Here is a 57671-nt window from a genome sequence, read left to right on the forward strand (position 1 = left end):
CATACTATCAATTTGCAAGAAATACTCTCGAATCATTTCCTTTAACTCTTCTATAGTTCCCGCCTTAATCTCATAACTGGAAAGCCGCTCCATCGCATGGTGATAAATACTATCACATACAAGGTAAAGGACATCTTCCTTAGTACGAATATATTCATACAATGTTCCGATACTAAAGCCTGCAGCTTTTGCGATTTCTCTCGTGGTAGCACGATGAAAACCTTTTTCTTTAAATAATTTAATGGCTCCCTCTATCATTTGTTCTCGACGAATGGCGATGAGATTTTCATCTTTTACCGTCGACTGTACTTGGGGTCTTTTATCTCTTTCTGTCATACTTTATTTTGTCAACATACGAGAGATAACAAGTCGTTGAATCTCTTGTGTACCTTCATAAATTTGTGTGATTTTTGCATCACGCATGAAGCGCTCAACAGGATAATCTTTTGTATATCCATACCCACCAAAGACTTGAACCGCCTCAGTCGTTACATTCATCGCAGTATCGCCAGCCATTAATTTTGCCATTGCAGATGCTTTACCATAAGGTAGACCATTTGATTCCAACCAAGCCGCTTGGTATGTAAGCAGTCGAGATGCTTCAATTTGAGTTGCCATATCCGCTAGTTTAAAGGAGACACCTTGGTTAGCAGTAATCGGTTTACCAAATTGCACGCGCTCTTTACCGTATTCAACCGCTGCATCCAATGCGCCTTGTGCAATCCCTACAGCTTGTGCCGCAATACCATTACGTCCTCCATCAAGTGTTGTCATTGCAATTTTAAAGCCTTCTCCCTCAGCTCCAAGCATGTTTTCTTTCGGGACGCGACAGTTATCAAAAATAATTTCAGTTGTAGGAGATGAACGAATTCCTAGTTTTTTCTCCTTCTTCCCTACCGAGAAACCTTCAAAGCCAGCTTCAACGATAAAAGCAGTTGTGCCATGTTTAGCTTCTGGATCTGTTACTGCAAATACAACATATGTATCTGCTACTCCACCATTGGTAATGAAAATTTTCGAGCCGTTTAAAATATAATCATCACCATCACGTTTTGCATATGTTCTCATGCCACCAGCATCAGAGCCTGATCCTGGTTCTGTTAAACCATATGCACCGATATGTTTACCTTCTGCCATTGGACGAAGATATTTTTGTTTTTGTTCTTCCGTACCGAATTTAAAAATTGGCCAACCCGCAAGTGATGTATGTGCTGATAACGTTACCCCTGTTGAAGCACATACACGTGATAATTCTTCTACAGCAATGACATATGCAAGATAATCAAAGCCTGCACCACCGTATTCTTCTGGCCATGGAATACCTGTTAACCCTAGCTCCGCCATTTTATCGAAAATTGCACGGTCAAATTCTTCTTTCTCGTCACGTTCAGCTGCTGTTGGTGCTACTTCATTAATAGCAAAATCACGAATCATTTCGCGTAATTGCTCATGCTCTTCTGATAATTGAAAGTTCATTGTCCATTTCCCCTTTTTCGTTAAACTCTAATATTGTTGATTTCAATTTTTGATTATGTTCCTGCTATATTGCTTCGAGAAACTGAGCAAATCTTTTTATTACCCGCTCCGTTCTTTGAAGTAACTGAGCGATTCATTGCATGACCTGACCAGTTTTCCAGGTTACCCGAGCGTTTTATGTTAGCAATCAACATCATCCTTAGAAAATCAACAATGCAACAAACCTTATTTCAGTAAATGTTTACTAATGACTAGCTTTTGAATTTCACTTGTACCCTCGTATATTTCTGTCACTTTTGCATCTCTGAAATAACGCTCTACCGGATAATCTTTTGTATAGCCATAGCCACCAAAAATCTGTATAGCATCTAGCGCTGTTTGCACTGCTGTACGAGAGGCAAAAAGTTTTGCCATCGAGGCCTCCGCTCCACACGGTAACCCTTTTGTGCGTAAATCCGCAGCCCGATAGACTAATAATTTCACTGCTTCCACAGCAGTCGCCATATCAGCAAGCTTGAAGCCAACACCTTGTTGCGCTGCAATAGGCTTTCCAAATTGAACACGTTCTTTGGCATATGCAGTGGCTGCCTCTAGCGCTGCTTCAGCAATACCTAGAGCTTGTGCTGCGATTCCAATACGTCCAACATCTAAATTGGCCATTGCGATTTTAAAGCCTTCCCCTTCCTCCCCAAGAAGGTTTGCGGCTGGAATGCGACAGTTGTCGAATGTTAGTTGAACTGTACGTGAGCCGTGTAAGCCCATTTTTTGTTCATCTTTACCTACGATTAAGCCCGGAGTTCCTTTTTCAACAATAAAGGCTGAAATACCACGTGTTTTTTCAGTAGGATTCGTTGAGGCAAAGACAATATAAACATCCGCTTCTCCACCATTTGTAATAAACACCTTGGAGCCGTTGATGACATATTCATCTCCATCTCGCACCGCTTTGGATTGTAAAGAGCCCGCATCTGAACCAGCGCTAGGCTCCGTTAAACAAAATGCCCCTAAATATTCACCTGCAGCAAGCTTTGGAACATAACGTTTCTTTTGTTCATCGTTGCCGAAATAAATAATGGGATTTGTTCCTACCGAAGTATGCACAGATAAAATAACCCCCATTACTGCGCTCACCTTCGATAGTTCATTGATAGCAATTATGTACGATGTAAAATCCATCGCTGAGCCGCCTAATTCCTCAGGCGCCGTAATCCCCATTAAACCTAATTCTCCCATTTGTGCAAGGAGCTTACGCGGAAACTCTCCTGCCTCCATTCGTTCAACCCACGGTTCGATTTTATCCTGAGCGAAATTTCGAACCATATCACGCATCATTATTTGTTCATCTGTAAATTGTAAATGCATCTATAATGTCACCCCTGTATGTTGTCCCGTAGCATTACACTTCGTTTTGAATCGCCCCATCCCCATAGGATTATTCGTAAACGTAAAAGCCTCTTCCAGATTTTTTACCTAGCCATCCTGCTGCCACATATTTACGAAGCAATGGACAAGGTCTATATTTACTATCACCTAAGCCCTCATGTAAAATCTCCATGATAGATAAACATGTATCAAGACCAATAAAATCTGCTAATGTTAATGGCCCCATCGGATGATTCATTCCAAGCTTCATTACATCATCAATAGCTTCTTTCGATGCTACACCCTCATACAATGCGTAGATCGCTTCATTAATCATTGGTAATAAAATACGATTCGAAATAAAGCCCGGGAAGTCATTTACCTCCACTGGCGTTTTCGATAATGTTACTGTCATGTCTTCAACCGCTTTGTAGACTTCATCACTTGTAGCTAACCCTCTAATAATTTCTACTAGCTTCATAACAGGTACCGGATTCATAAAGTGCATACCAATTACTTGCTCTGGTCGATTTGTTACAGCTGCAATTTCCGTAATTGGTAAAGATGATGTATTCGTAGCTAAAATGGCATGTGCCGGTGCAATCTGATCAATTTGCTTAAAGATGGATTGCTTTACTTCCATATTTTCCACTGCTGCCTCGATGATAATATCTACATCACTAGCATCCTGTAAATCTAGTGACATACTAATACGACCTAGAATGGCTGCCTTCTCTTCCTCAGTTTTACGACCCTTTTCGACATCACGTGTCAGGTTTTTCGTAATGACACCCAAACCACGTTCGAAAAATTCTTGCTTCATGTCGTTCAGTTTGACATCATAACCAGCTTGTGCACAAACTTGTGCAATGCCGGAGCCCATTTGCCCAGCACCAATAACCATTACTTTTTGAATTCCCATCATTCGTGTCCCCCTGTTTTCGGTACTTCAATCATAATTGCATCGCCTTGCCCTCCACCTGAGCAGATAGCCGCAATTCCGATACCACCGCCACGGCGCTTTAATTCATGAGCAAGTGTTAAAATAATGCGTGCGCCAGATGCTCCGATTGGATGACCTAGTGCCACTGCACCACCGTTAACATTGACCTTTTCCGCATCTAAATCTGCCAACTGCTTGCTGACAAGAGCTACAGCTGCAAATGCTTCATTGATTTCGATCAAATCAATGTCAGCTAATGATTTCCCCGTCTTTTTCAGTAATTTGTTAATGACAAGCCCTGGTGTTTGTGGGAAGTTCTCTGGCTCAATAGCGATCTCTTCATGGCCGATAATAACCGCAAGTGGCTTTCTGCCTTCACGAGTTGCACGTTCCTCACTCATTACTACTAGGGCACATGCACCATCGTTAACGCCAGGTGCATTACCTGCTGTAATTGTTCCATCCTTGTCAAAGGCTGGCTTGAGTTTTGTAAGTACCTCCATTGATGTACCGGGTCTTGGTGCCTCGTCTGTATCGACTTGAAGCGGTTCTCCCTTACGTTGTGGAATTTCCACAGGCACGATTTCTTCAGCAAAGTAACCTTTTTCAATTGCTGCTAGTGCACGTTCATGACTGCGAACTGACCAAGCATCCTGCTCCTCACGGCTTAACGAATATTCTTTCGCCGTTGTATTACCGTAGCTTCCCATATGTGGCCTTGCCTTACTAAAGGCACATGTTAAGCCATCATAAAGCATGCCATCCACCATTGTTGAGTCACCCATGCGTAAACCTGTTCGACCATTTTGTAGATAATACGGTGCATTGGACATGGACTCCATACCACCAGCGATTATTACTTCTTCGTCCCCTAATCGAATTAGCTGATCTGCTAGTGTTACAGCACGCATCCCTGACGCACAAACCTTGTTAATCGTTTCTGTTTTCACTGCTATTGGTAAATTTGCTTTGATCGCAGCCTGCCTTGAAGGAATTTGGCCCTGTCCCCCTTGTAAAACGGAGCCTAAAATTACTTCATTCACTTCATCAGGCGAAATATTCGCTTTCTCTAGTGCCCCTTTTATGGCGATTGCACCTAAGTCACTTGCACTTAATGCTGATAGTGAACCTCCAAACTTACCAAATGCAGTTCTTGCTCCTGCTAAAATTACAGCTCTATTCAAGTAAAACACCCCTTTTGTTTTACGTTTCCAGAAGAAGTATTAGAGCTTCTACGTTGACTGAACGCTCGCTCGACCTCTAGCTATGAAAAATGGGAGTTTATAGTTCAACTCCCATCTCCATTTAATCTTATTCTACAAAACAATTATTTATTGTGCAATTTATATTTTTCAGATAACTAAAATATTTCTGCAATAAACATCATTTTTCTGCGTTAGTTTCCGCATTTTCGTTTTGTTCGACACTGTCCACAGAAGCTACTACTTCTTCAACAGCTTCCTCGACAGCTTTCACTTTTTCACCAAATACAGAACGCTCTAATAGTTCTGCAACATCGAATGTACCGATTGAATCCTCAACCTCTTTTGCCTTCGTTCCATCCTCTAGCATCGTTAAGCAGTAAGGACATCCAGAAGAGATAACAGATGCATCAGTTGCTAAAGCTTGTTCTGTTCGTGCTACATTAATACGATTGCCGACATGCTCTTCCATCCACATTAAACCGCCACCTGCGCCACAGCACATTGCCGTTTCACGATTACGCTCCATTTCCACAAGCTTAACACCCGGGATGCCACGTAATATTTCGCGTGGTGCATCATATACATCGTTATAACGACCTAAATAACAAGAATCGTGGAAAACAATCGTTTCATGAACTTCGTAATTTAACGCCAGGCGATTTTCTTCAATCAATTGATTCAATAGTTCTGTATGGTGGTAGACCTCGCCCTTCCAGCCAAAGTCTTGGTATTCATTTTTAAAGATATTGTAAGCATGCGGGTCAATCGTAACGATTTTCTTCACGTCGTTTTTCTCAAATTCATCAATATTTGCTGTTGCCAGCTCTTGGAATAAAAATTCATTTCCTAAACGACGAGGAGTGTCCCCTGAGTTTTTCTCTTTATTTCCTAAAATTGCAAACTTCACGCCCGCCTCGTTTAATAAACGACAGAAAGCTAATGCAATTTTTTGCGAGCGGTTATCAAATGCCCCCATGGATCCTACCCAGAATAAATATTCCATTTCCTCGCCTGATTTTTTCAGCTCTTTCACTGTTGGAATATGAATTGTTGGATCGAGATCACGCCAATTTTCTTTTTCTTTACGATTTAAGCCCCAAGGATTGCCTTGACGCTCGATATTTGTCATCGCGCGTTGAGCATCAGGGTTCACTTTTCCTTCAGTCATCGTTAAGTAACGACGTAAATCAATAATTTTATCGACATGCTCGTTCATAACAGGACATTGATCTTCACAGTTACGGCAAGTTGTACATGCCCAAATCTCAGATTCTGTAATAACATCGCCAATTAAAGAAGGGCTGTAAATATCTTCAATGACTGCCCCCTCAGCACCAGCTGCCATCGCTAGCTGATTCCCCTTTGTATTAGCAAAGAATTGATAAGGAACCCATGGCTTTTGCTTTGTTACAACAGCACCTGTAAATGTTAAATGATCACGAAGCTTCACGATTAAATCCATCGGTGATAGCATTTTCCCTGTTCCCGATGCTGGACACATATTTGTACAGCGTCCGCACTCTACGCAGGAATATAAATCTAACATTTGTTTTTGTGTAAAATCTTGAATACGTCCAACACCAATTGCCGGAATATCCTCTTCATCTTCCGCATTTTCTAATGCCTCAAAGTCGATCGGTGTTAAAGTACCTGTACGATCTAAACGATTCATGTACACATTAATCGGGCTTACAATCAAGTGGAAGTGCTTCGATTGTGGTACATACACTAAGAATGTCAAAAGAATTAATAAGTGTGCCCACCACATTACATAGAACACAACAGCCGCTGCTGATGCTGGTAAGAAACTAAAAATAGCAGCAATGCCAGAAGCAACTGGCTCTGTATAAGTTAGTCCTTCACCATGCCAAATTATTCCCATACCATTTGCAAGTAATGTGGATACCATTAATCCACCAATGAAAATTAAGACAAGACCATTTTTCCAGCCTCGTTTTAGACGTACTAGCTTTTCTACATAGCGTCGGTAAAATGCCCACACAACAGCCACTAAAATCATTAATACCACAAGCTCTTGGAAAAATGTAAACACACTGTAGAAAACACCAAGCGGTAAATGTGATCCAGGTGCTAACCCCTTCCAAATTAAATCAATGGCACCTAGCTGCACCATCAAAAATCCATAGAAGAACATGACATGAATTAAACCACTCTTTGGATCTTTTAATAGCTTGTTTTGGCCAAGTACATTGACCATAAGATAACGAACTCGTTCTTTAACACTTTCATCAAATTCAATCTTTTTCCCCAATTGCACAAACTTATAGCGTGTTTTTAACAGATAGAAGAACAATCCTACTGCATAAAGCACAACCACGACTGTTAGAACAATGTTTGCAATTACTAATGGACTCATGGTTGGTCCCCCCCTTAGTTTGTCGTAACTTTCTCTCTTTGTGATAAATTTGCTAGCTCATACGTAAATGTACGTCATTCCATCATTATATTCCTATTCTAATAAATGAGTGAGCATTCAGTCAACATAAAACGGAAATATTTCTGATAATTTTATATTCTTACATTTTACTAGAAAAAATGCCAACCTAAATTTTAGAGCGTTCTAAAACACTAAAGAAATTTATTTTTAATATAAATTTGTCTTCTTTTGTAGTATTTACATAGTCAAAAAAGCCGATTTGCATCATGTTAAGATGGCAAATCGGCTTTTTTCAGTGCGCTAAATTTCAAAGTAGCTATTTTATTCCAAAACTAATATATGCGTTTAGCAAAGCGTGGGGTTGATTTCCGTTCCGACTGGGCGCTTTCCTGGGGGCGTCCGATGAGCCGCTTCGCTTCGCTGCAGGGTCTCATCTGTGACGCTGATCCCCGAGGAGTCGCCCAGTCTCCACTCCAATCAACTTATATCAAATGTCATCAATAACTTTTGGTAATAAGCGTAATTTGTGCAAGTTATTTTTTAAAGACATTGCCGCTTCGAATGTATTCAACATCTGCGACATTCAATCGGAAATTCACAACCCTTGCAGCTGCAAATAAATAGTCAGATAGACGGTTTAAATATTTTTGTACAATTGTCGGTACATCTTCGATTTCCTTCATAAGCGTTACCATTTGACGCTCTGCTCGACGTGCTACTGTGCGAGCAATGTGTAAGGTTGCAGCTGCTGGTGCACCACCTGGTAAAATAAAGCGCTGTAACGGCGGTGCTTCATCTGATAATGCATCAATACGCGTTTCCAACACTTCGATTGGCTGCTCTGTTAGCTTATAATGACGTTCCTTCATAACGTTAGCAAGATCGCCACCCGCATCGAAAAGCTCATGCTGAATTGTTTCTAAATCCATTAAAATATCCTTAAATAATTCACGATCTAGTTCACTAACAGCCTTACCAATAAAAGAATTTAATTCATCAATGGCCCCATACGTTTCAACGCGTAAGCTATCTTTATCAACGCGTCCACCGATAAGGCTTGTTTTCCCTGTATCGCCGGTTTTCGTGTAAAGCTTCATTCTCTCATCTCCTAAAGTTATTTTATAATTTCGCCTCCGCTGTCGCGCAGGGCATTATTTTCATTTAGCAGGTGTATCTGCTGAATGAAGATAATTTTTTATTGCCTGTACAGTTGTTTCAAAAACACCTTTACCGATAATCTTACCTACATCAGTAATGGGACCTCCATACAGCATTTCTTCCCCTTTTTGTGTAGCTGCAATTAATAAACTATCCGTAGCAGTACCTGTCGCAATTGTACCACTAAGTTCATCGCGAATATTTTCCGATTGCAATGCCTTTGTTTTTGCCTCGGTAGCCGTCATCATTGCTTGAAAAAACGCTTCTTCTGATAAACAACCATTAACAATAACCCACGTATTTATAGTACCAATATGTGGTTCATCTTGTCTTTCATGTGTACGAGACACATCAACTGCATTACCTACTCCGGCCGTAACGGCAACTAGGACGCTGCCAAAGGTAGCTTTATATTCATTAATAGCTACAAGATTTGTTGGGACAGCCGTTAACATGACGACGGTACTTGTAGATGAAAAATGCTCCTTTAGTAGAAATTCAGCGACCTCTCTCTTTACATCATTAATGACATAATCTATTGGTACAGAGCGATTTAACAGACAATCATACCAACCAATACCCGGATTATGGACAGCTGAGGACACTGTTTTTAACGGAAACTCCGATTGAAGTTTAATATAACGATCTGTAACAGTGAAATTTTCTTTTGTAATGACAGCACGCTGCTGCTGTTCAACTGATGCTGGCATCATGGTGATTTGAGGCTTTGGAATTTCTGGATGTGCATAAGTTGCAACTCGAGCTTGATAGACGTCTTCGATTTGCGAAGCGATTAATACTTCATGCGGCGCCCCCAATGCTCGCATCCGCCCCTCCTCCATTAGCAATAATTCATCACAATAGAGGGAGGCTAAATTCATATCATGCAGTACCATAATAACGGTCAAACCACTTTCGATTGCTTCCTTTCGCACCATATCTAAAATTTGACGTTGATGAGCAATATCTAGATGGTTCGTTGGTTCATCTAGCAGCAATATTTCAGCTGTTTGTGCAAGAGCTTGGGCTACAAAAACTCTTTGCTGCTCACCTCCCGACAAAAATTCCATCGGTGTCTGTTCATAGCGTTTCACACCAGTTTGCATCATGGCATGTTGGACTGCTTGTTCATCGCGATCAGTCCAACTTGAAAAGAAGCCTGTTTGATGTGGATAACGCCCAAGTGATACTGCCTCCCGTACACTGTTAGAAAAAGCATTAGCATGTAATTGTGGTAGCACCGCCATTTTTTTTGCTAATGCACGAGCATTGTAAGAGCTGCTACTTTTACCATCTACTAATATAGTGCCTGCAGTTGCTGGCAGTATACCACTTATTACTTTTAACAGTGTGGATTTCCCGCTACCATTCGGCCCTAAGACCCCTAGTATTTTACCTTTTTCAACTGAAAAACTTATATCCTGGACGATAGGTACGTCTTCATAGCCGCCGGAAAGATGTTCAACAACAATCATGCCCGTACCCCCTTGCTTCTACGTTGCTTGTAAAAAATGTAGGAAAAAACCGGTGCCCCAATAAATGCAGTAATGACACCAATCGGTAGCTCTCTTGGCATAATAATTGTTCGTGCTATTAAATCACAAATAATCAGCAAAGTTGCCCCATTTAAAAATGATAATGGCAATAAGTGTCGGTGATCAGAACCCCAAACCATTCTCGTCATATGAGGAACGACTAAACCAACAAAGCCAATCGTTCCAGAAACAGCTACCGCAGCTCCTGTCAACATGGATCCACCCACTAAAATAATATATTTACTGCGCTTAACATGAACACCTAAATGCTTCGCGCGTTCTTCTCCATATAACAGCACATTTAACTCGCGTCTCTGTGTCCAAAGCAAAATGGAGCCTATTATGACAAACGGGATAATCATCTGAACATAAGGCCAACCACGCATCGATACTGAGCCGAGCAGCCATCCGATAACTTGGCGAAGCTCTTCACCAGATAATGCAATCATTAAAGAAATTAAGGAACCTAAAAATGAACTAAATATAACTCCCGTTAAAATTAGAGTTTCCATTTTTAACGAGCGGTCTACTATTCTAGCAAAGCCCATAACAGCTACCATCGTTAATATGGCACCTATCATACTAAAGGTCGGCAATGTAAAATGACCTACTACAGGTATTGATATACTAAAAAAAATCGTCATAACTGCGCCAACTGATGCACCAGAGGAAACACCTAACGTATAAGGGTCAGCCAAAGGGTTTTTTAATAAGCCTTGAAAAGCTGCCCCTGCAATTGCAAGTGACGCCCCTACAAGCCCCGCAAGCAAAACTCGAGGTAATCGAATTTTCCATAAAATATTGGCGGCTGTTTCATCAGCCGCCTTATTCCACAATACTTCTAGCGGAATATGAACCGAGCCTATCGCCACGCCACACCAGATGCTAATAATTAGAAGCGTTATTGCTGTTACATAGGCTACAATTTTTTTACTCATTTAAACGCCTCAGGGTAGACGGCCTTCCCTAATTCCTCAAGACCATCTGCTAAACGAGGACCTTGACGACTTGTTATATTTTCATCCACTTGTACTATGGCTTTATTTTTCACGGCAGAGATTGTCTCAAAGCCTGCACGTTGTGGAATTTTCGTTAAAATATTAGGTACGTAATTATATGCCACAACAATGACATCTGGATTTTTTGCGATAATTTGTTCAGCATCAATTTTATACCAGCTATTTGAATCTGCTGCCACATTTTCGGCATGAATCATTTCTAACATTTCATTCATAAATGTACCTTTACCAGCTGTATAAATTTCTGGCTCATCAGACGACTCTACAAAGACTTTTTTCGCCTCAACACCGTCAAGTTTTGTTTCAACTTCTTTAACTTTTGCCTTCATATTTGCAACAATTTTTTTAGCCTCTTCTAGTTTTCCTGTTGCACGACCAAGCTGTTCAATTGTTGTGTAAGTTTCATTAAAGTTTTTTGCATCCGCTACAACAAATACTTTTACACCTGCCGCCTCAAGCTGTTCAATAGCTCCTTTTGAATAACCCATACCCGACGCATGCGCAAAAACGATATCCGGCGTTAAAGCAATAATTTTTTCAATATTATAATCCATACCGCCAACCTTTTCTTTTTTAGTAACCTCTGGTGGATAGTCGTCATTATCTGTCACACCAACTATTTCATTATTTAAGCCAAGGCCAAATAAAATTTCTGTGTTACTCGGAATGAGTGAGACAATTTTTTCAGGAGGTGCCTCTAGCGTAATATCCTTGCCTGTAGCATCCTTTATCGTCATTGGGAATGTTGCTTGGTCTACTTTTGTTGTCCCTTGTTGCTCAGAAGATGACGGCTTTTCATTTGTCGCCTCTTTTGTATTACATGCAGCAAGTAAGCCAATAGCCAAAAATGCTGATAACCCTATTTTCCAAATTTTCTTCATGTGAATCCTCCTTAGTCTATTTGTGCATATAGTTGTTATTGTTTTTCTGATTTATCGATACGTTTTAGTTTTTGATCATCTAACATTGTAGGGGTATATCAACATCGCGAACTTCTAACCAACATTCGCCCATGTTTTCAAATTTATCGACATTCATCTTCCAAAACAAATACCCCTCATCAAAAAATAATGAGGGGGTCAAATTTGCACAAAAATACATATACAAAATCCACCATCCTATCCTCGTAGGCTACAACGTGTTTTCTATAAAGGCAGGTCTCCTGGCTCGTGCTTCATACGCTTTTTCAAGCCTTCCCGAAATTTTCAGTGGCGCAGATTGAAAAAACTCACACATACAGTGGCGGGACCGCATCGGAATTACACCGATTTCCCTTTTCACTTTACTTAAGTAAAGAACCTTTATAATATTCAGTTGATTTTATTATACATGAAAATGAAAGAAGTCGCCTCCATTCGAGACGACTTCTAAACAATCCATTATGCCTTGGCATAATTGCGTCCGGGATTGGCTTTGTGCTTAGGCCTGCGTGATGCAGGTCAGTTAGCCGTTATCGCATGGATGCGATGATTTTAGGCTAACATCCCATGTGAACTTCTTTCCGATTCCGTGACATTCGCCAATATGATGTTGGTCACTCAGTCGTCGCCACAGGACGTGGCGTTCTTAGACCGAGTTCCTCTATTTCAGCAGGTTATTTGGACACTACCCAAATAAGTTAAACTATATCCGAAAAATACTGTACCGTTTTCATTGGTGCACCCATTTCTCGCAATGCCCATGTATTCTCTAAATAAATATCTGCTAGCTTCTCATATTTGCCGCCGAATTTTTGTGCCCATTCGACTGCTACCACACTTTCATATAAATGCGCCATTTTCTCTGCGACCTTTTTTGCTTCAAACGATTTTGTTGCATCATCTAAACGACTAAATGTTTGCAAAGTTGAATCTAGTTTTGCTAATTGATCCACAACAATTTCAACTAATGGACTGCCAGCTAGTTTTTCTAGACGTTCTTCCATGACACGAATAAACATTTCGTGCGCATGAAACTTATCAACTAAGCGAATGAGCTCTAAAGCTAAAATATTCGCAGTCCCTTCCCATACAGTAAGTACTTGTGCATCTCTTAATAACCGAGGTGTAACAAAATCTTCAATATAGCCGTTTCCGCCATGTAATTCAATGGCTTCACTAGCATAATGTACAGCTTGCTCTGCCGTTTCTTTTTTCATGATCGCAATATACAAGCGGTTTAAAATAATATCTTCTTTATTCCCTCGCCCACTAGTTACTTTATCGTACAGCTGAATAAGATCAAAAACTGTGGCAACTTCTACATGAAGCTTGGCAGCGAATTTCCCTAGTGTATCCTGGATCATAGGATATTGTGTTAAAGGTTTACCAAAGGCATGACGATTTGTCACATAATGCTTCGCCTCTAAATAACCGCGGCGCATAATGCCGATAGAAGCAACCGCATTGCAAATTCTTGATAAATTAAGCGCCTCCAGCATATAGTAAATCCCTTTATTTGGGTCACCGACAACATATGCTAGTGCACCATCAAATTCCACCTCACCAGAAGGCACTGCTCTAACGCCAAGTTTATCCTTTAAACGCCGAATGCGCAGGTTATTAACTGTGCCATCCTCATTTCGCCACGGAACTGCAAACAATGTTAAGCCCTTTGAGCCTGCCTGAGCCTCTTCCATGCGCGCCAATACCATGGTTACTCCACACATTCCTGCGTTAGATGCAAAATATTTCTCCCCATATAAACGATACTGATTGCCGTCCTGTCTTGCCTTCACAACATTCGCTCCAACATCAGAGCCACCTTGACGCTCGGTTAAAAACGTAGCCCCCTCATATAGCTCTGTCTCTCCTGTTGCACAAACATGTGGTAAAAAGCGCGCTTTCACCTCGTCACTTGCATAATGATCAAGGAGATAAGCCGTTGCCATTGTTAACGTAACAGGACAGTAAAAGCCTGGCTCAGCATGTGATAGTATATAGCCTTGAGCAAAGCTATAGACATAGTTACCCTTTCTACCTAATTGCGGAATATCCTTATGCACATAGCCAACAATGCCGGTATTGTATGTCTCTTCAATTGTTTTTTTGTAGCCATCATTGACCCAAACCTCTGACACTTCTTCACCATAGGCATTATACCTTTGTAATCGAGGTTCACCCTCTCTATCAGTATGCTTGGCTCTCACATCAATATCTCCAGCACAAAGTTCACCAAAATCTGTTAGCTCACGTTTTGCATAGTCCACAAACTCTTTATCTAGCATCATTTCTAAAACTTTATGAAGTGTATCATTTTCGTTAAAAAAGTTTGTTGTTTTCATTTCTTCCCGCTGTAAAACTTTCATGCTATCTCACCTCTTGCCCCTTCAAGGATTGTTTTAGTATTTTGCCCGATGCATTTCGTGGTAACGCTTCCACACGTTCAAAGATGCGTGGAATTTTATATTTAGCAAGGTGCTCCTCCAAATAAGCTTTAAGTTCGTCCTCGTCAGTTTCCGTTTTAGCGGCATAAACAGCCTTCACCGTTTCTCCCCACTCCGGATGTGGTACACCGATTACAGCCACTTCAAATATCCCCTCATAGCTCAACATATGATCTTCTATTTCTTTCGGATAAATATTCACACCACCTGAAAAAATAACATCCTTTTTACGATCGACAATCCAAATATAGCCGTCCTCATCTATGCGAGCTAGGTCACCTGTTTTCAGCCACCCATCTATAAATGCACCCTTTGTGGCAACATCATCCTTGTAATAGCCCAGCATATTACCCTCACCGAATAGCACGATTTCTCCTACGTCACCCACACTGACATCTTCTCCATTGTCGTTAATAATCCGTAGCTCCGCCCCAAGTGGTGCACGCCGACCAATGCTCCCCGCCTTCGTTACATGCTCTTCACCAAACAATATTGAACCATTTGGACCAGCCTCTGTTAATCCATAGACACAGGTTACATGATCCGTTCGGAAAGCTTTTTGGATAAAGCGAATTTCATTTTGCGATAACGGCGCTCCACCATAAACCCACCATTTCATCGATGATAGATCAGCTGTTTGCAATCTTGGCATTTGGGCGGTTAACAAATAAGCAACAGGTGCTCCGAAGAAATGCGTTGTCCGTTCCTGCTCAATTGAATCTATCAATAAATCAGGTGTAAATGTTGGCGTTAGTATATTGGTCGAGCCTACAAGTACTCCTGCCATTAAAAATAAATGTAATGGGGCTGAATGCGTCAATGGCATCATAAGAAGAATCCGACTTTCTGGCTTTACTTCCATTTCTATTGCAATCATTTGCGCTACAGTTAAAATATTGCGATAGCTAAACAACACGCCCTTTGGTTTTCCCGTTGTACCCGACGTATATAAAATCGTTGAAACGTCATCTTCATTCAATTGGCAATCAATTGTTTGACTGCTTGCATGTTGAATAAGCGTTTCATAATTTAGCCAACCAACCTTCTCTTGACCTGTTTTGATTTTTAAAGGAACTATCGTGATGTTTTCAACTGCTGCAAAAATTGCCTCATGCACGAGAATAACTTTAGCATCAGCATGCAGCGCTACATACTCAACCTCTTGCAGCGTAAATTTCGCATTTACCGGAACGACAATGGCTCCAATGCGCTGAATAGCAAAATAGCTAACAACAAACTCTACAACATTTGGCATAAAAATAATAACTTTGTCACCTTGCCAGACCCCCTGCTCTACCAAAGCATGACTAAGACGTGTCACTTGCTCATCTAAATCACGATAAGTCACACGTCTGCCCTGACAAACAACCGCTTCACTCATAGGGTACTTTCGCGCATTACGTGCTAATAAATTTGAACTATTCATCATGCATCTCTCCCTTTAAAGTCGCTAATTTTCCTGTAAATATGCCTTGTAATTGCTGTAACTCCTTTTTCATCTGTATAAGCTCTGCAATTTTGCTATCAATTTCTTGTATTTTTTGCTCCCCATATTCGACCGTGCGCTCCAACTGCTGAATGCCCGTGCGATCATCATCAAACAGCAATACCATCTCCTTGATCTCCTCAAGTGAAAAACCGTACCGCTTCCCTCGGAAAATAAGCTTAAGCTTCGCTAATTCTTTTTTTGAAAAGGTTCGCTGATTAGTAGATGATCGATTAGGTTTAAGCAGCCCTAGTTCCTCATAATAACGAATTGTCCGTGTTGAAACATTAAACTCCTTAGCCACTTCTTGAATCGTCTTCAACACCATCTCCCCTTTCCGTTTTCCATCAGTATATCATTGACGCTAACGTAAACTTCAACAAGATTTCTGAATTTTACAGAAAATTATAGTTTTAGAGAGATGAATCTGATTATTTTAGGGATTTTATCTGGCGCTTTAATGGTTCTATCCATGATATTGGGGGTTCTATCCGTGATATCGAGGGTTCTTTCCGTCACTTGGGCGGTCTCTTCCGTCGCTTCGACTATTCTTTCCGTCGTCCCGGCTACTCTTTCCCTCAACCCGGCCACTCTTTCCCTCGCCTCAACCGCTCTTGCTTCCTGAAACAAAAAACCCCCGGCACATTGTCGTGCCAGGGGCTAGAAAGACGATTATTACATTTTTTCCGGTGCAGATACGCCGATTAAGCGTAATGCGTTGGCAATTGTTGTACGTACAGCAGTAATAAGGGCTAAACGAGCTTCTGTTAGCTCTTTATTTGAAGCATCTAACACTTTTTCAGCGTTATAGAAGCTGTGGAATGCAGCTGCTGTTTCTTGAATGTAGTTGGCGATACGGTGTGGTGTACGGTGCTTCGCAGCATCTGCTACCACTTTCGGGAAGTCGCCCACTTTTTTCAGTAAATCAATTTCTTTTTCTGCAGTTAACAGCGTTAAATGATCTGTTGTTGCAGCAAAGCCTTGCTCATTCGCTGAGCGTAAAATTGAAGAAATACGTGCATGCGCATATTGTGCATAATACACTGGATTTTCATTTGATTGAGATACAGCAAGATCAAGGTCAAAGTCCATGTGAGAATCGCCCGCCGTTTTCACGAAGAAATAACGAACTGCATCTAAGCCAACCTCTTCTACAAGCTCACGCATTGTAACAGCGTTTCCTGTACGTTTAGACATTTTGAACTTCTCACCGTTTTTATAAAGTTGAACCATTTGGATGATTTCTACTTCAAGTGTATCACGGTCGTAGCCAAGCGCTTGAATAGCAGCCTTCATACGTGGGATATAGCCGTGGTGGTCAGCTCCCCAAATATTAATTAATTTATCGAAGCCACGTACAATTTTGTCCTCATGGTAAGCGATATCTGGAGTCAGGTATGTGAAAGAACCATCGTTTTTAATTAACACGCGATCTTTATCGTCACCAAATGTTGTTGAACGGAACCAAGTAGCACCGTCTTCTTCAAATACATGACCATTTGCTTTCAGTTTATCTAACGCTACTTCAATTTTGCCGTTTTCGTATAGTGAAGTTTCTGAATACCACACATTAAAGTTTACACGGAAGTTTGCAAGGTCTGTTTTTAACTTGTCTAATTCTAACGCTAAACCATGTTGACGGAAGAATGCAAAACGTTCTTCAGCAGATTTTGCTAAAATTGCATCGCCATGCTCGCCTGCTAGTTTACCAGCGATTTCAATTATATCTTGACCGTGGTAGCCGTCTTCTGGCATCTCAGCATCCATTCCTAAAGCTTGCTTATAACGCGCTTCTAGTGAATACGCTAAATTATTAATTTGGTTACCCGCGTCATTAATGTAGTATTCACGAGATACTTCGTAACCCGCCATATCTAGCACGTTACATAATGAATCCCCTACAGAAGCTCCACGTGCATGACCCAAATGTAGATCACCGGTTGGATTCGCAGATACGAATTCAATTTGAATTTTTTCTCCTGCGCCAGCATTAGAACGACCATAATCAGCACCTTGCTCAAGTACTGCTTTTACTACACCTGATAAGAAATCTTTACGCACAGTAATATTCATGAAGCCAGGACCAGCAATATCGATTTTCTCGATATCTGTGCCTGCTGTGTCAAGATTATCCAAAATAGCTTCTGCAATTGCACGAGGTGGTTTTTTTGCTAATTTCGTTAATTGCATAGCAATATTTGTTGCATAATCTCCATTTGCTTTATCCTTCGGTGTTTCAAGGTGAATATTTAATTGTGTGCCAGCCTCGACTAAGCCAGCTTTTTCAACAGCCTGTGCAATCGCTGCTTTAATGGCTTGTTGTACTTGTTCTACTGCGTTCATCATTGTACCTCCGTAAATGTAATGTCTAATGTATAATTGCCAACGGATTGCCCACCCATTAGTAAATCGTACTGTACATGGAAATCTCCGCTTACTGCCTGTTTTGTAAATGTCATTTCTTTCGTGTCAATGACGAGTGGCATTGAACCAAAATCACTCTCATAATGACCCATTTGTTGTTCAATTATGTTAAGTGGTAATCGCATTTTTACTGCTCCATTACGCATAATTAATGCCTGTTCATTGCCTAGCTTCATAGTTGTGCGGATGGTTTTATCCTCCTGCACCTCTTCATATTTCAAATATATGCTTCCTGCTTTTTCAAGTAGCTGCCCTGTCAGCCACATTTCATAACTTTCAGACTCCCCATCAATCGGGTGAATCTTAGAAATGAGCTTAATGTTCACCTGCGATCTTGCTTCGTTCGCCATTATGGACGCTCCCTTTTATTGTTTTTACTATAACCTTTTTATTATAGGATGAATCCTCATATTTTTTCAAGGTAGAAGTAAGTATTCTATCCGATGTTTGTTCAGAATTACTTACCATTTAAGTATTGACACAATTTCCCTGTAAATCTACAGTTATGTTATAAAGTTTGAATTTTCAATCTCTTTATCGAAATGAGGGTTGCTTATGTTAACACTTGAACAAATTCATGCTGCTAAACGAAGAATTTCTCCTTATATATTTGAAACACCTATTATTCGATTAAATGGGCTCGATCAGCTTTTAGGATGTCACGTCTACATAAAAGCCGAGAATTTGCAAAAAACAAACTCCTTTAAGCTTCGAGGGGCTCTCAATAAAATGCTTTCCATGCCACTAGAACAACTACAAAAAGGCGTAGTTGCTGCATCCTCTGGTAATCATGGTAAAGGTGTTGCCTATGCTGCTAAGCTATTAAAGAGTAAGGCGACCATTGTTCTACCGGATTCTGCTCCGAGCGTTAAGGTTGATGGAATACTTGCCTTAGGTGCAGAAGTTGTACAGTGTAAGCTGGCAGAAAGACATGCACTAACAGAAAAACTTAGTCGTGATCATGGCTATTGCAATATACATCCTTATGATGATTACGATATTATAGCAGGACAAGGAACAGCAGGTTTGGAAATTGTAGCACAGCTTCCTGAAGTCGATACTATTGTTGTTCCTATTGGCGGTGGTGGATTAATTAGTGGCATTGCAACAGCTATTAAATCCATAGCCCCTCATATCAACATAATTGGTGTGGAACCTGCTGTTGTTTCGCGTTATACAAAAAGCTTAGAGGCAGGCGAAAGATTGCTTTTAGCGGAACACAAATCTTTGGCTGATGCTCTACTAACTTTACAGCCCGGAGAACGGAACTTCCCAATTGTTCAAGAGCTTGTCGATGAGGTTGTAAGTGTAGATGAGGCTTTGATCCAACGTGGGATGAAAACCTTGCTCTCCGAGGGTAAAATTATCGCAGAGCCCTCCTCTTCTATCATTATGGGCGCTGCCCTGCAAGGAATTTTACCTATTCGTAAAAATGAAAAAGTGTGCTTCCTTATTTCTGGAGGAAATGTCGAATTCAAAAAAGCATCCACTCAAATTTAATAAGTAGATGCTTTTTTGCTTGTCGTTTAAACGTAACTCTCAGAATTTTTTAAATTCATAACAGCCTTTTTAGGAAATAAAGCTCTCCAGAAATAAACTGCGAGACCCATTAACACTAAACAATGAAGGACATAAATAGAAACAGAAAGAACATTCTGCTCACTATCGGTCAAAAATGCAATAAAATCATGCGTAGCGTGCCAGACAATTGGGAAAATAATACTTTTTGTCTTTGCTACAATTTCTGCACAAACTAGCCCAAAGAGGCATGCATAAGTAACCTGTAGTAATGTCATTAAAAAATCCTGACCGGAAAGTAAATTTGTAAAATGACCAATACCAAATAAAATTGAGGAACCTATAATAGCCACTTTAAGCCCTTTTGCTGATAAATATTTGAAAACTAGGCCTCGGAAAATAAGCTCTTCACAAAAACCAACGGCAATAACAAATAGAAGTAAAATAAATACATACTGCGCAGAAAAACCATCTTTATCAGTAATACCATTCAAGAATGTAACCAGCTCAGAAACAATGATAACCGCTATCCACGCCTCTGCTTTAAACTTTCTAAATCCGAAATCTTGGAAAGAGAATCTACTTTTTTTCATGATCCAAAGAGTAACTAGTACACCAGCTGTAAAGGCAGTAAATTGAATTAAAACTATAGAGCTTAAGCTACTTATATGTTTGACAGCTATAATTACACCAGCCACGAAAGGAAAAACAAGCGCAAGCAAAGTAAATAGTAGCGATAAAAGAATAGGTGAATTTTTTATTTTCATTTATTCTCTCCATTCAATAATTTTAGTTTAACGCCTTCAAAAACATCTTTTAAAATACCCTCAATTTCCGAGCTGTCTAAATCGCAAGTATTCGTAGCACACATTGTCGCTATACCGTGCGTAGTTAACCATATATCGATAAATAGAAATTTAGCAGAGGTTTGAGTTAACCCTGTTAATTTAGAAATTAACGCTATAATTCCTTGGTTTTCTACATCATTTACTATTTCCGAAAAGCTTGTGATCTTATATTTGTTGGAAAGGAATAACAGCTCAAATAACTTTTTTTCCTCGCGAGCAAAATTAATATAAGCTAACCCCATTCCTAAAAAAGAACTTTCTTGCAAGCCCTGAAACATTCTTTCGTTGTATAGATTGCTAGCCCTTTCATATATTGCATACTTTAAATCGTCCATACTCGAGAATAATCGAAATATAGGCTTTGTCGAACAACCTAATTCTTTTGCTAAATCTCTTGCATTAACACTATCAATCCCACTCTTCCTAGCCATTTCAAAAGCACAATCCATTAAAATTTTTTCTGTAAACCGCTCTTTTGGTGCCAAAAAAATTTGCCTCCTTTCGATAGGTAACACTCGTTACCTATAATGTAACAGTTTTCCCCTTCCAATGTCAATTAAGTTCAAAAAAATGCCAAGAATAAAAAAAGCTCACTTTATAAATGAGCCGTAAACTCCCAATACTATGGGATATCTGGAATGAAAAAGGCTAAAAGTGAGCCCATTACGCTTCCCCACTTATAGCCCCAGAGGTTATTTTAAATTTAACAAATCCGAAATTATTTCTGCACTACCTGGCAAAAACATAAATATTGAGCATGAAATACAAAATAATCCTACAAATACAAAACTAATTTTCTTTATTAACAAAGATTGCTTTTTCATAAATATTCCTTTAATTACGAAAAATAGCCCTACAAATAAGATTAAGAAATACCAAACGCCCATTTTAGCACACCCCTTTTACAAAAAAGGACGTTAACAGTCAAGGGGGGTTCTACCATCTCGAACAGCTTGTGTATCAAAATTAAAAAACAGCAATGTAAATTATCCTATGACCTAGTTATTGCTTTCTTGTTTAATTTGATCGATTCTATTTTTCCCCCATTCATACATCATCTCAACGATTTGTAATAACGTCATCCCTAGTTCAGTCATTGAATATTCGACTTTGGGAGGGACTTCTGGATACACTTCTCGATGAACAATCCCATCTTCCATCAGTTCACGTAATTGGTTTGATAATATCTTATGAGATATTTTCGGAAAAAGTCTTTGAAGCTCACTGAAGCGATGCGGTCCTTCGACGCCTAAATGCCACAGAATAACTACCTTCCATTTACCACTAATAATTGATAATGTAAGTTCTTTTTCACAATGGTAATCGTTATTTAGTATTCTCTCTTTTATCTCTTCTCTTAATTTATCTGACATAGAGCTAACTCCCTTTTCGTATAAGTAACTTTTAGTAACCTCCGCACTAAAAAGTGCACTCTTCACAATGTATAAAACCGTAGTAAAATGAGGATAGTCTTAAAGACAAATCTTAATCTATTTTTTCGTCTAAATAAAATTATCTCAACCGAAGGAGCAAAAAAACATGCAAACAATCGCAGGAAAAGTAGCGTTAATTACAGGAGCTGGACGTGGAATCGGACGTGCAACAGCAGTAGCTTTTGCGCAAGAAGGTATTCACGTAGGTCTTGTTGGACGTACTCTTGAAAATTTACAACAAGTTGCAGAGGAACTTAAGCAGTATGATGTGAAAGTTGCAATCGCTGTGGCAAATGTGGCGGATTTAGACTCTATTACTAAAGCCGTTGAATCTATTCGCGGAGAACTTGGCGCCATCGACATTTTAGTAAACAATGCTGGAATTTCAAAATTCGGTAACTTCATGGACTTAACACCTGAAGAGTGGACAAATATTATCGATGTCAATGTAAAAGGTGTGTACTACACAACACGTGCTGTATTACCGGAGATGTTAGAGCGCAACACAGGCGACATCATTAATATCTCATCAACAGCTGGTCAAAAAGGTGCACCGATTACAAGTGCATACTCGGCTTCAAAAGCTGCGGTTATCGGACTAAGTGAGTCATTAATGCTTGAAGTACGTAAGAAAAACATTCGCGTTACAACATTAACGCCAAGTACAGTTGCTACGGATATGGCGGTTGAGCTTAACTTAACAGACGGCAATCCGGAAAAAGTGATGCAAGCAGAAGATTTAGCAGATTTAATGGTTGCTCAGCTAAAACTTCATCCACGTGTTGTATTAAAGCATGCTGGACTTTGGTCAACGAACCCTTAATAGAACTATTCGAAATATCAAGGCGCTATCTTTGGATGGCGTCTTCTTTTTTATATTGAAAAGGATAAGAAAAACGGGGCTAGCATATCGCTAACCCCATTCCAACCGCTTCATTTCGAAGAACCTTCTTATTTGATCCAGCCCAAAATCATTTCTCTTAGCAATTTAGAAGCTGTATTTGCTGTCATTTCAGATGAGTCGTAAATTGGTGCTACTTCAACTAGGTCAAAGCCCACAACATTGACGTTACTTGCTGCAATCGCATGGATTGACGCTAGTAATTCTTTTGATGTAATGCCTCCGCAATCTACTGTTCCTGTACCAGGTGCATGTGCGGGGTCAAGTACATCTATATCAATTGTTACGTAAACATTACGTCCTGCTAAAGACGGCAATACTTCTTTTAATGGTTCTAGCACTTCAAATTTTGAAATGTGCATGCCATTCTCCTTTGCCCATTCAAACTCTTCCTTCATTCCTGAACGGATACCAAATGAATAGACATTTTTTGGTCCGATATGTTCAGCAATTTTACGAATCGGCGTTGAGTGAGAAAGTGGCTCCCCTTCATATTCCACACGTAAGTCTGTATGTGCATCGAAGTGGATAATTGCTAGATCATCATATTTTGCAGATACAGCTTTCATAACAGGCCACGATACTAAATGTTCGCCACCCATACCTACAGGAATCTTGCCGTCTGCTAAAAGCTTCTCGATATACTTTTCAATTTCATCTAATGAGCGTTGTGCATTACCGAATGGTAACGGTATATCACCCGCATCAAAATATTTCACTTCATCTAGCTCACGGTCTAAATATGGACTATATTCTTCTAGCCCAATAGATACTTCACGGATACGCTGTGGACCAAAACGTGAACCCGGACGATAACTAACTGTCCAGTCCATTGGCATACCATAAATGACCGCCTGAGCATCCTCATATGTAGGATGACTTTTTATAAAAACGTTTCCTGAATAAGCTTCATCAAATCTCATTACATAACCTCCACTATATAAAAAATTATTACATTCATTTTCACCACTAGAGTTGATATCCGTTCTGGGCGTTTTTGGAGCTTCCATCCTCATCACTCCAATCACCTTATTGACATGACATCTTTGTCATTCAAATCCTTCAATAGGATGAACCTTTTATCATTACTCTATTAAGGACTTACAGGAATGTAATGAAACCTCTATCCTTGTATCCTCGTATACATTATTGGAACGTCTAGCAAAATTCGATTAAAATCTACAAAGTGTGTTTTTTTGTCGAACACTAGCATTTCAAACAGTACAAAAAAAGTATAGATGTTTTTGAATAAAGTGCAATAGTTTTTACCAATAATTTCGATTAAATACGAATGTTCAGACACATACTATACGCAAGTGTGAGAAAACGAGGTGAAGTCGGATGCAGAGAAAAAGCTATCAACGTAAACAAAAGCGTGTAAAGCGTACGCGTAAAGTACTTACCCTTTTTATCGCCTTTACATCTGCAATTGTAGTAGCATTTATAGCTTTACGCGTCTATGTTCAAGTGGCTGGTGCCCCACCTTTAACCGTACCTAAAGCGTCTATTTTCTTAGATGAAAATGAGAACCAAATCGGAGATCACTTTACGAATGAACGACGTTATTGGGTTGGGCGTGATGAGATGTCCCCCTATTTAGCAAAAGCGGTAGTCGCTGTTGAGGATAAAGATTATTATAAGCACAGTGGTTTTGATTTTTCTCGTATCGCTGGTGCAGTATTAGTTGATCTTAAGGCTGGAGGTAAAGTTCAAGGAGCAAGTACTATTACGCAACAATACGCTCGAAATCTATATCTTTCACATGAAAAATCATGGACACGAAAATTAAATGAAGCACTATATGCTTATAGATTAGAAGTTTTTTATGATAAAGATGAAATATTGGAAGGCTACTTAAATACTGTTTACTACGGACATGGTATGTACGGCGTAGAAGCAGCTAGTCGATTTTATTTCGGAAAATCAGCAAAAGATTTAACATTAGCAGAAGCTGCAATGTTAACAGGAATTCCAAAAGGTCCAAGTATTTACTCTCCTATTGTCAATCTAGATAAAGCAACTAATCGCCAACACGTTATTTTAAAACTGATGGCCGATCAAGGTGCTATTACACAAGATGAAAAAACACGTGCAGAGAGTGAAAAGCTTGTCTTAAAGAATGATAGCTGGATTGCAGCAAAATCTGTAGCACCATTTTTCCTAGATGTAGCATGGCAAGAGGCTAGTGAAATTTTGAAATCGAAAAATCTCGACATTAGTGAAGGTGGCTGGACTATCCAAACAACTCTTAATTTAGAACACCAAAAGGCAGCAGAGGGTGCTGTAGCCAAACATATGCCTAATGATGATCTTCAAACTGCTTTTGTTAGTATGAAATCCAAAACAGGCGCTGTTACAGCATTAGTTGGTGGTCGTGACTATGCTACAAGTTCATTTAACCGAGTTACACAGGCAAAACGTCAGCCAGGCTCAACCATTAAACCTATTTTATATGCAGCAGCTTTAGAGAATGGTTATACACCTTTAACCTATTTAGATGTAGGTGAGACAACTTTCACTTATGATCATGGACGTGCCACATATGCACCCAAAAATGTTAATGGCAAATTTGCAAACCATGATATGTCAATGGCCCAGGCTATCGCTATTTCAGATAATATTTACGCTGTGAAAACTTTAGAGGAAATTGGATTTAAAGCATTTCATAATATGGCTGATCGCTTCAACGTGAATATCGGTACTAAGGACAATTTATCCATCGCGCTTGGAACGACTGAAACAACATTATATGAAATGACGAATGCATATAATATTTTAGCATCGCAAGGTAAAAAAACTACGCCTACTACTATTGTTTCTATTAAAAATGCGAATGGCGATATCATCTATGAAAATAAAGAAGCTGATAAAGAAGATGAGACTGTTCTCTCAAAAGAAAATACGTATATCTTAACAGAAATGATGACGGGTATTTTCGATCCAGTCTTTAGTGATTATTCTCCGGCTACAGGGATAGGCATTCGCTCTCGCATGACGCATACGTATGCAGCCAAATCTGGCTCTACAAATAGCGATCAATGGTTAATTGGCTTTACACCTAGCTTAACTGCTGGCGTGTGGAACGGCTATGACCAAGGAAAAAATCTAACAGAAAGAGAAGATACTGCATCTACAAAGCAAATTTGGATCGATTTTATGGAGGCTGTCAATAAAGGAACAAAGAACGAAGATTTTGCAAAGCCTAAAGACGTTAAAGGTGCGGTCATCGATATTGAATCAGGTAAGTTAGCAACAGATGCCTGCCCAAAACAACGTCTCGTTTATATGGAGGCGAAAGATGTCCCAACTGAAAAATGTTCAAACTTCGATATTCTCGATACGAATACGTGGGGAAAATTCTGGAATATGCTTCCATTCTCTATCTTTAAAGATTAACATGCGGAACCTTTATCGAAGATAGACGTTTTAATTAACGAAGGCTCTCGACAAAGTACAGACATATACGAAAAAGAAAAGCTTTCTCTTCCCCGGAAACGTGTCCGTGGGAACAGAAAGCTTTTCTTATTTATGGTTCGCGAAGTAGATGAGCATCATGGGGCATTTGGCTTGGGTTTGGGTTGTTCAAATGCCGCATAGCGCTCATCACATTCGCAGAACCAAGCGTCCTAGCTTACTAAAATGTAAGCTCTGCATCAAGTTTACTTTGTTTCAAATCCACTTTCAACCTTATATCGAAAGCGATCGCAAAATGTCACATATTGTTCAATCATTGTAGGTCTATTAAACAAATAAATCTTGACGCAATTGCTCCTCACTACGTGCCCACAAGTCCGGATTAAGTTCTTCTAGAAAAGAAGCTAACACCTTTTTAGATGGTGCGTCCATATGTTCAACAATAATATGACGCTTCATAGATTTATCCATTTTATTCACATGATCAGCTAAAATTTTATAGCCTCGACGTTTTTCGCGATTGACTACCATTTCACATGCAGTTACACCTGCATAGTAAGGTCCATCCACTTTATGGTCTATCGTCACCCAAACCAACCAATACGGTTTCCCACCTTCTGAATCAGCACGATCTGTCGTAAATTTAATACCTCGTTCCACATCACTGCGAGCATGCATAGCACCAATTTCAACTGATGCCGTCCCCTCTTCTATATCGATAATGACTGGCGATACGTTTTCAAGCGAAAGCGAACCGATACCAAATCCCTTATGTCCGTCTGTTGGGTCATTTTTAATAATAGTAAAGCCCATTTTTTGTTTTGCTTTTTCTTCATTTGCCATACTTTAATACCTCCGTTCTGCTATTATAAAAGTAAAGCATAGTTAAGCGCATTAGCACCGTAATGAACACGACACTGGCATTGCGCATATGCCTAAATACAAGTAAGAAGTTTATACTTTCTTATAAACACTATACAACATTATTCAATAAAGGAGGCAATATTATGCCATACGTAACAGTGAAAATGCTTGAAGGTCGTACAGAAGAACAAAAACGCGCACTAGTAAAAGAAGTAACAGAAGCCGTTTCTCGTACAGTTAATGCGCCACCAGAAAATGTAACAGTCTTCATCGAAGAAATGTCTAAAAACCATTACGGTGTTGCAGGCGTGCGCTTTAGCGATAAATAAAGAGTAACACGGGTAGAGCATATAAGGCTCTACCCATTTTTACCGTATTGTAGCCTTATAGTGCCTTGCAACGTTTGGAAAGCTATATTGCCTCGTTAGCTTCGTTTTTCGGTTTTAGCGGCTGAATTTGGCCTTTTACCGGCGATTCTCCTTGTTTTAGCGGCGGAATTTCACCTTTTACCGGCGATTCTCCCTGTTTTAGCGGCGGAACTCGACCTTCAATCGGTAACTCGTAATTTCAATATTAGGATGTGATCTATGAAATGAATAAATTTAAATTATCACTACTCATTTGTATGCTCATCATTGGCCTCTTACTTATTTTTATTAATCCCATTCAAAATGCAATTATCGCTCATTTAAGTAAACAACTAAATACAACTGATTACAGTGTAGACGATATTGAAAAAAACAAAAACGCGGATGTCGATTTTGAATTTGAAGCAGTGCAATCTCTATCCATTGCTGAAGTTTTAAAAGCTCAAACAACCGCAAAGAAAATGCCTGTTATTGGTAGTATCGCAGTTCCTAGTGTTGGTATGAAACTTCCTATCGTCAAAGGAGTTGGTAATGCCTCTCTTGCCGTTGGAGCAGGCACTATGAAGCCTAATCAAAAACTCGGACAAGGAAACTACGCATTAGCAGGTCATTATTTTGAGGAAAAAGATATTTTATTTGGCCCCTTATACAAGGCAAACATCGGAGATACGATTTATTTAACGGATTTAACAAATATTTATGAGTACAAAATAACGATCAAGGAAATTATCGCTGCTACAGATGTTTATGTTATTAATGACATCCCCGATAAAACTATTTTAACCCTCGTGACATGCGCTGATAGAGGCACGAAACGACTTGCTGTACAAGCAGATTTTGTCGAGCAATATCCATTCGACCAAGCACCTGCAAAACTATCAGAAACTTTTTAGTATAAAAAACATTAATACGAGTTATTTTTAAGCTAAACTAATTTCTGCATTAGTTTAGCTTTTATTAGTGATTAATATTATATTTAGGAATATTTGTTTAAATTAATTAAATTGGGTGTAAAATCGCACCTTATTTAACTAACGGCTGGTTTGTTGAAGAAAGGTTGTAATGTAGATATTGTTAAAAAACAAGAGTATTTCTATGGTAGGATTTTATTAAAAAGGGGAAAATTAAATGTTAAATCGTGTCATTCAACAGTTTGGATTGCAGATAGTATCAATTAATGAGGTTGAAGACTCCTTTAGTTCAACAGTTTATAAATGTACTTTGTCTAATAGTGAAAATGTTTTTTTGAAAATTCCTTTTTCAAAATTGAAGTATCAGCGAGAGTTAGAAGCTTATGAAATCTTAAAAGGAAGAGTTTCCATTCCTGTAATGTTAGATTATTGGTCTGGTGATGTGGAGTGTGCTGGAGCTTTTTTATTATCTGAATTAAAAGGAAAACCGTTAACATCTAAGGCTACACCAACAGTTGCGTACCAAGTTGGGGTTCTTCATGCTGAAATGCATTTTACTCGTCCCCCTGCAAATAAAGTGTTAACGGGTATAAAAAATGAATTTACGAACTGGTCCAATTTTGTTGAACACCAATTTTATAGTTTTGCTGAAGATGTAAAGGACATTTTGGATGAACAATTATTTGAAAAATCCATTGAAAAATTTGAAAAGATGAAACAACAGCTCCCGTCTCCAGATGGACCAAGCTTTGTACATATGGATTTTCGTCCAGCAAATATAATTGTTGATAATGACACAGTTTCAGGAATAATAGATTTTGAAAGCGTAAGATTTGGTTCAACAGAAATCGATTTTACCAAACTGTATCGAGATTTTTTAAGTGTTGATGTTAACTTGTATAATGCATATCAAGAAGGCTATAACAGTATCAAGCCATTAATTGACTTAGAAAATGTATTACCTTTTTATCGATTTACAGATGCATTCAATAGTATTGGATGGTGTAAACGTCGAGGAATTGAAAAAAATGCGTTATTTCTAGAAGAAAATTTAGCGAGATTAAAAAAATGGTTACTATAAAATATTGGTGATTTTCTCTGTTTGTGATGGAAGAAAAGGTTGGCTAACTTTAAATACTAATAATTGATATTTACTCGTTATTCCTTTTGGACAATAATCATACCAATACAATCCTTTAATAAATTATACAAAAATAAAAAAGCACATTACTAAACTTTTCGTTTTTAGTAACGTGCTTTTTATTGAATGTGTAACATTTTATGAAAGTGTTACCAAATTTTACTCAAAGTACAATTACCTGTACTTTGAAAATTATTTTACTTCTGTATTACGACGACGCAATAAGAATAATGCACCTAGAACGAGAGCCACACCAATTAGTGTAAGAGCTGTTTGGTTTGCTCCATTTGTTTGTGGCAGTTTACCTTGCGCCTTTAACTGCGCTTCCATTTCTTTAGCATCTGCTTTGATTTTGTCAATATCAAGTGATTTTGCTACTTCTTCCTGTTCCTCTTTAGATAACTTGTTGTATTTATCGAGGAAATCCTTATATGCATCTAAAGTGTCTTTATTTGCTGTAGAAGGATTGTATGGCTTTAAGTCTTTCCCTTGGTCAATGACTTCTTGTACAGATGGTTTTCCAGGTTTTGTTGGATTTTTCGAATCTGTTGTTGGGTTACCTGGATTTTCTGGATCAACTGGTTTCTCCGGTTCTGGATTTGTTTTGTTTGGATCAACCGGCTTCTCTGGTTCTGGAGCTGGCTTGTTTGGATCAACTGGTTTCTCTGGTTCTGGTTTTGGTTTGTTTGGATCAACCGGCTTCTCTGGTTCTGGTTTTGGCTTGTTTGGATCAACTGGCTTCTCCGGTTCTGGTTTTGGTCCAGGTCCTGGATCAGGGTTTGGACCCGGTCCTGGGCCTGGATCAGGGTTTGGTTTTACTAATGCAGAACATGTATCTTTTACAGTAAATGAGCCAATTAAACTACTTCCTTCATATACATAATACGTTCCTTGTTTAATAGCTTCGTTTGGCAATACAACCGTTCCAGTAATACTTGTTGTTAGAACTTCACTGTTGTCTACACCTTTAACGATATTTCCATTAGCATCTTTTACCGTGATCTTTGCATTCGCATTAGGCATTCCATACTTAGTTTGTACAGTCAATGTAAACTCAGGACATGCAGGTGCTGCTGATAATTCTGCATTACATTTTTCTGAATATTTAACTGTTATTTGACCAATGAACAGATCACCTTGATATACAAGATACTTACCAGAAGGAATTTCTTTAGGCTCAATAGTAATTTGCCCTAATTCATTTGTCGTTTGGTTTGTAGCAATAATTGCGCCTGTTTCATCTTTGATTGTGATATTGCTAACATTCGGACGTGGTTTATTATTTTCATCCTTCACCGTTAATGTGAATAGTTCACATTTTGGTGCTGGTTGAATTGATTTTTCACATTCGATATTTGTTTGGAAGGTACCAATTTTTTCACCACCAACTTCAACTGTGTAAGTACCTGGGTCTAAATCCCGTAATACAATAACACCTGTCTTAGTTGTTGTATTAATAATTTCTTTACCGGCAGCATCTTTAACAACGATTTTTGTAGTATCATCCGTAATTTTATTACCATCAACATCTTTTACAGTTAATTTGAACTCTTCGCATTTTGGTAATTGTTTAATGATAAATTCATGCCCACAATCTTTTGTATACGTTAAATTTACTGTTCCTAAGAATTGTTTACCTTCGTACACCAGATACTCTCCTGGCTTTACACCATTAGTAGGATTATTTTTGTTTGATTCAAAAATAAACTTGCCTGATGCGTCTGTTGATGCCTTTATTTCTGTAGTACCTGATTTTAATGTTAACTCTTTAATATTTGTACGGATATTTCCGTCTGTATCTTCAACCACGATTGTGAAGTTTTCGCACTTAGGTGCTGGTTGAATTACATTTTCATCCTTACAATTATCATCGTATTTTACTGTAATGTTACCTAGCTTATTTCCATTTGAATCATAAACATCGTATTGACCAGCTTTAACTTGGTCTGGAGTAAAAGTAACTTTACCGTTTTCAACGGGATGATTTTCGGATATACCCGTCGCTTCACTTACTAATGTCACTGTTCCATTAACTAATTTACCGTCAATATCGTATACTGTTAATCCAAAATTTTTACATGCTAAACCACTTAATGGTTTGTTTTCAATTTCAATCACTTGGAAACCAGCATACTTACCTGATGTTTCGATTTCTTTTTCATCAAGTTCAAACTCTTTTGTTAATGGTTCATAGCCTGGCTGTGTTTCTTCAATTACTTTATATTTCTTACCGGCAGTACTTGGCGCTAATTTTAAGCCATAGTTTAAATAGCCTTCTGCACCTGTTGTTTTTGATGCTAACACAGTGTTACCTGTGTATGGTCCTAGTAAGTCAAACTTAACGTTTTCCATTGGTAAACCTGTTGCTGCATCTGTTTTGATAATGACGAATGGTACTTTACCAACTTTACCACCACCATCATAAGTGAAGTTGTTTTTATTAAATACATCCTGACCATGATCACCATCTGTACTAGTATAAGCAACATCTACTGTGTTGTTTATACTCTCACCTGATGCTCCCATAAATACTGTTGAGTACGTAACGTAATATGCTTTATCACCATTAGGTAATTTTAATGTAAACGTACCTTTTTCAATATCAACGTTAAAATTAGCATCTGATAAACTAATTTCTTTACCACGAGTCGGTGTTGGGTTAGTTCCTGTAAAATTCATTTCATATACTTTAAATGAATCTTTTAAAATCAATTGGTTTGGATTACCTTCGCTGTCTTTATCTACAGTGTCAGTAATAACGATGTTATTTAATTGTGACTGTGCATAGTTAAACTTAAAACTCCAGTTAACTTGCGGAGAATTACCTACTTGTTTGCCTGTTTTATCTAAGATGTTCTTAGTATGAGAAACCGATACATCTTTCTCCCATTCTGCGTTAGGCTTAGTACTTGTATTTTCATACAATGCTGCTTTATTACTAATTGTAATGTCTGAACCATGTGGGAATACACCATCAGCATCTTTTGATGTATACGTCACCTTATAAGGTCCTTTAATCGGTCCTAATTCGAGCACGATTTCATTTTTGTTAGGTGATGTATTAGTGTAATTTTTTGATGAGACTGCTTCAAATTGTCCTGCTGCATTTAATTTACCTTCAGTTACTGTAATACTAGTCACTTCTTGAGATGGATCTAATGTATCTTTAAATATTGCATTCTCAAATGTATTATAGTTAAAGTTTAGCTCAACATCCCAATGGAATGTTTTCGTTTCATAGTTATAATACCCATCTTTTTTACCATTTGCTTTTTGTTCTTCTTTAACCTTTTGCGTTGCTGAATCAGACGACTCTGATGTAAATATACCAGTGTCTTTCAATTTCACAGTATTCGTGTAAGTACGATCATTTGTACCAATATCTTTAATTTCATAATCTGTTGTATAGTTAATTTCAATTACACCATTAACTGGCTGTTCTAATTTAAGAATAAATCCTATTTCTTTACCGTCAACTTCTGTTTTATCTAAAGTAAAGTCTTTAAACTCCTTACCATCAACTGTGACTGTTAAACTACCATCTTTTAATTTTAGTAATGAATCACTATACGTATCTTCAAATATTGTCCCAGCTTTCAACGCATATTTCGCTTGGTTCGCCACAATCTTCCACGAGATTGTTTTATTTTGGTAGTCAACCCCAAGAGCAGATTTGTCTAATACTAGTTCATTCTTTTTATAATGAGAATAGGCGATACTTTCCAAGCCATCCTCACGAGTAACTGTATTTTTTACTTTAATTTCTGTTGTCGGATATACACCATCGGCAGGCTTAGTTTTGTATTTAATAACGTATGCTCCAGTTACATCGTCATTAAACGACAATTCGAAACCATTTGTTCTATTATGAGTTAAGTTATATTTTTCTTTAGCAACAGGTGTGCCATTCTCTTCATAAACGTCTACATTTCCGACTAAAATTTGTGTCTCATCCCATGTATCAGATAATATTGCCTGTTTTGCTGGAATATTACGCTTATTAAAGTTGTATTTAATGTTCCATTCTGTTGTTAAATCAGCAATATTAGGACCTGAACTTGACTTTTCTAAAGGTGTACCAAATTCAACATTCACATAAATTGGTTTTGTTGATGTTCCATTGTAAGTAGCAACGTTACCAAAGTTTGCATTTTCAACATTACCCGGATCGCCAACTTTTGTTTTATAAGTAATACGGTAACCTGTATGTTCCTTATTAGGTAAGTCAATTGTCATTGTATTATCGTTAATAGTTGTCGGTGGTGCTGGTGTTAATTCTTTACCTACTGTTATAGCTCCCGTTGGAGAAATACTTAATTCAGTTACAGTTGGAATGCCTTCAAAGCTATGTTGATTAATTAATGTGTCAGTAAATGTAGTATTACCAGTATTACTATTCACATCTAAGTTCGTATTAACATCTACTGTCCAAGTAATAAATTCACTATTTTTACCATCACGGTCTGCTTTACCTGATTTAGAAACTACTTGACCGCTATTTGCTGGTTGAAAATTCAATTCAATCGTCTGGTATCCTGGCACTTCAATATTCTGTAACCAACCATCACCTACAGATTGAAGTTCACCTTTAATAGTGAAATAAACATCTTCTACTATTGTACCCGCATTAGCTTCATCACGAATTTTATCCGTGAATGTAAGAGTAGCAGTTTGCCCTGAAACAACTACGTTACCAATTAAAGCACCTTGATAATATAAAGGTGTGTCTCCACTTAGACCTGCAAATTGACTCGGCAATGTATAAGTTAAAGTAGAACCTTCACTATACTGGTGACCTGGGGCTAAACCTAAATCCACTCTAAATTCTACAAAATCTCCAACTTTTCCTTGTGCCGATGTTCCAGAAACTTCTGCCCCATTAATTTTTAAAGTGATTTTCTCTTTAAAGTTAATATCTTCTCTATCAACAGGTAAACCAGGTGTTATTTGTTTATTCGGTGGCTGTGGTGATTCACCCTCTACTGGTTTGTTAGCATCGTCCCCTTCGCCCTTAAGGTCATCTTCACTTGGATTTTTATCTTCTGTACTTTGATTTTTATCCTCTGTACTTGGATCTTTGTCTACTGTACTTGGACTTTCATCTACTGTACTTGGATCTTTATCTACTGTACTCGGATTTTTATCATCCTCACTTGGATTTTTATCTTCTGTGCCACCTTCTCCATTTGTGCTACTAGTAATATCACTAGATTCTTTACCATCTTTTCCGATTTCTTGGTTATGATCTTGTTGCTCAGACTCTAATGGTGTTGAAGAGGTGTCTTCAATCGCAAACACTGATATCGGTGATAGTACTGTTTGGAATACGAGTAGCATTAAGATCATTGCTATGTTTAGTTTTTTTAATTTCCTCATGTTTCTCTCCTTTTCTAAGTTCAGAGGGATACCTGTTGGTGTTTGCTGACGACGTTACATCCTTTCTACATGTTGTAAAAGTATGCTACAAACATCGGTTGATCTCTCTTTCCTCCTATTCAGTTGTCGTCATACATTCTATTAAGTACTCGGAGTAGGTATTCATGATGACTTATGTATGTTCGATGTAAAATTAGAATGTATACATAGTACTTTTGTGATACCTTCAATAATAGACCTCACCCCCTTTAGGGTTTTTGGCTCATTATAAAAGATAATACTAAACAATTTCTAAACAATCACGGACTTTTTATTTAAAAGATTCTAAAAAATTCTATATTTTTTCCACTTTTTTCATCTTTATACACAACAAAAAAACAGTGAAAGTAACTCATTTAGAGTACATTCACTGTTTTTCACTATTTGTATGTTGGAATACTATTTAATTTGATTATTTTATATACATTTTTTTATACATAAAAAAATTTTTTTATTTTTTCCCTTTTCCTTGAAGGATGGCTAATATTTGCTTCTTAATATCGGAATGGGTACTGTTGTCTTCTAAAAAATCTAGTGGAAAATAGACTTTATGATCTCGCTTCATGCGGCCAGAAATGGAATCAACAATAATAGATTCACGCGATAGCTCTCGTAGCTCTCCATTTTTCATTTCTAAGAAAATAGGAACACGCACTTCTTCCTCTCCAGGTCGATAAAAGTCATAAGGTAGATCTGCCGTCGTATCATGGACAAGATAATATTCTGGATTTAAATTAGCTTGTTTGAAGAGTTCTTGGAGTTTTTGATATTTATCCAATTCAACACCTGGGTCTAAATCGATGTACTGAAATAACTTTCGATTAACAAAACGGCGGCTTAAATCACGTAATATAGCATCTTCCTCTTGCATCCAAAGCTGAAAATATGTAAAAAGAATACTTTCATCTAATGCAAGATAGTCTTCAAGCGTAATTGAGTTACGGAAAAACGCTAAAAAGTGTGTAGGCTCGTGCTTAAATTTGTAGCCTGCCAAGCTTAGTTCTTTAGCGCGTTTTAAAATATTATTTAAAACAACCTCTGCGCTGCGAGATACTGGGTGGAAATAAATTTGTAAGTACATTTGATAGCGGCTCATTATATAATCCTCTACCGCATGCATGCCCGTCGTCTTAATAACGACTTGATTTTTTCGCGGACGCATCACTCTTAAAATTCGTTCCATATCAAAATGACCATAGCTTACGCCAGTAAAATAAGCATCACGCTGTAAGTAATCCATACGATCTGCATCTATTTGGCTTGATATTAAACTGACAACCTGCTTATTCGGATATGTTTTTTCAATTACCTGTGATACTTTCTCTGGAAAATCAGCTGATACTTTTTTCAATACTGCATTCACTTCTGTATCGCCGAGTAAAATTTGCCTTGTATAAAATTCATGATCAAGCTCAAAGACATTTTCAAAAGCGTGTGAAAATGGTCCATGCCCTAAATCGTGTAAAAGGGCTGCACAAAGCACAAGCAATCGTTCATCCTCATCCCATTCAGGACGACCTGCAAATATATCATCTACTATACGGCGTACAATTTCGTAAACGCCAAGCGAGTGACTAAAACGGCTATGCTCCGCTCCATGGAACACTAAAAACGTTGTACCAAGCTGGCGAATTCGTCGTAATCGCTGAAATTCTTTCGTACCAACTAGATCCCAAATCGCTTGATCCCGTACATGCACATAGCGATGCACTGGATCCTTGAATACTTTTTCCTCTTGTAATTTAGCTTTTGCATAATGTGTCAATTGTACAGCACCCCCGTTTCCTATTTGTTCTATTATATGCGATAAATATAGGACTAGCATACATATTTACTTTTAATTATAGAGACTATCAACCTAACTCACTGTATTCTCGTCTTAATTTAGGATTCAATTGACCTAATTTCTAATCGATGGAGCGAAAGTAAAGCTTCCCATCCCTCGCTTTATACGCTCTATCTATCGAAGTGGCTCTTCTTTCCGTCACTACGATGGCCTTCCGTCGCTCTGACTCTTTCTTTCCGTCACTCCAAAGATTCTTTCCGTCGCTCTGGCTCTTCTTTCCGTCACTACGATGGCCTTCCATCGCTCTGACTCTTCTTTCCGTCACTCCAAAGATTCTTTCCGTTGCTCTGACCCTTCTTTCCGTCACTCCGATGACCTTCCGTCGCTCTGGCTCTTCTTTCCGTCACTACGGAGGATCTATCCGTCACTCTGACTCTTCCATCCGTCGATATTAAAAATCCAAAAAAAAACAAAAACTATCTTCAACTAGACTAGTGAAGATAGCGTTTTGTTTTACTTATTTTTTTAACTTTGCTAAAACCTTTTCCATTAGTTCTTCTTCCGTTAATGCGGCAACAGGACGGCTATTTACAAAGGTAAATGTTTTTTTACGTCCTGGGCCACAATAAGAATGACAGCCAATTTCGATGGTTGCATCAGGATCGATTTCCTTTAATTTTGGAATTAACGTTTTTAAGTTAACGGCCTGACATTCATCGCAAACTTTAAATTCGTTTGCCATTTTGTCAACAACCCTTTCTATATAGTATTTTTTTAACTTCTTTCAGCAGGGGTCTTTTGACCGAAAGCGTAGCGACAGGTACAGATGTCTTGGTAGCGAAAGCGCAGCGTCAGCTACAGATGGCTTTTGACCGAAAGCGCAGCGACTTGTACAGCTGTTTTCGCTACGTAAGTGAAACGGCAGTTACAAATGTCTTTTGCAGCGAAAGTATGCGTCAGCTACAGAAGTCTCCTATTCTATAGGTGGTGAGATAAATGCGGTTTTAGATCACTTTTTTAGCGGGTGTCCAAACATCCTAGCCTCCGGCGGATATCACGGAATCGGAATGGGACTCTTTGTGCATGCACAAAGTCGATTCTTGATTCAAAAATTCGTTTCTATTGAACGTATGACTTCACATAGTTAAGTATGTAGCATACGTACAAACCTACATCGGGTATTGTATCGCATTTTTCCCCTTGTATTCAAGCATAATAATTCTTCCACATAGATGAATAAAAGGTTAAAAGATTGGTCATGCTAATTGTAAATAAAAGTTCCAAATAAAGGTGGGAGGATTTTAATATGAGTAAAGTAAGACAAGATGCTTGGTTAGAAGAAAACGATGAATTATTAGCTGAGGCGGTAATTCGCCATGTGACAGAAGGTAGTACACAATTAAATGCCTTTGAGGAAGCTGGTGATGCTTTAAATCGTACTGCTGCTGCATGTGGTTTTCGTTGGAATGCTGTTGTTCGTAAAGAATACGAGGAACAATTATCACAAGCAAAAAAAGAAAGAAAAGAAAGAATGCGAGTGTTGGGAGCTCCAGCAAGACGCCGTGCTTCTAGTATGTTTACAGTTAATAGTAGTGGTGCAGAGGGTAAATCAATTCCTCTTTCTGCATTAAATCTTGATATTGTCATAGCTTATTTATTACGTTTACAGCACTCTGGTGAAATAGGTAATGAGTCTACAAAATGGAGACAACTAGTACACGTAACATCTGAGAAAAATAAAAAACTAGAAAAAACTATAACACAGCTAGAAGAAGAAAATAGAGCTATTCGAAAAGATTACGAGCAATTTGTACAAATTATGAACCGAGCTCGACGACTAGTAACACTAGATGAAGAGGAAGAACGAATTGCACCTGTTTTTAAAATGGAGAAAAACGGAAATCTTGTTGTAAGTAGTCCTTATGCACAAGAAAATGGCGATGCGCTTAATTAGCAGCATCGCTTTTTTCTTTGAAACGATTTTTGATTAAAGTTTCGGTTCTAGCATTTTCTTATTCCGCTCTAAAACACGTTGTAAATAAAACGCATATTGCGTTAATTCTTCATCATGAAAAGATTCAGCCCGAATTTCTTCTGCCATATTGTGAAGAAGCTGCTGTAAACGAATAACAACGGCTTCCACTGTTAATGATGCATCAATAAGTTCGGATAATGACGCCATTACATCAGGGACAATGTTAGGATACGTAAATTTTGTTTCCTCACCTTTTAGACTTTCCTCATAAAAGTCACGAATGAGAGCTGCTCGCTCAGAACCGCTTCCTTCAATACATAAATAAATTTGCACTGCTACTCCTTGACGTAGGCGTCTCTGAGAAATACCAGCAAATTTCTTCCCTGCAATACTTAAATCATAAGAACCTGGACAATAAGAGCCTACGATTTCATAGGCTTCAATTTGATCCGATACTTCAGGGAACAATCCTTTTACTAGAGCTACCATGACATCATAGCCATCATTAATGCTTAGTGCTTCCGCTTGTTCAGATAAAACAATAGAAATATTCAGTACACCTTCATCAAGCACAACTGCTAATCCGCCTGAATTGCGTACAATAGGATCATAGCCACGTTCTTTGAGCAAGTCCATACCCTGCTGCACATATGGTAAACGGTGATCCTGAATACCAAGCACAACCGATGCATCATGTACCCATGTACGAATAGTTGGTGGAGAAGATAATTGACCTACTAACTGACATAAAGTATCGTCTGTTGCAAAGGATTCAAGTGGCGATCTTTGCTTCGCGCTAATGGATTGATCGTAAAAACGCCAAATCGGCTGTTGTAAAATACTTTTCATGGTTGGAACTCCTCTATCTACATCTATTCTCTTTAGAATACATTATCTATCGAAGGTGTCAAATTCGTGAAATGCAATCATGGACTTAGGGAATTTGTACAAACTATGATAAACTAAAATTTGAAAGATATTCACTTATAAAGGAGTGTTCTTAATAATGAATGAAGCAGCAATTACTTTAGATGGTTGGTACGCTTTACATGATTTCCGCTCAATTGACTGGGCTTCATGGAAACTAGTTTCTGCTGAGGAACGCCAAGCAGCAGTAGAGGAATTCATTGCATATTTAGAAAAATTAAACGAAGCTGATATCGCTAAAACAGGTGCTCATGCATTTTACGCGATCGTTGGTCAAAAAGCTGACTTTATGATTATGACATTACGTGAAACAATGGATGAGCTACAAGAGCTTGAAGCTGAATTCAATAAATTAGCGATTGCTGATTTTACAATTCCTACATATTCATATGTATCTGTTGTAGAGCTTTCTAACTATTTAGCAGGTGAGTCAGACGAAGATCCTTACCAAAATCCACACGTGCGTGCTCGTCTATATCCTGAACTTCCACGTGCTAAGCATGTATGCTTCTATCCTATGGATAAACGTCGTCAAGGCAATGACAACTGGTATATGCTTTCAATGGATGAACGCAAATCTCTAATGCGTTCTCACGGTATGATTGGTCGTGGCTATGCTGGTAAAGTTAAACAAATCATTACTGGTTCTGTTGGCTTCGATGATCACGAATGGGGCGTAACACTATTTGCAGATGACGTACTACAATTCAAAAAATTAGTATATGAAATGCGTTTTGATGAAGTTTCAGCTCGCTATGGTGAGTTTGGTGCATTCTTCGTTGGTAACCTTCTTGATAACGAAAAACTTGTGAAATTCTTAACTGTCTAAATTGCTTTTAAATATCATCGCCTTGTCGTCATTGCGTCAGGGTGCTTGATCATCATTCAGTAGATTTGGAAATGGATTCATCTCACTGACTTCATAAGGTGGGAGTCTTCAGCTGAATATAGATAAAAATGCGAGTCCATAGTCGTGGACTCGCATTTTTTAATATTCACTTTCTTCGCTGTTCTCTGATTCCAATATTAAAATAATTGTATGAATAAAAAAGCCCGTTAGAATCATAAGAAAAACTAAATACCAATTATATGGTTGATGATAGTATTCTGCTATACCAACTGCCATGAATGCACTTATGATAATTGCTACAAACGTACCAAAATTATGCATTATAACACTCCTTCATAAAAGCAAAAAATAATTTTCCACTTTAGTATGTCACAGTTTATTTTTAATATACTTACAAAACATTAGATTTCATCTACTTAATCAAAAAAATAAAAAAAGTGCCACCAACCGCGATGACACTTTCTTATTTTAAAGACCTTTCATCGTTAACTTTCAAAATTAGTATAATCGTATGGATAAAAAATCCTATTACAATTATTAATATAAAGAGATACCAATGGAGTGGCTGTCCGTAAAAACTCCCTACTAAAAATGCCAGCACAGCACTCAACAAAATGCCTACCCAAACACCAATCTCCATACCCTATCACCTCACATGTATTCAATACACATGCAATTTCCTATCTCATGTTCCCCATTCTATCTCTATTTATAAAATTTTGGCTCATCAACATAACGTGGGGTTGATTTCCGTTCCTGGCTAGGCGGTTTCCTTGGGACATCGGAAGAAAAAGTGTTTTCTATGTGAAAGTGTACAAGGCGTTACCACAGGACTGATACTTTTTGCCTTCGTTCCCCTACTCGTTTACGCTTCGGGGTCTTATCCGTGACGCTGTTTCCCAAGGACCTCATCTTCACTCCAATCAACTTATATAGCTTACGTTTGGTGTTGAATATCTACTTTTACAGACTACTCGTATTACTAATATATGCGTAGCATTTTTAAATTGTGAATTTCTTTCAATTTTAATTACGTCCGGAATCAGATTTGCACTTAGGCTTACAGATGTTTTTTCGCGAAAGCGTGGCGTCAGCAGCAGGATGCTGGTCAATTAGCCGTTATCGCATAAATGCGACCCTTTTCGATTACGTGACATCCACCGCTGGAGGCTTCAACTTCTTTCAGCAGGTACAGGCGTTAGGACATCCACTGCCCCGCATTCATACTATAGAGATAGGAGACTTCTGTACCTGTCGCTTCGCTTTCCGTCAAAAAACATCTGTACCTGTCGCTTCGCTTTCACTACCAAAACACTTACTGAAAAAAGTTAAAATTAAACATGTCTACAATACCATCATGCATATACTGTCTGCGAGGAGGAGTGAAAATCGCCGTTATAAAGACGAATGATGCACAAACAGCTATGCTAGCAAGTCTTATGCGCTCTGAGGCAGAAGGTGAAGGAAATTTAGGTATGCTGATGGTCGGCAATGTTGGCGTCAATCGTGTACGAGCCGATTGTTTAGATTTTACGGATGTTCGTACAATTGAACAAATGGTTTATCAGCGTCCTGGAGGCTTTGAAGCGACACAAAAAGGCTACTTTTATCAACGCGCACGTGATCAAGACATTCGATTAACGAAGAGAGTTATTCAAGGCGAAAGATTCCATCCGGCGACTCGTTCTCTATGGTTTTTCAGACCTGAGGGAGATTGTCCAGCACAATGGTATGGTCAGTGGAATACGGGGAGATTCAAAGCACATTGCTTCTTCTCGCCAACCGAAGAAGATTGTCCTCAAATCTAAAAGAAAGAAGGTTGATAACTTATGATGCCTTATTATTGGACACCGACAACGCAACAACAAATGCCGCCACAGGTAATGCCTCCACAGACGACTGGAGCACGACCACCTGGACGGGAGCAATCGTATATTGAAAATATTTTCCGATTAAATCGCGGAAAGCCTGGAACTTTCCATTTTTCCTTCGAGCATGCGGTTGAGCAAGGAAAAAACACAAAAACTGTGCGAGGCGTTGTAGAAGCAGCCGGTCGAGACCATGTTATTTTACGTGAACTCAAATCGAATCATCGTTTCCTTTTCCCAATGATTTATTTTGATTTCGCTGAATATGATGAAGAAATGGCTTATTTTAACCAAAATCCATAAGAAAAAGCTATTCAAAAATTCATATTTTCTTTATGGTAAAATCCCGCTCCTCATAGGCTAATCGGCTTGCTCCTTCGCTCTGTTTTACTTAAGCTTCGTCGCATTGCAAATTTCGTTAGACTCCTCATTGAGTCTCGTATCCTTGCATGCGTCGCAAATGTGTTAGTAGTATGAAACGAGGAATCTGCGTGGATATTGCCATTAGATCAAAAGAATTGGCATGTTAGGATATCTCCTAGCATGCCAATTTTTATTTACTATTGATTTTCTTGTAAAAACTGCAATGTTGCTTTTCCTAATGTTTTGGCAGCAATCAACATTGCACGTTCATCAAAGTCAAAGCGTGCATGATGGTGAGGAAATGCTACTTCCCACTCTGGCTTTTTAGCACCTGTGAAGAAAAATGTTCCTGGTACATTCTCTAAATAATACGCAAAGTCCTCACCAATCATAAACGGTGGACACGTGATAATATTTTCTACTCCTGGTACATCTGCTGCAAGTTTTGCAATAAATTCTGTTTCTTTCACATGGTTATACACCGGTGGATAGCCTCTTGTATAACGATAGTCATAGCTTGCACCGAATGCCAAACAAGTGGCATTTAAAATTGCCTCAAGTTCTTGCTCCATTTGTTTACGTACCTGCTCTTCAAAAGTGCGGACTGTTCCAGCTAATACTACCCGTTCGGCAATAACATTGAAAGGATTAATCGCCTCCAAATGACCAATCGTTAAGACAGCTGACTTTAATGGATCAATACGTCGAGATATAATCTGCTGTGCATTGACTACAAACTGTGACGCAAGAGTAACTGCATCAATAGAATGATGAGGCTCCGCACCGTGACCACCTTTGCCATGAATCGTAATTTCCACTTTATCCGCAGCAGCCATAATCGCCCCGTCTCTCACCAATATATCTCCTAACGGTGTTGGTGCCCATAAATGTGTACCGAAAATAACATCTACCCCGTCTAGACAGCCATCTTCAATCATAGGCTTTGCTCCACCAGGCGCCATCTCTTCTGCATGCTGATGAATAAATACTACATTGCCCGCAATATCATCCTTTATCGCATGAAGTGCTTTAGCAAGCCCTAGTAATGTTGCAGTATGACCATCATGTCCACATGCATGCATTTTACCATCTACTTTTGATTTATAAGGGACGTTATTTTCCTCCTGAATTGCCAGTGCATCAAAATCAGCGCGTAATGCCACTGTTTTACCTGGCTTCCCTCCGCGTAAAGTAGCAACAACACCACGTTCTCCTACATGCTCACGAACCTCATGTCCTAATGCTCGATGAAAAGCAGCTACATAGGCTGGAGTTTCCACTTCCTCAAAGGATAATTCTGGGTATTCATGTAAATGACGACGAATCGCTACCATTTCATCATAGTTATGATCTAGTAAAGTAAAAAGCTTCTCCATATCACAAAACCTCGCTTCCTATTTTCGAACTTATTTGATAATTATAGTGTACTATAAATCCTTACAAAAAAAATAGGAATTAAAACTAACCATTGTATTGTAATTATATTGTTCATTACGAAGGAAAATTCACTTGACCCATTACTAGTTCCAACAAAAAAACCCCTTCACACATAGTGCAAAGGAGTAACTTTGGAAAAATATTCATATTTAACTTTCATCGCGCATGTTTAAGGGCAGCAACTATTATTAGAACCCAGCCTGTTAAAAATAGAACACCACCGATTGGCGTGATGGCACCTAGAACTTTAACGCCGCTGATTGCCAGTACATATAAGCTTCCTGAAAAGAAGACAATACCTAGGTTAAAAAAGATTCCAGCTAAATTTAACTGCTTTACTTCACCTAGTAGTTTCGAGCTCATCAATATGCCAATTACCAGTATAGCCGTGGCATGAAACATTTGGTACTGAACAGCAGTTTCCCAAATTCCGCGACTATAATCGTCTAGAACCTCTTTTAAAGCATGTGCACCGAATGCACCCAATGCCACTGCTAAAAAGCCGTGGAGTGCACCTGTTACGATAAACTTTTTCATGTCATTATCCCTACCTTTAATCAATTTCGCCTTGGCTAATTGCCGCTGTCGCCTTCGCGCAGATAAACAATGGTCCGGATTTTGAAATGTGTTGCACAATTTATTCCTATCAAAATCCACCGGGGGCTTTATCTTTATTCAGTAGGCTTTAGGACACCTACTGAAAAGGAACCACATCCGCATTCATCTAGCCACCTTTTAAGTGGCATCTTCACTGAAGAAGATAATTAAAAGTCAAAAATTGAATCACCATTTGCTCCGTCTTCTTCTTCAATTTTTGCAGTATATAAGCTTGTTTGCTTCGGTTCTGACACTAGCATTTGTGGTAGATGTTTTGACTGGGCTTTAGAAATATCGTCAGATGAGTCTAATACCACATCACATAATGCTCGGATTGCCGTTAAGGCCTCACGAATTTGCTGTTCGTCCCCAGCATTTTTAACACCAGATAATTGTTTTTCAAGTTGTTGAATAACGGCTTGATAAGGAATCATTGTATTCTCCCACTTTCTGCTTTTGGCACAAATTTTAAACAGTCTGTGCCAGAGGATTGTTTAACGACAACAGATGGTATTTGCTTCGTTTTAAAGCCATATGCTGCACATGCCCGTGGAGTTTTTGGGTCCCACGTTACTTTAAAATATTGACATTTGAAACAATTTACCTTCATCGTTGTTCCTCACTTTCTTCTATTATTAACTGTAACACGAAACGGTGAGTGATGTGCATTCAATTTCGCCTTGTCTAATTGTAGCTGTCGCTTTGCTTTCGCTACAGGAAACATTTGTAGCTGTTGCTTCGCTTTCGTTAAAAAAAATTATTGAATGAAGATATCGATCTATGTCAATCTATGCTAGATTCCAATCAATTGGTTGCTCTCCCCATTCCACTAACTGTGCATTAATCTTCGAATATGGTTTACTGCCGAAAAAACCTCGATAAGCACTTAGTGGACTTGGATGAGGTGCTTCTAAAATTAAATGCGATGTTGAGTATTTACGAATTAATTGTTTTTTACGTTGTGCTGGGTTACCCCAAAGCACGAAAATAATTGGTTTATCTCTTGATGCTAATTTATCGATTACAGCATCGGTAAATTGCTCCCATCCTTGTTCTTTATGAGAATTCGCTTGACCTGCTCGAACAGTTAATACAGTATTCAATAACATTACTCCCTGCTGCGCCCATTTTGTTAATGTTCCATTTTGAGGGATTGGATAGCCAAGATCATCTTGTAATTCTTGTAGCATATTTCGTAGGCTTGGTGGATGTTTGATTCCCGGCATGACCGAAAAGCTTAATCCATGTGCTTGGTTTGGTCCATGATACGGATCCTGACCTAAAATTACGACCTTTACATCTTGATAGGCCGTCGTATTAAATGCATTCATTATGTCATTTATCGGTGGATAAATTGTTTGTGTTGCATATTCATGATCTACAAATTGTTGTAACTTTGTGTAATATGTCTTTTCTATTTCTTCTGCAAGTATTGCTTGCCAATCATTCGGGAATACTTGTTTCATTGTAATATAAGCCCCTCTCTCTTCTTACAACGGTACAAAAAAATAATGTTGAATTCAAGTATCCAATTTATGCCTTGGCATAATTCCGTCCAGAATCGGCTTTACGCTTAGGCCTGCAACTGTTTTTTGTGCGAAAGCGCAATACTAACGTAGCGGCAGCAACAATTGTTTTTTGTGCGAAAGCGCAATACTAACGTAGCGGCAACGATACTGATATAGGTCAGTTAGCCGTTATCGCACGGATCGATGGTTTTAGGCTAACATTCTTAACGCCTTTCCGATTCTATGACATCCGGTAAAGGCTTTAACTTCCTTCAGATGAAAAGTGAGAAAAACCACATTCATCACACCGTCTATAGAAATAAAGACTTCTACTGAAAGAAGTTAAACTGACCTTCTAAAAATATCTAACTCTGACTATTTTTACAGCATCAGAATAAGACTATACTAGATGGTAATTTTAAAACTTTTATCTATAAAGGAGATATTCCACATGGCTCTAAAAAAAACTTTAACGATTGCTGGTTCAGATACATCAGGTGGCGCAGGTATGCAAGCCGATCTTAAAACATTTCAGGAGCACGGCACATATGGCATGGTGGCATTAACAGTTGTCGTAACAATGGATCCAAACGGTTGGACTCATAACGTAACACCATTACCAACAGAGCTTTTACAAAAACAAATCGATACTGCTCTTTCAACAGGCATTGACGCCATAAAAACTGGTATGCTGTCAACAGAAGAGATTATTCGTATCGCAGGTGATGCTATCGCAAAATCTGGTACTGCAAACGTGGTCATTGACCCTGTAATGGTATGTAAAGGAGAAGATGAAGTATTAAACCCTGGTAATACGGATGCAATGATTCAACATCTTTTACCATTAGCTGCAGTTACAACACCTAACCTATTTGAGGCTGGCCAATTAGCTGGTACTGGGACACCAAAAACAATCGAAGAAATGAAAATAGCCGCTCGTAAAATTCACGACCTTGGTGCCAAAGCCGTTGTGATAAAAGGTGGAAAAGCGTTAGCTACTGAAAAAGCAACTGACTTATTCTTCGACGGTGCAAAATTCTACTTATTAGAATCTGAAAAAGTAGCTTCAACTTATAACCATGGGGCTGGTTGTACATTTGCTGCTTCCGTAACAGGAAACCTTGCAAACGGTCTTTCAGTACAAGAAGCTGTAATTGAAGCAAAAGAATTCGTTTCAGCTGCAATCGCTCACGGTTGGGCATTAAATGACTATGTAGGGCCAGTTATGCACGGTGCAAAATCTCGTTTTGGTGCACCACAAGTAACAGTAACAGAAATCTAACTTTTTTCAGCAGATGTCTTTTGACCGAAAGCGTTGTTTTGGTAGCGAAAGCATAGCGTCAGCTACAGATGTCTTTTAACGAAAGCAAAGCGACAGGTACACCCACCTATAAGTATTAGAGACGTTCACTTTTCAGTGGGTGTTCAATCATCCGCTACAAAGAAGTTAAAGCCTCTTGCGGATGTCATGGGACGGAAAGGAGTTCACAAAGCTGATTCCGAGCTCAATGATGCCGAGGCATAATAACTAAAAGGCATCTGATTAGTTTCAGATGCCTTTTTTACATATAGTAGTTCTCCATCATTTCGAGCCGATAATCCCATGGATCGTTCATCGAAATAAATTGAGCAAATGCCTTACTTTCCTTTTTACGATCTGCACGTGCCTTCGCTCGTTCAGATGCCGTTTCATGTAGTTTTGTCTCCTCTACTGTTTCTGGGATAACAGATGGAACTGGGGCTGGTTTATTATTTTCATCTAATGCAACAAAAGTTAATAATGCTGTTGCTGCTACCTTACGGTCTCCTGTTTTCAAATTCTCAGAAATGACCTTTACGAAAACTTCCATTGAAGATGTCCCTGTCCACGTTACATAAGATTCGAAATAGACAGAATCGGTCGGGCGTATTGGATGCAGGAAGTCTACAGAATCCGTTGAAGCTGTCACACAATCTCTACGGCTATGCTTAGCAGCGGAAATTGAAGCTACTTGATCGATGTCACTCATCAAACGACCGCCAAACAGTGTATTATGATTGTTAATATCATTCGGAAAAACTCGACTTGTACGCATAACTCTAGAATCTTTACAATATTTAAAGTTTTTATTCACATCTATTCCCCCTAAAAACAACTGTTTATTTCTACTATATTGCTCTATTTTTCCATAAAAAGCAATTAAATTACCGGAAAATTAAGAATTTTCTACTGTTGTTTTTTATTAATTCTCTGGACAAGATACGCTACTGCTTCCTAGGCCATATATTAGCTGTATATGGGAGGGAGAAAAATGGTAAGACGTAGACAACAACAAGCCCCAAATGGAGAAGGAAATTTCCTAGCTGGTGAAGAAGCTGGTCTCCTAGGTGAAGATACAGGTATTCAAAGTGGAGATATAACCTCTACTAAAGTAGAATTAATATCTTCAATGGTTTTGACAATAGGGTATTCATTAGCAACCCTCTCCACCATTTTAGCATTGCAGGAAGAAGAGGCAAATGAACAAGCAAGAACATCCGACGCGCGAAATCAAAGTGTACAATTTAGACAAATGCATAAACATTTATCACATCTCAACAATCGTCTAGATTCCATTGAACGGAAACTCAACCGATATTAACAAATACATACCCCATAAAAACCGCTAATTATAAAAAGCCGCGATTCTCCGTCATAAAAGAGAATCGCGGCTTTTTTTACTATAATATGATAATGAGCTTTCAGTCTTCTTCCCTTTTTTACAGCTATACATACCAATATTGAAGGAACGTCATCTATTGTACCAAGATAGAATTCGTTATTACCTAGTTTTAAATCCCCTTCAACACTATGCGCTGCCTCTCCACTGTTAAGGAAGAAATCGTGTTCAGTATCTTTTCGTTTGTGAAACCGTATACAATACAAAACGACACATTTTGTACAAAATTGCTTTCACACTCATTATATTGATATATTTCTATAATTTTTTCAAGAATATTGCTTAAAAATCTTCATAGATTAAAAAATGGGATCATTTATCCCGGCAAGAATGCTTTAGCGCAAAGGATTTTTTATGAAAGCGTAGCATAACGGAATGGCAGCAACAATACGCGCAGCACAATTTAACGACAACGTTTCATATGTAAAACAGAGCGGCAGCACAGCACGGTGTTGGTCACCCAGGCGTTTCACAGAATGATAAGTTCTTATCCTGAGTCCCCCTATTTCATTGATATATGTGGGCCCACTGAAAGAAGTTAAACAAGCCTTCGAGATTCATTGGAGGTGAAGCATATTAATGATGTTGTGTTACATAGGCATTCAATTTCCCTTTGTGAATTATTTTTACTATACTTAAAGGAGAAATAATCGAGAGGAGTGTTAAGATGCAAGAAGTACAAGTAAAGACGTTGCAGGAATTATTGAATTCTTTCGCCAACAAAGACGTTTATATTCATCTTGAGACGACAAACGGTTCTTATGCAGCACACTATGATGAAAAATTTTTCAATGCAGGTGCTTTTATTCGCAATGCAAAAATCAACTTTGAACTTGCTAAAGTGGTAGATGATTCACCCCATCGTGTCGGGTTAAAAATGGCACATGGCTGGGTTTATGCTCAAGGCATCACACATTTTGAATTAGATGATTTAGGCCGTTTATTAATGGCTGGACTAGACTACTCAGGTAAATTGGCGATTGCACTCGAAATTAGCGAAACGCCATTTACTTACTAAGGGGGACGACTTTTTGAATTTACAACCACAGCGTCATATTTTAATTGTTTACCCTCACCCAGATGATGAGGCTTTTTCAGTTGCTGGAACAATTGCCTATTATACAAAGAAAATGAATACACCGGTTACATATGCCTGTTTAACTTTAGGTGAGATGGGGCGTAATTTAGGAAACCCACCTTTTGCAACACGTGAATCTTTGCCAGAAATTCGACGTAAGGAGCTTGTTGCAGCAGCAGAGGCTATGGGAATACAAGATTTACGTATGCTTGGTTTCCGTGATAAAACGATTGAATTTGAAGATGATGAAAAAATGGTAAAGCTTGTTGAAGGTTTAATTGAGGAGCTAATGCCTTCTCTTATCTTTACGTTCTTACCTGGTTTTGCAGTGCATCCTGACCATGAAGCTACAGCACGTGCCGTAGTGGAAGCTGTTCGTCGTATGCCAAAAGCTGCACGTCCACAAGTGTTAGGTTGTGCCTTTGCAAATGATACGATTGAAAAAAATGGAGAGCCACATGTTGTCAACGATATACGTGAAATGAGGATGGATAAAATTAAAGCATTACAAGCACATGCATCTCAAACTGCTTGGATGATGCAAGAAACAGAAAAACGTGTTGATAACGGCGAGCCAATGAGTGAAAGCTGGCTTAATATTGAAAAGTTCTATATTGTGAATCCTGATCAATATGTAAAATAACAATAAAACGGTTCTGTCCTCTTTCTTCATTGAGAACAGAACCGTTTTATATTAAGCTACCCTCATCTTTTTAAAAAAATGAATAATGAAAGTTATTGAGAAAATAATAATTAACACCACAAAAAACATATAATGTGGAACGTGAATACCGATGACACTGGCTAGCATTTTCAGTGCAATAATCCCAATAATAATGAATGCTGTTGCCTCTAATTCTGGTATTTTTTCTATAACGATTAAAAATAAGCCAGCAATCGTTCTCATCATTAAAATACCTAACATTCCCCCGATTAGTAATATCCAAATTTGATTGGATATCGCAAAAGCAGCAAAAATCGCGTCAATTGAAAATGCAATATCCATCAGTTCCACAGAAATAACCGTTGCCCAAAAAGTTCCAAAAAGGCGAACCAACAACCCTGTTTTTTTCATCTCTTTAGTACTATCCGCTTCCCCTATCTGTAAAAAATGAGCAACACATAGCCAACCTAAATACAGGGCTCCTAGCAATTTAATAAACCAAAATTCTACCAAATAAACACCTATCCCGATAAATAAAAATCGGAAAAAATAGGCCCCCAACATACCGTACATTAATGCCCGTTTGCGTTGCTTGTTTGGCAAATGCTTTACTAGCACTGCTAATACAAGTGCGTTATCTGCTGAGAGTAAACCTTCTATTATAATTAGTGTTGATATTAACCCCCAAGATACAGGGTCAGTTAAGATCTCTTTCCACATTTCCCAATTGAAAAATTGCATGTATGTAGATAGAATTCCTTGAATGATTTCCAATTACATACCCTCCTACTTGTCCTAAGGTATTCTATTATATGCTTGACCATTTTTGTTATGAGGAAATGTGTGCATCCTTTATTTCTACAAAAAATTCTCGCAAAAATTTAATTATTCTGCATTTTGTAGTTACCTAGATAAAACAGACACCGAAAATTTAGAATTTACTAAAAATTAATAACAAAAAGCTTATAATATGTGCTATCATAGATAAATGTTTTATACGTATACGGAGGATGAATATTATGGAAGCTGCTGACACTAGAACTGTGCAGGTAGAAAATATCTTGATTGCACATCATTTCTTAAAAGACGTAGTGGTGCATACGCCGCTACAAAAAAATGACTATCTATCCGAGAAATATGGAGCTAATATTTATTTTAAACGCGAAGATTTACAGCATGTACGCTCATTTAAACTTCGTGGTGCTTATTATAAGATTAAAAAAATTGAAGAAGAGGCTCGTAAAGTTGGCGTCGTTTGCGCGAGTGCGGGTAATCATGCCCAAGGTGTGGCCTACGCTTGTGCTCAATTGAAAATTCAGGCAAGTATTTTTATGCCTCAAACAACACCTAAGCAAAAAATTGACCAAGTGCGTATGTTTGGTCGTGATTATGCAGAAATTATTTTAGCAGGTGATACCTTTGATGATGCTGCAGAAAGCGCATTTGCTTACTGCGATGAACACGATAAAATCTTTATTCACCCATTTGATGATTTGGATGTCATTGCTGGACAAGGAACGGTCGCTGTTGAAATTATGAATGACATGGAAGAACCGATTGATTACGTGTTTGGAAGTATTGGTGGCGGTGGCTTAATGTCAGGTGTTTCTGCCTATGTGAAAAACCTTTCCCCTAATAGCAAAATTATCGGTGTTGAGCCTACCGGGGCAGGCAGTATGAAGGCTGCTTTTGCAGAAGGCGGTGCAGTGGCACTTGATTGGATTGACAAATTTGTAGACGGTGCTGCGGTAAAGTGCGTCGGTAACCACACATATGACGTTTGTCGTCGCTACTTAGACGATATCGTACTAGTACCTGAAGGAAAAGTATGTACAACGATTTTAAATCTTTACAATAAACATGCTATTATCGCAGAGCCTGCTGGAGCATTATCAGTAGCAGCACTCGACTCCTACAAAGAGGAAATTAAAGGGAAATCAGTCGTTATCATCATTAGTGGTGGTAATAATGATATCGATCGTATGCAGGAGATTAAAGAAAAGTCTTTAATTCACGAAGGCTTACTTTACTATTTCATCGTTAGTTTCCCACAACGTGCAGGCGCACTTCGCCAATTCCTTACAAGTGTGCTAGGTCCAAATGATGACATTACAACTTTCGAATATACAAAGAAAAACAACAAAGAAAGTGGTCCTGCCCTAGTCGGTATCGAACTTGGCAATCGTGAAGACTTCGAAGGATTACTCGTTCGCATGGATGAATTCGGCTTCAAATACAAAGAAGTAAACAACGACATTCAACTATTTGGCTTACTCGTCTAACATAGAAAGTCACACTTGCTAAGTGAGTGTGGCTTTTTTTGCGGGAATAAAAGGTTTATCGAGACTTTTTTGCGATTTATCGAAACTTTTATCTTGTTTATCGAAACTTTTCAAATGTTTATCGACATCTATCTTACAAGCGACACTATCTGACCGCACCGATAGTTTACGTCGCTTACATTTCATCTAACAATTTCGCAGGAATTATATATTTTCTATTTTTCTTTTCACCTATCGCTTCAAATTTTAACTTTTTCAATAAATAATAAACCGCCTTCTCTGAGTCAATATCAAAAAAATTACGAAACTGAGCATTTGTAATATTGTTGCTTATCATTAATCGAAAATCATGTAATGCGATTAGCATCGATTGATTATCAATCGATTGGCAATTGCTACAATGCCATTTCCCATGGATGTAACGTAGAACATGGTCAAAATGACAATGAGAGCATAGTGCACCTTTCTTCAATTCATCCACTTTAATATCTAGGGTCCATTGAATTGGTTTGTGCCTCGTTAAAATATGCGCCGATAATTCTCTCAAATCTTTTTCACTTAGACAGACTTGTTGATGCTGCTTGAACAGTTGATATATCCTTTCTGCCAAGCCACTCACATGAATGATTGGCTGCGACAAGAAAGTGGACGTCATAATCATATTCGGATTTGCAGAAATGACTATATATTCAATCGGTATATGATGACCGCGCATTTGAAATAGCCGACGCAAAAACCTAGCATGGCGCTTCACTTGATCAAAGGGATTTCTAAAGCCATCTACTCTGCCATCAGAAGTAATTCGAATAAATTGATGGTTATCTTCCATATATTCTACACGCCCAACGATATTTTTGATTTCCACTATTAAAATAAAATTCTGCGACATCAACAATGTATCCATTTGATGTATGGATCCACCTTCATCCTTAAGCGCAACATCGTGTAATAAATAATGCGTTTGCTCTAAATAAATACTTTGCCATTCTCGATCTACTCGTTGCTCACCTGCATACCCTGCTCTTGTTCTATTGAGCAAATCTTGATAGTAAGTAGTTTTTGGGTGAGATTTCGGTAATCGCCTTTCAAGCATTTCTAATGTGAGCTGTTTTGATGAAACTTCGCGCTTTTTGAGTAACATTTTTTCACCTCCTTTAGTTAGATTATAATGCACTTCTTTCGACTTAACTAAATTTTCAGTTTTTTATTAACTTCTAAAAAATATCGACATCCAACGAAAAAACGCCCACACCTAGGTATGAGCGTTTTATATTTATTATCCTAGTAGCGCACGGTCTGAGTTCATTTTCTCTCCGCGGATGCGTTCGAACTCTGCCATTAAATCTGGGATGGTTAATTCATGCTTGCGATCCTCGCCGACCTCTAAAATAATTTGACCTTTATCCATCATAATCAGTCGATTTCCTAAATCTAATGCCTGTTGCATATTGTGCGTGACCATTAATGTCGTTAAGTTGTCTTTCTCAACTAAATATTTCGTAATACGTGTGATTAACTCTGCACGAGATGGGTCAAGTGCCGCAGTATGCTCGTCTAGCAATAAAATCGAAGGCTTCGTAAATGTTGCCATTAAAAGTGACAAAGCTTGACGCTCCCCTCCCGAAAGTAAGCCCACTTTTGCAGACAATCGATTTTCAAGATTTAAGCCCAACATCTCTAACGATTCCTTGAAAAATTCACGACGCTTTTTATCAACACCGAAGCGCATGCCTCTACTCTTATTACGTGAGTAAGCTAATGCTAAATTTTCCTCAATCGTCATTGTTGGCGCTGTACCAGCCATCGGATCCTGGAATACTCGACCGATATAGTGAGAACGCTTATATTCTGGCAAAGTAGTAACCTCATTCTGATCAATTGATACCGTGCCAAAGTCTGGTGTTAGCGCGCCAGAAATCATATTCATCATGGTCGATTTACCAGCACCATTACTGCCAATAATTGTGACGAAATCCCCTGGCTTCAAATGCAAATTAATTTCTGCGAGTGCAATTTTTTCATCAGGCGTACCTTCATTAAAAATCTTATTAATGCCGGTTAATTTAAGCAAGGCGCTTCCCTCCCTGCTCAACTGTCTTTACGTGTGTTCTCTCTGCTGCACGCTTCACCTTTCGTTTTCGTTCCTTCCCCTTATTGATAAATTGTGGTAAAACTAACGCTATAATAACAATGATAGCCGTTATTAATTTCATATCTCCTGAATCAAGGAAATCTACTCGTAATGCTAATGCTAAAATAATGCGGTAAATGATCGCTCCAGCAATGACAGCGAAAGTTGTGCGCATAATCGTTTTTGTACCGAAAATTGCTTCACCGATAATAACAGATGCAAGACCAATCACAATCATCCCAATCCCCATACTGACATCTGAGAACTTTGAATATTGAGCGATTAAAGCTCCAGAAAATGCCACAAGTGCATTAGAAAGTCCTAGCCCTAAAATTATAAGTGTATCTGTATTTGCCGAGAAGCTACGAATCATGCGCTTATTATCACCGGTTGCTCGAATAGCCAATCCAACCTCTGTTTTTAAGAACCAGTCTGTAATGAACTTAATGATAATCGTAATGATTAAAACTACGATTATCGTACTCCATGTTGAAGGTAGTTGCTGAACGCCGAGGCCTTTTAATAGGTTATTTAAAGCCGTATCGATTCCTAAATTACTCCAAAACGCTTGAAACTTTGAAAATAAAGTCTCTGAATTTAATAGTGGAATATTCGGACGACCTATCGTATTTTCTGCAGTTGATCCCATAATGCGTAGGTTAATAGAATACAAAGCAATCATCATTAAAATTCCCGATAATAGAGGATTAATCTTTCCTTTTGTGTGAAGAATTCCTGTCATACATCCAGCAATAAATCCAACAACAATTGCCACCAAAGTTGCTAAGATTGGGTGGTAGCCAAGCATAATCATTGTCGCTGCTGTAGCTGCCCCTGTTACAAAGCTTCCATCAACCGTTAAGTCTGGAAAATCTAACACACGGAATGTTAAATACACACCAAGTGCCATAATTGCATAGATGATCCCTTGCTCCATCGCGCCAAATATTGCTAAAGGCATAGTTGCATCATCTCCTCATAATTTCTTAATAAATAATTTCGCTCAACACCATAACTTGAAATTGATTTCTGGGGCGTCCGATAAGCCTTCGTTCCTCTATCGCTACTTCCTAAGGAGTCGCCTAGCCTTACTCCAATCAACTTTCAATATGAACCATAATTTTTAGTATTCTAATAAGATGAAACTAGAAAGGATTACCCCACCATAATTGGGATTAATGCAATGTACTCTATTCGCTCGTAACTATATATAGCGCTAATCCTTCCTCATAATGACTTCATTTTTTATTCTAAAAAGTAGATAAAGCGGGGGCAGTTTTCGTTCTCCCCCGCTTCGTTCCATAAGATAATCATGTCGTCATTACTTTTCTAACAGCTCTGCACCCCAAGAATCCTTAATTTTGATCCCTAAATCATCCGCTACTTTTTTATTGATTAGTAGTTTTAATTTTTGTGGGTATTGCGCTGGTATATCAGCAGGTGTTGCTTCACCTTTTAGAATCTTCACAGCCATTTGCCCCGCCTCATAACCGATGTCATAATATTCAAAACCATATGCAGCTAAGCCACCACGTGCTACAGAGTCAAGCTCTCCTACAACTAGTGGTAATTTATTAGAGTTTGCTACATCAATGACAGACTCAAGAGCCGAAACTACTGTATTATCAGTAATGATATAGAATGCATCTGCTTTACCAATTAATGATTCAGCAGCTTGTTTTACTTCTGCAGAAGTTGCCGCAGATGCCTCAACTACTGTTAGGCCTTGCTCAGCCATAACTTTTTTCACTTCTTTTACTTGTGCTACTGAGTTTTGCTCACCAGCGTTGTAAACCATACCTACTTTTTTCGCACCTAGTTCCTTTAAGAATGCTACTGTTTTTGAAATAGTATCAGGATGTAAATCAATCGTTCCTGTTACATTTTTCCCTGGCTTCTCCATAGATTCAATGAGCTGTGCGCCAACAGCATCCGTTACAGAAGTGAAGACAATCGGAATATCACTAGTAGCTGTCGCCGCCGCTTGTGCTGATGGTGTAGAGTTAGCAAAGATTAAATCTACGTTGGCACTTACTAGATTGTTTGCAATCGTCGTATTAAGACTATTATCTCCTTGTGCTATTTGCGGATCGTATTCAACTTTTAAGCCAGATTCTTCAATTGCTTTTTTGAAACCTTCAGTTGCAGCATTTAAAGATGGATGCTCAACAATTTGAGTAATCCCAATTTTAAATGTTTTGTCATCTGCATTGCTGCTCTCACTTGCATTATTCTTGTCGTTCTCTTTCGAGTCTGATGAACTAGATCCACTGTTGCCACAAGCAGCAAGCATTAAAACTAATCCAAATAACAGGAACGAAAG

Annotated in this window: 52 protein-coding genes and 1 riboswitch (2 of these 53 cut by a window edge); of the genes, 15 read left to right on the forward strand and 37 right to left on the reverse strand. The window is 38.5% G+C overall.

The features are described from left to right. The 15 genes from ACIQ7N_RS10205 to ACIQ7N_RS10275 form a co-directional block, all read right to left on the reverse strand. On the reverse strand, positions 1-336 hold the 5' portion of the coding sequence (locus ACIQ7N_RS10205; protein ID WP_402931750.1) for a TetR/AcrR family transcriptional regulator. Its footprint begins 297 nt before the window's first position; only the first 336 of its 633 coding nucleotides appear in the window; it begins with the start codon at positions 334-336; its stop codon lies off the left edge, out of view. Between the two features lie 3 nt (positions 337-339). Continuing rightward, on the reverse strand, positions 340-1476 hold the full coding sequence (locus tag ACIQ7N_RS10210) for an acyl-CoA dehydrogenase (protein WP_402931752.1): 1137 nt from the start codon (positions 1474-1476) through the stop codon (positions 340-342). Between the two features lie 225 nt (positions 1477-1701). Then, positions 1702-2838, reverse strand: a complete 1137-nt coding sequence (locus ACIQ7N_RS10215; RefSeq protein WP_402931754.1) for an acyl-CoA dehydrogenase — start codon at positions 2836-2838, stop codon at positions 1702-1704. A gap of 70 nt (positions 2839-2908) precedes the next feature. Further along, positions 2909-3760 (reverse strand): 3-hydroxybutyryl-CoA dehydrogenase, encoded by an 852-nt coding sequence (locus tag ACIQ7N_RS10220; protein WP_402931852.1) that lies wholly within the window; start codon positions 3758-3760, stop codon positions 2909-2911. Continuing rightward, on the reverse strand, positions 3760-4965 hold the full coding sequence (locus ACIQ7N_RS10225) for an acetyl-CoA C-acetyltransferase (RefSeq protein WP_402931756.1): 1206 nt from the start codon (positions 4963-4965) through the stop codon (positions 3760-3762). Before ACIQ7N_RS10225 ends, ACIQ7N_RS10220 begins: the two co-directional genes overlap by 1 nt. Positions 4966-5164: 199 nt before the next feature. Continuing rightward, complete coding sequence (locus ACIQ7N_RS10230) at positions 5165-7363, reverse strand: heterodisulfide reductase-related iron-sulfur binding cluster (protein ID WP_402931758.1); 2199 nt, start codon at positions 7361-7363, stop codon at positions 5165-5167. Between the two features lie 554 nt (positions 7364-7917). Continuing rightward, complete coding sequence (locus ACIQ7N_RS10235; RefSeq protein ID WP_132360300.1) at positions 7918-8481, reverse strand: cob(I)yrinic acid a,c-diamide adenosyltransferase; 564 nt, start codon at positions 8479-8481, stop codon at positions 7918-7920. A 60-nt stretch (positions 8482-8541) separates the two neighbouring features. Further along, positions 8542-10017 (reverse strand): adenosylcobinamide amidohydrolase, encoded by a 1476-nt coding sequence (locus ACIQ7N_RS10240; protein ID WP_402931760.1) that lies wholly within the window; start codon positions 10015-10017, stop codon positions 8542-8544. Further along, positions 10014-11015, reverse strand: coding sequence for a FecCD family ABC transporter permease (locus ACIQ7N_RS10245; protein ID WP_402931762.1), 1002 nt, complete (start codon positions 11013-11015; stop codon positions 10014-10016). The genes ACIQ7N_RS10240 and ACIQ7N_RS10245 overlap by 4 nt, the downstream gene beginning before the upstream one ends. Continuing rightward, the gene (locus ACIQ7N_RS10250) at positions 11012-11977 is read right to left on the reverse strand and encodes an ABC transporter substrate-binding protein (protein ID WP_402931764.1); all 966 of its coding nucleotides are present in this window, start codon (positions 11975-11977) and stop codon (positions 11012-11014) included. Before ACIQ7N_RS10250 ends, ACIQ7N_RS10245 begins: the two co-directional genes overlap by 4 nt. 254 nt (positions 11978-12231) lie before the next feature. Continuing rightward, positions 12232-12414: riboswitch (cobalamin riboswitch) on the reverse strand. A gap of 300 nt (positions 12415-12714) precedes the next feature. After that, positions 12715-14382, reverse strand: a complete 1668-nt coding sequence (locus ACIQ7N_RS10255; RefSeq protein ID WP_402931766.1) for an acyl-CoA dehydrogenase family protein — start codon at positions 14380-14382, stop codon at positions 12715-12717. 1 nt (position 14383) lies between these two features. Further along, on the reverse strand, positions 14384-15886 hold the full coding sequence (locus ACIQ7N_RS10260) for a class I adenylate-forming enzyme family protein (RefSeq protein ID WP_402931768.1): 1503 nt from the start codon (positions 15884-15886) through the stop codon (positions 14384-14386). Beyond that, positions 15879-16268: a MerR family transcriptional regulator gene (locus ACIQ7N_RS10265; RefSeq protein ID WP_402931769.1), complete on the reverse strand. Its 390-nt coding sequence runs from the start codon at positions 16266-16268 to the stop codon at positions 15879-15881. Before ACIQ7N_RS10265 ends, ACIQ7N_RS10260 begins: the two co-directional genes overlap by 8 nt. Before the next feature lie 353 nt (positions 16269-16621). Then, positions 16622-18289, reverse strand: a complete 1668-nt coding sequence (argS, locus tag ACIQ7N_RS10270; protein ID WP_274068235.1) for an arginine--tRNA ligase — start codon at positions 18287-18289, stop codon at positions 16622-16624. Continuing rightward, positions 18289-18720, reverse strand: a complete 432-nt coding sequence (locus ACIQ7N_RS10275) for a YwiB family protein (RefSeq protein ID WP_142509217.1) — start codon at positions 18718-18720, stop codon at positions 18289-18291. Before ACIQ7N_RS10275 ends, argS begins: the two co-directional genes overlap by 1 nt. A gap of 205 nt (positions 18721-18925) precedes the next feature. On the opposite strand from ACIQ7N_RS10275, the gene ACIQ7N_RS10280 reads away from it, so the two are divergent. Continuing rightward, on the forward strand, positions 18926-19870 hold the full coding sequence (locus ACIQ7N_RS10280) for a threonine ammonia-lyase (protein ID WP_402931772.1): 945 nt from the start codon (positions 18926-18928) through the stop codon (positions 19868-19870). Between the two features lie 26 nt (positions 19871-19896). On the opposite strand, the gene ACIQ7N_RS10285 is transcribed toward ACIQ7N_RS10280, so the two are convergent. The 4 genes from ACIQ7N_RS10285 to ACIQ7N_RS10300 all read right to left on the reverse strand — a co-directional run bounded on the left by ACIQ7N_RS10285 (position 19897) and on the right by ACIQ7N_RS10300 (position 22109). Then, positions 19897-20655: a CPBP family intramembrane glutamic endopeptidase gene (locus ACIQ7N_RS10285; RefSeq protein ID WP_402931773.1), complete on the reverse strand. Its 759-nt coding sequence runs from the start codon at positions 20653-20655 to the stop codon at positions 19897-19899. Beyond that, complete coding sequence (locus ACIQ7N_RS10290; RefSeq protein WP_402931775.1) at positions 20652-21221, reverse strand: TetR/AcrR family transcriptional regulator; 570 nt, start codon at positions 21219-21221, stop codon at positions 20652-20654. The genes ACIQ7N_RS10285 and ACIQ7N_RS10290 overlap by 4 nt, the downstream gene beginning before the upstream one ends. 207 nt (positions 21222-21428) lie before the next feature. Next, positions 21429-21623, reverse strand: coding sequence for a hypothetical protein (locus ACIQ7N_RS10295; protein WP_402931776.1), 195 nt, complete (start codon positions 21621-21623; stop codon positions 21429-21431). Between the two features lie 111 nt (positions 21624-21734). Beyond that, complete coding sequence (locus ACIQ7N_RS10300; RefSeq protein WP_402931778.1) at positions 21735-22109, reverse strand: winged helix-turn-helix transcriptional regulator; 375 nt, start codon at positions 22107-22109, stop codon at positions 21735-21737. Positions 22110-22275: 166 nt separating this feature from the next. Between ACIQ7N_RS10300 and ACIQ7N_RS10305 the strand changes: the two genes are divergently transcribed. Further along, complete coding sequence (locus tag ACIQ7N_RS10305) at positions 22276-22992, forward strand: 3-ketoacyl-ACP reductase (protein WP_132360276.1); 717 nt, start codon at positions 22276-22278, stop codon at positions 22990-22992. Positions 22993-23120: 128 nt separating this feature from the next. Here ACIQ7N_RS10305 and speB read toward each other — a convergent pair whose 3' ends face one another. Then, a complete protein-coding gene (gene speB, locus ACIQ7N_RS10310; protein ID WP_142509221.1) occupies positions 23121-23993 on the reverse strand; it encodes an agmatinase in 873 nt (290 codons plus the stop codon). A gap of 418 nt (positions 23994-24411) precedes the next feature. Here speB and ACIQ7N_RS10315 point away from each other — a divergent pair, with 418 nt between their 5' ends. After that, positions 24412-26466: a transglycosylase domain-containing protein gene (locus tag ACIQ7N_RS10315; RefSeq protein WP_402931780.1), complete on the forward strand. Its 2055-nt coding sequence runs from the start codon at positions 24412-24414 to the stop codon at positions 26464-26466. Between the two features lie 345 nt (positions 26467-26811). Here the strand turns inward: ACIQ7N_RS10315 and ACIQ7N_RS10320 are convergent, their stop codons facing one another. After that, positions 26812-27327, reverse strand: a complete 516-nt coding sequence (locus ACIQ7N_RS10320) for a YwhD family protein (protein WP_132360270.1) — start codon at positions 27325-27327, stop codon at positions 26812-26814. Positions 27328-27491: 164 nt separating this feature from the next. On the opposite strand from ACIQ7N_RS10320, the gene ACIQ7N_RS10325 reads away from it, so the two are divergent. The 3 genes from ACIQ7N_RS10325 to ACIQ7N_RS10335 all read left to right on the forward strand — a co-directional run bounded on the left by ACIQ7N_RS10325 (position 27492) and on the right by ACIQ7N_RS10335 (position 29708). Then, a complete protein-coding gene (locus ACIQ7N_RS10325) occupies positions 27492-27677 on the forward strand; it encodes a 2-hydroxymuconate tautomerase (RefSeq protein ID WP_053484500.1) in 186 nt (61 codons plus the stop codon). Between the two features lie 263 nt (positions 27678-27940). Further along, entirely contained in the window at positions 27941-28609 is a 669-nt protein-coding gene (locus ACIQ7N_RS10330) for a class A sortase (RefSeq protein ID WP_132360266.1), read from the forward strand. 235 nt (positions 28610-28844) lie between these two features. Beyond that, the gene (locus tag ACIQ7N_RS10335) at positions 28845-29708 is read left to right on the forward strand and encodes an aminoglycoside phosphotransferase family protein (RefSeq protein ID WP_402931782.1); all 864 of its coding nucleotides are present in this window, start codon (positions 28845-28847) and stop codon (positions 29706-29708) included. 252 nt (positions 29709-29960) lie between these two features. Here the strand turns inward: ACIQ7N_RS10335 and ACIQ7N_RS10340 are convergent, their stop codons facing one another. The 3 genes from ACIQ7N_RS10340 to ACIQ7N_RS10350 form a co-directional block, all read right to left on the reverse strand. Further along, a complete protein-coding gene (locus ACIQ7N_RS10340) occupies positions 29961-35144 on the reverse strand; it encodes a collagen binding domain-containing protein (RefSeq protein WP_402931784.1) in 5184 nt (1727 codons plus the stop codon). Positions 35145-35634: 490 nt separating this feature from the next. Further along, positions 35635-37008, reverse strand: coding sequence for an HD domain-containing protein (locus ACIQ7N_RS10345; RefSeq protein ID WP_402931786.1), 1374 nt, complete (start codon positions 37006-37008; stop codon positions 35635-35637). Between the two features lie 478 nt (positions 37009-37486). After that, positions 37487-37711: a YuzB family protein gene (locus ACIQ7N_RS10350; RefSeq protein ID WP_049667962.1), complete on the reverse strand. Its 225-nt coding sequence runs from the start codon at positions 37709-37711 to the stop codon at positions 37487-37489. 564 nt (positions 37712-38275) lie between these two features. Between ACIQ7N_RS10350 and ACIQ7N_RS10355 the strand changes: the two genes are divergently transcribed. Next, positions 38276-38923, forward strand: a complete 648-nt coding sequence (locus tag ACIQ7N_RS10355) for an RsfA family transcriptional regulator (protein ID WP_132360258.1) — start codon at positions 38276-38278, stop codon at positions 38921-38923. 33 nt (positions 38924-38956) lie between these two features. Here ACIQ7N_RS10355 and lipL read toward each other — a convergent pair whose 3' ends face one another. Beyond that, positions 38957-39793 (reverse strand): octanoyl-[GcvH]:protein N-octanoyltransferase, encoded by an 837-nt coding sequence (gene lipL / locus ACIQ7N_RS10360; protein WP_402931788.1) that lies wholly within the window; start codon positions 39791-39793, stop codon positions 38957-38959. A 157-nt stretch (positions 39794-39950) separates the two neighbouring features. Between lipL and hemQ the strand changes: the two genes are divergently transcribed. Further along, positions 39951-40700 (forward strand): hydrogen peroxide-dependent heme synthase, encoded by a 750-nt coding sequence (gene hemQ, locus ACIQ7N_RS10365; RefSeq protein ID WP_132360254.1) that lies wholly within the window; start codon positions 39951-39953, stop codon positions 40698-40700. A gap of 159 nt (positions 40701-40859) precedes the next feature. On the opposite strand, the gene ACIQ7N_RS10370 is transcribed toward hemQ, so the two are convergent. Beyond that, positions 40860-41042 carry a hypothetical protein gene (locus ACIQ7N_RS10370; protein WP_248717787.1) on the reverse strand — a complete coding sequence of 61 codons (183 nt, stop codon included), beginning with the start codon at positions 41040-41042 and terminating at the stop codon, positions 40860-40862. Positions 41043-42103: 1061 nt separating this feature from the next. On the opposite strand from ACIQ7N_RS10370, the gene ACIQ7N_RS10375 reads away from it, so the two are divergent. Next, positions 42104-42529, forward strand: coding sequence for a cell wall hydrolase (locus ACIQ7N_RS10375; protein ID WP_402931790.1), 426 nt, complete (start codon positions 42104-42106; stop codon positions 42527-42529). 21 nt (positions 42530-42550) lie between these two features. Further along, positions 42551-42892 (forward strand): spore coat protein GerQ, encoded by a 342-nt coding sequence (gerQ, locus tag ACIQ7N_RS10380; RefSeq protein ID WP_142509394.1) that lies wholly within the window; start codon positions 42551-42553, stop codon positions 42890-42892. Positions 42893-43149: 257 nt separating this feature from the next. Here the strand turns inward: gerQ and ACIQ7N_RS10385 are convergent, their stop codons facing one another. The 5 genes from ACIQ7N_RS10385 to ACIQ7N_RS10405 form a co-directional block, all read right to left on the reverse strand. Continuing rightward, positions 43150-44328, reverse strand: a complete 1179-nt coding sequence (locus ACIQ7N_RS10385; protein ID WP_402931792.1) for a M20 family metallopeptidase — start codon at positions 44326-44328, stop codon at positions 43150-43152. A 217-nt stretch (positions 44329-44545) separates the two neighbouring features. Continuing rightward, on the reverse strand, positions 44546-44926 hold the full coding sequence (locus ACIQ7N_RS10390; protein ID WP_248717785.1) for a DUF423 domain-containing protein: 381 nt from the start codon (positions 44924-44926) through the stop codon (positions 44546-44548). A gap of 227 nt (positions 44927-45153) precedes the next feature. Continuing rightward, positions 45154-45420 carry a YwdI family protein gene (locus ACIQ7N_RS10395; protein ID WP_132360244.1) on the reverse strand — a complete coding sequence of 89 codons (267 nt, stop codon included), beginning with the start codon at positions 45418-45420 and terminating at the stop codon, positions 45154-45156. Beyond that, positions 45417-45596 carry a uracil-DNA glycosylase gene (locus tag ACIQ7N_RS10400; protein ID WP_248717784.1) on the reverse strand — a complete coding sequence of 60 codons (180 nt, stop codon included), beginning with the start codon at positions 45594-45596 and terminating at the stop codon, positions 45417-45419. The genes ACIQ7N_RS10395 and ACIQ7N_RS10400 overlap by 4 nt, the downstream gene beginning before the upstream one ends. Before the next feature lie 178 nt (positions 45597-45774). Beyond that, on the reverse strand, positions 45775-46452 hold the full coding sequence (locus tag ACIQ7N_RS10405) for a uracil-DNA glycosylase (protein WP_402931794.1): 678 nt from the start codon (positions 46450-46452) through the stop codon (positions 45775-45777). A gap of 493 nt (positions 46453-46945) precedes the next feature. On the opposite strand from ACIQ7N_RS10405, the gene thiD reads away from it, so the two are divergent. Then, positions 46946-47776 (forward strand): bifunctional hydroxymethylpyrimidine kinase/phosphomethylpyrimidine kinase, encoded by an 831-nt coding sequence (thiD, locus tag ACIQ7N_RS10410; protein WP_402931796.1) that lies wholly within the window; start codon positions 46946-46948, stop codon positions 47774-47776. A gap of 280 nt (positions 47777-48056) precedes the next feature. Here the strand turns inward: thiD and ACIQ7N_RS10415 are convergent, their stop codons facing one another. Then, positions 48057-48608: an acyl-CoA thioesterase gene (locus tag ACIQ7N_RS10415; protein WP_402931797.1), complete on the reverse strand. Its 552-nt coding sequence runs from the start codon at positions 48606-48608 to the stop codon at positions 48057-48059. Between the two features lie 177 nt (positions 48609-48785). Between ACIQ7N_RS10415 and ACIQ7N_RS10420 the strand changes: the two genes are divergently transcribed. The 3 genes from ACIQ7N_RS10420 (at position 48786) to bshB2 (ending at position 50914) form a co-directional block, all read left to right on the forward strand. Beyond that, the gene (locus tag ACIQ7N_RS10420; protein ID WP_255505185.1) at positions 48786-49115 is read left to right on the forward strand and encodes a hypothetical protein; all 330 of its coding nucleotides are present in this window, start codon (positions 48786-48788) and stop codon (positions 49113-49115) included. A 745-nt stretch (positions 49116-49860) separates the two neighbouring features. Beyond that, complete coding sequence (locus tag ACIQ7N_RS10425) at positions 49861-50211, forward strand: YojF family protein (RefSeq protein WP_132360232.1); 351 nt, start codon at positions 49861-49863, stop codon at positions 50209-50211. 13 nt (positions 50212-50224) lie between these two features. Then, positions 50225-50914: a bacillithiol biosynthesis deacetylase BshB2 gene (gene bshB2 / locus ACIQ7N_RS10430; protein ID WP_132360230.1), complete on the forward strand. Its 690-nt coding sequence runs from the start codon at positions 50225-50227 to the stop codon at positions 50912-50914. A 51-nt stretch (positions 50915-50965) separates the two neighbouring features. Here the strand turns inward: bshB2 and ACIQ7N_RS10435 are convergent, their stop codons facing one another. Next, positions 50966-51709: a TerC family protein gene (locus ACIQ7N_RS10435; RefSeq protein WP_402931800.1), complete on the reverse strand. Its 744-nt coding sequence runs from the start codon at positions 51707-51709 to the stop codon at positions 50966-50968. Positions 51710-51954: 245 nt separating this feature from the next. Here ACIQ7N_RS10435 and ilvA point away from each other — a divergent pair, with 245 nt between their 5' ends. Next, positions 51955-53217 (forward strand): threonine ammonia-lyase IlvA, encoded by a 1263-nt coding sequence (gene ilvA / locus ACIQ7N_RS10440; protein WP_402931802.1) that lies wholly within the window; start codon positions 51955-51957, stop codon positions 53215-53217. Positions 53218-53392: 175 nt separating this feature from the next. Here ilvA and ACIQ7N_RS10445 read toward each other — a convergent pair whose 3' ends face one another. The 4 genes from ACIQ7N_RS10445 to ACIQ7N_RS10460 form a co-directional block, all read right to left on the reverse strand. Further along, complete coding sequence (locus tag ACIQ7N_RS10445) at positions 53393-54358, reverse strand: nuclease-related domain-containing protein (protein ID WP_402931804.1); 966 nt, start codon at positions 54356-54358, stop codon at positions 53393-53395. A 135-nt stretch (positions 54359-54493) separates the two neighbouring features. After that, positions 54494-55288, reverse strand: coding sequence for an ABC transporter ATP-binding protein (locus ACIQ7N_RS10450; protein ID WP_402931805.1), 795 nt, complete (start codon positions 55286-55288; stop codon positions 54494-54496). Further along, complete coding sequence (locus ACIQ7N_RS10455; protein ID WP_402931807.1) at positions 55281-56309, reverse strand: ABC transporter permease; 1029 nt, start codon at positions 56307-56309, stop codon at positions 55281-55283. Before ACIQ7N_RS10455 ends, ACIQ7N_RS10450 begins: the two co-directional genes overlap by 8 nt. A 360-nt stretch (positions 56310-56669) precedes the next feature. Next, positions 56670-57671 carry the 3' portion of an ABC transporter substrate-binding protein gene (locus ACIQ7N_RS10460; protein WP_402931809.1) on the reverse strand. The gene runs 21 nt beyond the window's last position, so the window shows 1002 of its 1023 coding nt (coding positions 22-1023); the start codon falls outside the window, past its right edge; the stop codon is at positions 56670-56672.

This window comes from Lysinibacillus sp. NPDC095746, assembly GCF_044763535.1.
In the GTDB taxonomy this organism is placed as follows: Bacteria; Bacillota; Bacilli; order Bacillales_A; family Planococcaceae; genus Lysinibacillus.

What these genes read in the sequence shown, in the direction of transcription:
- ACIQ7N_RS10210 (WP_402931752.1), bottom strand. Translation starts at nt 1,476, where the DNA reads ATGAACTTTCAATTATCAGAAGAGCATGAGCAATTACGCGAAATGATT.
- ACIQ7N_RS10370 (WP_248717787.1), bottom strand. Translation starts at nt 41,042, where the DNA reads ATGCATAATTTTGGTACGTTTGTAGCAATTATCATAAGTGCATTCATG.
- ACIQ7N_RS10340 (WP_402931784.1), bottom strand. Translation starts at nt 35,144, where the DNA reads ATGAGGAAATTAAAAAAACTAAACATAGCAATGATCTTAATGCTACTC.
- ACIQ7N_RS10250 (WP_402931764.1), bottom strand. Translation starts at nt 11,977, where the DNA reads ATGAAGAAAATTTGGAAAATAGGGTTATCAGCATTTTTGGCTATTGGC.
- speB (WP_142509221.1), bottom strand. Translation starts at nt 23,993, where the DNA reads ATGAGATTTGATGAAGCTTATTCAGGAAACGTTTTTATAAAAAGTCAT.
- ACIQ7N_RS10315 (WP_402931780.1), top strand. Translation starts at nt 24,412, where the DNA reads ATGCAGAGAAAAAGCTATCAACGTAAACAAAAGCGTGTAAAGCGTACG.
- ACIQ7N_RS10300 (WP_402931778.1), bottom strand. Translation starts at nt 22,109, where the DNA reads ATGTCAGATAAATTAAGAGAAGAGATAAAAGAGAGAATACTAAATAAC.
- ACIQ7N_RS10385 (WP_402931792.1), bottom strand. Translation starts at nt 44,328, where the DNA reads ATGGAGAAGCTTTTTACTTTACTAGATCATAACTATGATGAAATGGTA.
- ACIQ7N_RS10285 (WP_402931773.1), bottom strand. Translation starts at nt 20,655, where the DNA reads ATGAAAATAAAAAATTCACCTATTCTTTTATCGCTACTATTTACTTTG.
- gerQ (WP_142509394.1), top strand. Translation starts at nt 42,551, where the DNA reads ATGATGCCTTATTATTGGACACCGACAACGCAACAACAAATGCCGCCA.
- ACIQ7N_RS10215 (WP_402931754.1), bottom strand. Translation starts at nt 2,838, where the DNA reads ATGCATTTACAATTTACAGATGAACAAATAATGATGCGTGATATGGTT.
- ACIQ7N_RS10445 (WP_402931804.1), bottom strand. Translation starts at nt 54,358, where the DNA reads ATGTTACTCAAAAAGCGCGAAGTTTCATCAAAACAGCTCACATTAGAA.
- lipL (WP_402931788.1), bottom strand. Translation starts at nt 39,793, where the DNA reads ATGAAAAGTATTTTACAACAGCCGATTTGGCGTTTTTACGATCAATCC.
- ACIQ7N_RS10405 (WP_402931794.1), bottom strand. Translation starts at nt 46,452, where the DNA reads ATGAAACAAGTATTCCCGAATGATTGGCAAGCAATACTTGCAGAAGAA.
- ACIQ7N_RS10305 (WP_132360276.1), top strand. Translation starts at nt 22,276, where the DNA reads ATGCAAACAATCGCAGGAAAAGTAGCGTTAATTACAGGAGCTGGACGT.
- hemQ (WP_132360254.1), top strand. Translation starts at nt 39,951, where the DNA reads ATGAATGAAGCAGCAATTACTTTAGATGGTTGGTACGCTTTACATGAT.
- ACIQ7N_RS10220 (WP_402931852.1), bottom strand. Translation starts at nt 3,760, where the DNA reads ATGGGAATTCAAAAAGTAATGGTTATTGGTGCTGGGCAAATGGGCTCC.
- ACIQ7N_RS10395 (WP_132360244.1), bottom strand. Translation starts at nt 45,420, where the DNA reads ATGATTCCTTATCAAGCCGTTATTCAACAACTTGAAAAACAATTATCT.
- ACIQ7N_RS10280 (WP_402931772.1), top strand. Translation starts at nt 18,926, where the DNA reads ATGTTAACACTTGAACAAATTCATGCTGCTAAACGAAGAATTTCTCCT.
- ACIQ7N_RS10425 (WP_132360232.1), top strand. Translation starts at nt 49,861, where the DNA reads ATGCAAGAAGTACAAGTAAAGACGTTGCAGGAATTATTGAATTCTTTC.
- ACIQ7N_RS10420 (WP_255505185.1), top strand. Translation starts at nt 48,786, where the DNA reads ATGGTAAGACGTAGACAACAACAAGCCCCAAATGGAGAAGGAAATTTC.
- ACIQ7N_RS10355 (WP_132360258.1), top strand. Translation starts at nt 38,276, where the DNA reads ATGAGTAAAGTAAGACAAGATGCTTGGTTAGAAGAAAACGATGAATTA.
- ACIQ7N_RS10345 (WP_402931786.1), bottom strand. Translation starts at nt 37,008, where the DNA reads ATGCTAGTCCTATATTTATCGCATATAATAGAACAAATAGGAAACGGG.
- ACIQ7N_RS10335 (WP_402931782.1), top strand. Translation starts at nt 28,845, where the DNA reads ATGTTAAATCGTGTCATTCAACAGTTTGGATTGCAGATAGTATCAATT.
- ACIQ7N_RS10235 (WP_132360300.1), bottom strand. Translation starts at nt 8,481, where the DNA reads ATGAAGCTTTACACGAAAACCGGCGATACAGGGAAAACAAGCCTTATC.
- ACIQ7N_RS10295 (WP_402931776.1), bottom strand. Translation starts at nt 21,623, where the DNA reads ATGGGCGTTTGGTATTTCTTAATCTTATTTGTAGGGCTATTTTTCGTA.
- thiD (WP_402931796.1), top strand. Translation starts at nt 46,946, where the DNA reads ATGGCTCTAAAAAAAACTTTAACGATTGCTGGTTCAGATACATCAGGT.
- ACIQ7N_RS10275 (WP_142509217.1), bottom strand. Translation starts at nt 18,720, where the DNA reads ATGGCGAACGAAGCAAGATCGCAGGTGAACATTAAGCTCATTTCTAAG.
- ACIQ7N_RS10320 (WP_132360270.1), bottom strand. Translation starts at nt 27,327, where the DNA reads ATGGCAAATGAAGAAAAAGCAAAACAAAAAATGGGCTTTACTATTATT.
- ACIQ7N_RS10245 (WP_402931762.1), bottom strand. Translation starts at nt 11,015, where the DNA reads ATGAGTAAAAAAATTGTAGCCTATGTAACAGCAATAACGCTTCTAATT.
- ACIQ7N_RS10230 (WP_402931758.1), bottom strand. Translation starts at nt 7,363, where the DNA reads ATGAGTCCATTAGTAATTGCAAACATTGTTCTAACAGTCGTGGTTGTG.
- ACIQ7N_RS10400 (WP_248717784.1), bottom strand. Translation starts at nt 45,596, where the DNA reads ATGAAGGTAAATTGTTTCAAATGTCAATATTTTAAAGTAACGTGGGAC.
- ilvA (WP_402931802.1), top strand. Translation starts at nt 51,955, where the DNA reads ATGGAAGCTGCTGACACTAGAACTGTGCAGGTAGAAAATATCTTGATT.
- argS (WP_274068235.1), bottom strand. Translation starts at nt 18,289, where the DNA reads ATGAACGCAGTAGAACAAGTACAACAAGCCATTAAAGCAGCGATTGCA.
- ACIQ7N_RS10260 (WP_402931768.1), bottom strand. Translation starts at nt 15,886, where the DNA reads ATGAATAGTTCAAATTTATTAGCACGTAATGCGCGAAAGTACCCTATG.
- ACIQ7N_RS10455 (WP_402931807.1), bottom strand. Translation starts at nt 56,309, where the DNA reads ATGCCTTTAGCAATATTTGGCGCGATGGAGCAAGGGATCATCTATGCA.
- ACIQ7N_RS10330 (WP_132360266.1), top strand. Translation starts at nt 27,941, where the DNA reads ATGAATAAATTTAAATTATCACTACTCATTTGTATGCTCATCATTGGC.
- ACIQ7N_RS10240 (WP_402931760.1), bottom strand. Translation starts at nt 10,017, where the DNA reads ATGATTGTTGTTGAACATCTTTCCGGCGGCTATGAAGACGTACCTATC.
- ACIQ7N_RS10325 (WP_053484500.1), top strand. Translation starts at nt 27,492, where the DNA reads ATGCCATACGTAACAGTGAAAATGCTTGAAGGTCGTACAGAAGAACAA.
- ACIQ7N_RS10255 (WP_402931766.1), bottom strand. Translation starts at nt 14,382, where the DNA reads ATGAAAGTTTTACAGCGGGAAGAAATGAAAACAACAAACTTTTTTAAC.
- ACIQ7N_RS10350 (WP_049667962.1), bottom strand. Translation starts at nt 37,711, where the DNA reads ATGGCAAACGAATTTAAAGTTTGCGATGAATGTCAGGCCGTTAACTTA.
- ACIQ7N_RS10390 (WP_248717785.1), bottom strand. Translation starts at nt 44,926, where the DNA reads ATGAAAAAGTTTATCGTAACAGGTGCACTCCACGGCTTTTTAGCAGTG.